The sequence below is a fragment of the Luminiphilus syltensis NOR5-1B genome, assembly GCF_000158175.1.
Lineage (GTDB): Bacteria > Pseudomonadota > Gammaproteobacteria > Pseudomonadales > Halieaceae > Luminiphilus > Luminiphilus syltensis.
Genome location: NZ_DS999411.1, coordinates 2,215,784 through 2,273,454, shown reverse-complemented (window position 1 = coordinate 2,273,454; position 57,671 = coordinate 2,215,784). Strand labels below are relative to the sequence as shown.

The following is a 57,671-nucleotide window of genomic DNA, read 5'->3' as shown; positions in this document are numbered from 1 at the left end:
TGATCCTGATTATTTTGCTCACGGCCGGTGCGCCATTGAGTGCGTCGGAACTCATCGAAAAAAACAGCCCGCACGCCGTAGCCACGGTAGTAGCCCGATTGACGACCGCGATAGAGGACGCAGGAGCAACCGTGTTTGCCATCATTGATCACACTGCCGGCGCCCGCTCAGTGGGGATTGACTTGCCCGCTGCTCAGGTGCTGGTTTTCGGGAATCCGCGTCTGGGCACCCCCGCAATGCAGGACAATATCCGAACCGGCCTCGACCTCCCGTTGCGGGTGCTGGTTTACAGTGATGAAAATGGTGATACGAAAGTGGCTTACCACGCACCAGATGAACTGGCCGAGGATCACCAGTTGCCTGCTGATTCCGCGTATCTCCGTAAGATGACGGGTGCATTGGATAAACTCACCACACTAGCTGCTGAGTAGTTTGCTGTTGGGGAGTGTTTGCTGACGAGTAAGCCACGACGCAGTAACCCGGTGTCCATGAATGCCTGATTTTGGCATGCAATATCAGCCGACAAAGACATCCAGTGTAGATTTTCAGGGACTGCTCAATCAGTCAATAAGCCCCGAGAAAGCTGACCAGCGAACTCAGCCTTTCCTTGGTGCCTGAGACCGTCCCATCAACCATATCGCCGCGCCAACGGCGCAGCCGCCCAATAACTGCGCGGTTGAGAATTCAGCATCCATTGCCGGTACCGCCAATACCGCAGTAAAAAAGGGAACGAGAAACAAAAAACCACTCGTTTGACTGGCCCCGCGCAGATGTAACGCGGCAAACCAGAACCCAAAGGAGATGATTGAGGCCGGTACAACCAGCCAGACAAAAAGTGCGGCATCAACAGCTGTGTGAATTGCTAGCGGCCGTGGGTCCACGAATTGTGTCGCTATCATCACCAGCATGCCGCCTACAAACATTTGTGAGCCATTGAGGCTCCACCCGTGTACACCGAGATCAACGCGCTTGGTAAATACCGTCGCGACCGCCCAGCCGAACGCTCCCACCAATACCCCTACTGCAGCAAGAAGCGCCCGAGGACCATTGCCCACAAACCCAGCACCCAAAATCAATGCCACGCCGGCAAGACCGAGAATCAACCCTGCCAACTGCGAATAAGAAGGCCATTGCCTGCTGGCAGTCGCCTCCAATGCCACCACCCACAGCGGCATGGTAAAGGTTAATAATGCAACGACGGCCGGGTCGAGATGCGCCAGGGCACCGAAACTGAGAACAAACATCACCGCCGTCTGCAGGCTGCCTATCAGGACAATACCCAATAGAGCACTCAGCGATTTCGGCCGCTGTAATCGCCGAATAAATGCTAACCACAGTAACGCCAAACCGCCGGCCAGCGTGAAGCGGGCCGCTACCAGTGCGATGGGTGGCGCACCGCCCACTATCAGCAGCTTCGCCGTGATAAACCCCGATGCCATAAGTAGGGTTGAAGTCAGTAGTAGCAGGTAGTAACGCAATGACGGCCAACTACTTCTACAGACAATAAACAGGTAGTCGATAAGCGACCGTCGTCATGCCAGATACCGCGCGCGGATGTGGGACTTGAAGGCATCGGCACCCAATGACGATCCCGAGGCACGTTCGATCAGTTCATCGGCAGAATAAAGGCATGCTTTACTGCGTATATTGTCATCAAGCCATGCAAATAAGGGTTTGAAGTTACCCTCGGACAATCCGGGTAGTAGTCGTGGATCATCCGCTTTCGCCTTCGAAAATAACTGCGCGGCCGTCAGCGCGCCGAGCGAGTACGTCGGAAAATAGCCGAACAATCCGGCCGACCAGTGCACATCCTGCATGACACCATCGGTATCGGTTTCCGGGCAAACGCCGAGATAGCGGTCCATTAACTCGTTCCAGGCCCCGGGCAACTCAGCTACCGGGATATCATCGTTGATGATCGCCGTTTCAAGTTGGTAACGAATAATCACGTGCAGCGGATAAGTCACCTCATCAGCGTAAACTCGAATGAGACCAGGTTTTACACGCCTGTAGAGTCGGACGATATTGTCGGGCTCCCAGGCGTCACCCTGACCCGCAAATATCTGGCGCAAGCGAGGCGTTAAAAATCGAATAAACTCCTCGGAGCGGGCCGCCTGCATTTCGAGCAGCAGCGACTGGCTCTCATGGAGTGTCATACCGCGCGACTCGCCCACCGGCTGGGTACGCCACTCCACAGGCAGGCCATCTTCGTACAAGGCGTGGCCTACTTCATGGATAACGGCCATCAGGCTTTTCATGAAGTCGTCTTCTTCGTAGCGCGTGGTGATACGAATATCGCCGGAGGCACCGCCACTAAACGGGTGTGCAGCGGTATCGAGGCGGCCACGAGAGAATGGAAAATCAAGCACCTCCATTACCTGCTCGCTAAGCACTTGCTGCTGCTGAATCCCGAAGGGGCCCTGCGGTTCGATCACTGGACCGGATTTGGCCTGATGCTCAACAATTTCTTCGATGGCGCCCGGTAGAAACTCCGAAAGATCCGCAAACAGAGAATCAACCTGGGGGGTGCGTCGCCCCGGATCGTACTGATCCAGAAGTGCTTCGTAGGGAGAACACTCCATAAATTCAGACTTTATATTCGCCTCCTCGCGTTTCAGCGCAAATAGCGCCTCAAGCTTGGGAGCAAGCCTTTTGAAATCATTGGCGGGCTTGGCTTCAAGCCAGGTCGCATGGCAGTCGGACTCAGCCAGCACCAGCTGCTCCACCAGATCGCCAGGAATCGTCGTGGAGTGAAGGTGATGACGTTTTATCTCAGCCAGATTGGCGTGCTGCCAGGGCCCCAGCGCCTCTGACTCGGCTTTCTCGATGCGATCGGCCAGCGATGGATCCGTCAGAATTTCGTGCCGCATCAAGCTCAGTTCGGCTAGGACTTCAGAGCGCGGCTCAGCGGCACCTGCCGGCATCATTGTCGCCTGATCCCATTGCAAAATTCCCTGGGCATTGTTCAGTGCGGACAGACGCTTGAACGTCGACTCGAGTGACTCGTACGGGTTCATGAGCGGTTTCCATCAAGAGAAGTGGATCGGGATGATAGATCACCATTGAAGTCACTGCACTGCCTTCGGTTTGAAGAGCTGTTCGAAGGCGATACCGGGCTGACCCTAATTCTCCCGCAAGCTACAAATCAGGCAGACCTTCGCCGCACACAGAGGCTTCCTTCACTCTCATTTGCGATCGGATTCGCGGGCCACCTAGTTGAGCCGCTATTTGTGTCGCTTCGGGGACACGACAGCCCATCGTTAGGCACGAATGCCTGCGGCTTTAAAAACAAAGGCGCCCGAGGTGTATTTTTACGAGCGCCACCATTGTACCCTCCCAGAGAATATCGATCGGATGACTCAACGTTGACGCGCTCCATGCCCAATCAGAGGTACACAAAATGCCCTCTGGTTCTTTTCATTGCGGCAGTTCTGTTTGGCATTTCGGGATGCGGCCAAAGTCCACCGGCCGTCGACACTTCCCTTTATGCGCCGCTGACACTGGCTCCTGCAGCACTCGCGGGCGTTCGGGATGCTCGCGCCGAATTTCGTGAACTGTTTTGTCGGGAGGAGGAGATGACATCAGCCTCCAGTGAACAGTGCAGTTCAGCACTCCGGCGCTTTCGCGGTGAAGCTGACGAGGTGGTCCCTCTAGAGGTCAAAACCGACAAGCGATCACGCTATCGGATTGCCTTCGTTCCAGGAACCGCCTGGGACTGTCTCCGTGGGCTTGTCGACGAGACTGATCTCCCCACGCTACATCTTGAGGAGTTCGGTTATGACACGACGATAATTCCAATTCAGGGATTATCGAGCACCCCGCGTAATGCCGAAATCATCGATACGACCTTACGCGCACTAATGGGCGGTGACGACAAACGTCCTTTCATATTAATCGGCTATTCCAAAGGAGCACCGGATGCATTGGTGGCTCTTGAACGGTATCCCGACGTGCTGGCGAATACGGCGGCGTTTGTATCGATTGCCGGCGCGATCGGCGGCTCACCCATCGCCGAGCACACTTCCGCCTCGACGATAGCGGCGATACGATACAGTCCGTATGGGGATTGTTCGAGTAGCCGGGGAGATGCACTCGAGAGCCTGCGCCCGGCCCGCCGGCACGCGTGGATGGCCGACCACCTGCCGCTTTCCATCCCGGCCTACTCGCTGGTCACCACTCCCGAGCCCGAGCGGGTTTCGCGAGCGCTCCGCTCCAGTTACGAATTACTGGGCGCGCTTCACCCTGTCAATGATGGTGCGCTGCTCTATTGGGATCAGCTTCTACCCGGTTCAACGCTATTGGGTTATGCCAATGCTGATCATTGGGCGGTAGCCATCCCCGTTGAAACTGACGCTATCCCCCTGGGAGATGTCCTGGTAACCAATGGTTATCCCCGAACACGCCTGTGGCTTGCCATCGCGGATTTTGTGGTGACCGACCTCGAACAACGAGCAGAGGCATCAAAACATGACCTTGAATAGCATTACTGCAATCCTGCAACGCCTGGCGAAGTTTCACTGGCTCGTGCTACTCGCTGTCGTTTCGGGCTGTACCAGTTGGAGCTATAGCGAGCTGACTATCCCGAATCAGCTGCACGATGTACGCACGCAAACCCAGGATAACATCACGGTATCCGTTGCCATCCTCGACGATGATCAGGCAAAGGCACATTTCGGCATTGATCTTGGCCGCTACGATATCCAGGCGATTTGGCTGAACGTACGCAATGGCTCTGGGATGAGACTCTGGCTTCTTCGCGCTGCGCTGGATCCGGACTTCTTCCCCGCCGATGAGATCGCCCGTATGGCGGACTCCTCGATCTCCGATGATGATTTACCCCGTGCTCAGCAGCGACTCCGGGATGAATCCATGCGGCTGCGAATCGAGCCTAAGACCGTGGTCGAGGGTTTTGTCTTTGCTCCCCGCGCCGTGGGCGGACGCTACGTCGATGTTCGCCTGCTCGAGGATGCTTATGAGGCGGAAAAACGACGTCTCAATCAGAAGAAAGGTGGCGACCCATCGGACAATCGGGATCTTGAGTTTCGATTTGGCTTTGCGCTACCGCTTCCCGATGGATTATTTGATTACGAACTTCTGGATCCGGAAAACACCTATCCGGGTGTGAAACTCCCCGACCTGAACGAAGACGAACTTCGAGCCCGCCTCAGCGCCCTACCCTGTTGTTCCATGGCGCCCGATGATCAGACGCCGGCTGACCCGCTAAATATAGCGATCATTGGCGATTCAGCGGATGTGTTGAATTCGCTCTCCCGCGTGGGCTGGTCGTTTACCCATCGCATCACCCCGGGCACGGTATTAAAAGTCGTTGGTGCCTCAATTTCAGATAAAAGCTATCCGGTGTCTCCGGTCAGCTCACTGGATACCTTCGGCCGTAAACAGGATTTTGCACTGCAGCGTGCTCGTGCAGGAATATCCCAGCGAAACCATATGCGGTTGTGGATGGCGCCATTCACCTACCGCGGACAACACGTCTGGGTCGGCCAGATCAGTCGTGATATCGGTATTAAACTGACGCCAAAGTCTCCCACCATCACCACCCACGTGATCGACCCCGAGGTGGATCAGGCGCGGGAGTACCTTCTGCAAACCCTGCTCGCAGGCGGCTTCGTCAATGCCTTTGGCTTTGTCGAGGGGGCACAAGCGGCAACCATGGAGGACCCGGCCTACAATCACGTCGGCGATCCTTATTTTAGCGACGGTATGCGTCTGGTCGTGGAGCTATCCCCGCGCCCCATTGCCTACGGTCAGGTCAGAAGTCTCATGTGGCGCCAATCCGCCGCACCCGTCGCAGAGGGGCAGGCGTCCGGGGCTGATGATAACGTCCGCGCTATTGTGCCCATAGACTAGACGATCTGGCTATGCCCAATCCCAGCAGCCATGGAATCGAGGCTTGACCATGCAAATGCCCGATAAACAGACCGTCAAGCTTGCGAGGTAAAACGCAATGACCCGAGAAGCGGACCCCTTACCGGGAGCGATGCAATTATTGGAGCAACTCGCTCCCTCAACCGCCGATAAAGTGAAGACTAAATTGGAGAACTTTTGCCCCGGTGCCAGCGAGATTATTTTGGGCTTTGCGTTTACCGACGTGATTGCGCGCCAAGGCATCGATCTTCGTACCCGTGAAATGCTGACGATTGCGATGCTCTCTGCCATGGGTACCGCGCCCGACCAATTGGATTTTCATATGCGCGCCGCAATGAGTGCAGGGGTGACACGGGAAGAAATTGTCGAAATCGCCCTTCAGGTCGCCGTCTATGCCGGGGTTCCTGCGTGCATTAACGCCATAAATTCCGCCACAAAAGCGTTCGATTATTTCGAAAATAGCTAAGGCCAGCGGGATTACATCAACCGCACGAGTGCAGAATAAAGCCACCTGGACCGGCCTTTGGCATCGAGCGACAACGTCCGCTGTAGGCGCAATCGATTACCCGAAGCGACATCGATTGAATGACTACTTTGAAGCCAACTGAAAGCTGTGCTCAGGTTATTGCGGTGCCCTTGGAAAAACGGATTATCGACGGGTTGTCATCGCTCGATTAACAGTGCAATCACGGCTTTTAGGCGAGCACAGGACCCACTCACTGGACCGTCCAGCGCAAATCAGGGACACTACTTGCCTTCTCGAGCACGAGACGCCCCATAATCCCAATGGAGAGCCACCAATGATTCAACGGCTTGCCGTTCTGATGGCGCTGTTAATGGCATCGCTTGCCCACGCCGGTGTCAAACCCGAAACCATTTCCGTTGCAAAACTCGGAGAACCCACGCCTACCTGGGTTTTTATCAAAGCGTACATGGGGGGCACCAATCTTTTCGACGCCTCCACCGGCGAGATGCTGGGTCGACTGACATTGACGCCCTACACACCGGTCATCGAACCCCACCCGGAAAAGGGCGTTATTTACGCCGCTGAAAGTTATTACTCCCGTAGCGATCGTGGAGAGCGCACCGACGTGGTGACGATCTATAGCATCGAGGACCTGGCGCCAGTCGCTGAAATACCCGTGCCCAACAAAATAGCCGCGTTCCCACACCGACAATTCTCGGCGCTAATGGATGATGAGCGCCATCTCGCGGTGTTCAACCTGACACCCGCGCAGTCGATAAGCATCGTCGATGTCGAGGCACAAAAATTTGTGGCAGAAATTTCGACCCCCGGCTGTGCCATGATGCTGCCGGTACCCGAAAACGCATTCCTCCAGCTGTGTGGCGATGGCAGACTTCAGTTAATTCGTCTGGACGCTGATGGCAATGAAGTCACTCGTTTTCGCAGTCGCCCGTTTTTTGATATCGACGACGATCCGATCTTTGACCGAGTGCTTCCTTTCGGCGATGGCTGGTTGCTGAGCTCCTTTGAGGGCCTGGTCTACACCGTGCACGTGCGGGCCGATCAGATCGAAATTTCAGAACCCTGGCGGGTTGTCACTACGGCCGAGGCTGCTGAGGACTGGAAGCTCGGCGGCTGGCAGATTATGGGGCTCACAGCCAACAAAAGCATCTTCTACACGCTGATGCACCAGGGCGACATCGATACCCACGAAGATCCGGGCACGGAGATCTGGGTGTTCGATCTTAAGGCCCAGCGCCGTATCGCGCGATTGCCTCTGGAGATACCGGTAATGAATCTATACCTAACCCAGGACGAGAAGCCGTTACTCATCACCTCCGACATCAATAACCAGATCGATATTTACGATGCGATGACACTGAAATTGATTCGGCGGATCGAGGAACCCGGCGAGGAAGCCGCGATCCTTCAGGGTTTTTAGATCGTGGATCCTATAGTTCCCCTTATCGTATCGATCGCCTTCGCGTTACTGTTTGCCTCCGGCGCCCTCGAGAAGCTCAATAATCTATCCGCTTTTCGAATGATTGTGTCGGAATACCAGATTGTTCCGCCGTGGACCCTCGCCGTGATCGCAGTCTCTCTTCCACTGCTCGAACTCGGCATAGCCGGAGGATGGCTGCTCTCCTTGGGCGGTAGTCAGGGCACCACACTATTGATGTGGTCTGCGGCTGCGAGTGCTGCTTTGCTCACCCTGTATGCGGCCGGCATGGCGATAAATCTATGGCGAGGCCGCACCCATATCGACTGCGGCTGCAGCTTCGCGCCCTCCGGAGGGCTGTCAACTGCCCTGGTGGTCAGGAATCTTGCCCTTGCAGTAGTGGCCCTGACGGTGGTGATCGCCCCTGGTGACCGACCACTGAGCGGGCTCGATTACATCGTTGCGGCAGGGGCGACCCTTTTACTCGTGGTGTTTTACCTCGCGGGACAGCAGCTTCTGAAGAACGCCATGAGCCTCGCCAACTGGCGCCGAGGCAGCGCGTGATGGACAGTCTTCTTTGGATATCTCACATCATTCTCTGGCTGGCGGTTCTTGGCCTGGGTATTCTGGTACTCGCACTGACCCGACAAATTGGTCTCCTGCACGAGCGAATCGCACCGGCGGGGGCGCTAACGCCGACAAACGGTCCGAAAATCGGGGAGCGCGTGGAGGCAGCAACTTACGACACCATCGACAACCAACGGGTAACTATCGGTGATACGACGCGAGCGACAAAGCAAATGCTCCTGTTCATTTCACCCACCTGCCCGGTTTGCAAAGCGCTGGTGCCAGTGGCGCGAGCCGTTGCCCGGGAAGATAATTTTGACCTGATTTTTGCCAGCGATGGCGCTGATATCAGTGCACACCAGGCTTACGCGCAAAAGCTCGGTATCGAACGCTACCCTTACGTGGTTTCCCAACCCCTGGGAATTGGTTTTGCGGTCAGCAAGCTGCCTTTTGCGGTCTTAATTGACGACCAGGGCGCCCTCGCCGCCAAGGGCCTTGTGAATACCCGCGAGCATCTCGAAAGCTTACTCGAGGCGATGCGAACCGGTATCGACTCAATTCAGGACTACATGGCCATCAACCATCCCGATGAGCCTGAAGTTTTTGAACCGCACACAACAGTCTCTGAACAACACACAGGGTGATTAAATGACGAAACCTCTCGATCTGGCCCGACTTTCTCAACGACTCGATCAGCGGATGAGTGAGGCGGCACGTCGCGTCGCCCAACGAACCTCCCGACGCAGTTTTTTGGGAAAACTCGGCTTGATGTTGGCGGGAGCAAGCTTCTTCCCGCTGCTACCGGTCCGGCGGGCCTTTGGCAATGAACCGCCACAGGACCTCGCTGCAGTCTCGGAAATCGGCGATCCCCAGAGTTGTGACTATTGGCGCTACTGTGCACTCGGAGGCTCACTGTGCTCCTGCTGCGGAGGTAGTGCAACGACCTGCCCACCCGGGTCCGAGCCCTCTCCCATCAGCTGGATCGGCACCTGCCACAATCCTGCGGATGGTAAGGACTATTTAATCTCCTATAACGATTGCTGTGGTAAATCCTATTGTGAACGGTGTGTTTGTCATCGTACCGAACGCGACAAACCCGTTTATTTTCCAGCCAAGAGTAACGATATTCTGTGGTGCTTCGGTACCGAGTCGCAGGCGTATCACTGCACGGTTTCACTCGTTCTGGGTGAGGCGGAGATAGACTGATCGCTATGGGAAAACCGTTGTGTCGCGGCGCAGTGTTCGCACTACTTTTCCTGCTTGGATCGACCGCGTGGGCCGACAAAGCACGATTCAACTATCTCCTGCATTGTGCGGGCTGTCATTTGGCGGATGGACAGGGCTCACCGCCAGAAGTACCGACGCTGATTGGAGAGATCACACAGATCACTGACTTCAGCGATGGAAGGGCTTATCTCGCTCGTGTACCTGGGTCCTCCCAGGCGCCAATCAGTGATGCCGAACTCGCCGACGTTCTCAACTATATCCTGACCGAACTGAACGCCCCGAACCTATCGAGCGACTTTGCACCGATCACGGCGAGGGAGGTCCATAGCGCACGCGAAAATGTGCTGACCGATCCCCTGCGGGAGCGAACACGCCTGTGGGAGCAGTATCAGGTCGATAGCTGAGTTCAGCTCATACCCCCTTCCGCCGAACCCTGACCGATCGGTCAAGCCCTCTTTGAAACTACGCTATGCGTTTCTGGCCTCCGACTTCCATGGATACCCGAAGAATACTCACTGTGTCCTTATTATTACCCGGCCCACCAAAAGCCGTCTCTGATTTCCCGTATCAGAATCAGGACATCACGCGCTCACCGCCTATCCAGAGAGAAATCTCGGGGCCCTGGAGCGAATCAGACCTGGAGGGTAGCCGTTCGATGACAGTTTTGAATTGCATTCAAAATAATCGTAGACTCAGATGTCCGAAATTTCAGGGGGATCTTTATCGACTAAATCAATGATGGCAGACAGTAAATCTGGACGACCATTTCCGATATTCATTTTAAAGGCACACACCCGAAAAATATAAAAAGGGCAGAAAATGAAAAAGAAAACTGATCTCAAGACAACGCCTACATTGATCGCAGCCAGTGTTATAGCAATGGCGGCCGCGACGACCCAAGCCAAGGAGCTCGAAGAAGTTATCGTCATCTCGCAGAAGGTGGCCCGCGAGCAATCCACCCAGGACATACCGACTTCGGTAATGACCTTCAATGAGGGCATGCTGAAAGATGCCTTTAGTGTCGATCTGGTCGATGTCGGCAAAATGGTCGCCAACGCCGAACTCAACAATGTCGGCACCTACGCCAGTTATCCCAATTTTTTTATCCGCGGCATGGGCGTCAATGGTTCCACCCGGACCAACGACCCCAAAGTGGGAATTTTTGTAGACGGTGTTTACCTTGGCTACAACGCCGGCGCCCTCGCCAGCACCTTTGATCTGGAAGCGGTAGAAGTACTTCGCGGTCCGCAAGGTACTCTGCTGGGGAGAAACGTGACCGGCGGCGCGGTGCTACTGAAAACAAAACGCCCCGGAGATGAGTTCGCCGCCCAGGTAGAGGTCGAGGCCGGAAACTATAACGCCTTGACCTTCAATGGCAGCATAGAGGGCCCGATCAGCGATTCGGTCAACGGCAAACTGGCGATCATCAAGGCCGATCGCGATGGCTTTTTTGAGGATAATAACGGCGGTACCGTCGACACCAGTATTAACCCCGCGGGCATGCCAGAAACAGGCACCGGGGATAAAGTAGGAATGGATTTGCTGATTCTACGACCGATCGTCAGCTGGCAAGCGACCGAGGATTTAAATTTAACGCTAATTGGCGAATACCAGAAGAATGATGCGGGAAGCGCCAACTCGCAGAACGTGGCACATAATTGTGTTCCGATTCCCGGCGTGGATAACCGGGATATAGTTTGCGGCGAAGGCAGCCAGTTTCTTGCTCAGACGTCCTTTGGTTACCAACCACCCGAAGACAAATACGACATCAATCATGACCTGATTGGTTACACCGAAGTTGAAACCAAGTCATTGACCCTCGACGCCAACTGGAACCTTGATCACGGTGTGGTAACCACCATCGCCGGGTGGCGTGATGTGGAGTACAACAGCAGCACCGATTTTGACGGCACCCCATTTACCATCTTCCACTTCAACGATAACAAGGAGACTCAGGATCAAACCAGTCTTGAGGTGCGCTACTCGTCGACATTCTCTGATAACTTCGACTTCGTGGTCGGAGTCAATTATTTCGATCAGGAATATACGATTGGTGAACGTCGAAACTTCTTTGTAACACTCAATGCGGCCACGTTTTCTGAAACCCAGCACAGCACACTCGGCGTGTTCGGTGAAATGAACTGGTCGATTACGGATGCACTAACGCTAACAGCGGGTGCTCGTTGGACCAAAGAAGATAAAGAAATCGATATTGGTATTCTCGGTACCTGCGAACTCGACTTCTCCGCCTGTGACAATGTCGTATCGAACCAAAAGGATTGGGACGATATCTCACCCAAGATCGCAGTGTCCTACCACATCAATGAAGACACCATGTTGTATGCAAGCTACACCCGGGGCTTTGCCAGTGGTGTATTCAACGCTCGCGCAACGACACTCGACGGCATTGGACCCACGGATCCGGAAACGGTTGATTCCTACGAAGCCGGCTTCAAGTCGACATTCTGGGATGGTCGTGCCCGCTTCAACCTGGCCTACTACCTTGCCGAGTACGATGATTTGATACTTTTCGTAAACAATCCCGACGAAAACAGCGGTGCCAGCTTGATCAACTTCAATGCGGGTGAGGCTGAAATCAGCGGCTGGGAAGCAGAACTGTCGCTGCAACCAACAACCGGGCTGCGCCTCGATGCCTCCGTTGGCACTGTCGATCCCGAGTACACCGACATCCAGTTCTTCGATGCCAATCAGGATGGTGTGGTTGATCCCGCGGATAATGCCTTGGCGAAAACCTGGGATTTCCAGAAAACACCGGAACTCAGCTACAACATCATGGGTACTTACGATTTCGGTCTGAGCAGTGGTGGATCGATTATTACTCGAGTCGCTTATTCCTGGCGTGACGATTACATGACGGACCTTTACAACAAGCACTGGTTGCAACAGGAGGCCTTTGGCCTGCTGGACGCCAGCCTCGCTTACGTAAACCCCGAAGGTAATTTAAGGGTCGCTGTGTTTGGCAAAAACCTCAATGACGAAGAGTTCTTCGATTATGCCGCCGACGTGGGCACGCTCGATTCTGCCCGCTGGGGTGGTATGCCACGCACCTATGGTATGCGAATCTCTTACGCGTTCTGAGTGCTCGAGGCGCAGGCGGCCGCCGCCTGCGCCAATTCGCCGCACCAAAGCCGGCCACCCTTATCCGAGCCAGAAGCGAAATATCCTAGTCGCTGTCCTGGAAAATTCACAATCCGTCTTTATTACTCGTAAAGCAGAATAGGCATGTGTTGACAGCACGGACCCAGAGCCAACTCTGGTGCAATAAGTGGCATCAAAACTCGCGCTTTGACAGCGGTAAACTTTTGAGCTTCATACAAGAGAACATCGAACCAACATGAGCGCGGACGCCGACACCCAAATCGACTACTTCAGCGACGCACTCGTTAATCGTCTTACCGAGTGCAGTGCCAGCATTTCGCAGCAGTGGAATAACCCGGAGGGCACAACGACACGCCACTTTGTGCTCGATGATGTATTGACCAAAGACGATGTCAACGCCATCTACAACGCCTTTCCCAAAAATGGGGATGGCTTTTTCGATCGCCAAAGCTTTCGGGAAAAGAAACGCACAGCTACCGATTTATCACAGTACTCCCCCATTCTCTCGGATATCACCTATGCGTTTCAGAATCCAAGGGTGGTTGATCTGATTACCGGGTTACTGGAACTCCCGGGGATCGAGCCCGATCCCGACTTATATGCGAGCGGTCTCTCCATGATGTTTCAGGGGGACTATTTGAATCCGCATATCGACAACAGCCACGACGCCCAGCGCAATCGCTATCGCCGGCTGAACCTGCTGTTCTATGTCAGTCCACACTGGGGCCTCGAACGCGGTGGTAACTTTGAGCTCTGGGATACGACAAGGACACACCCCCGCACCGTCGTCTCGCATCGGAATCGGTTGGTCGTTATGGAGACCAACAAGACCAGCTGGCACTCAGTGAGCAAGGTTATCGCCGACCAACCTCGATGCTGCGTCTCGAACTATTACTTCTCTGAGGTCTCGCCGGACGCCACCGACTACTTCCACGTGACATCGTTTCTTGGTCGACCCGAGCAGCCATTACGGAGTTTACTAGGTCATTTCGACAATACGCTGCGCAACAGCGTATCGAAGGTGCTTAAAATCGGCCGAGGCAAACGGTTGATTAACAAAAAACAGTAAGCGCCGCCAGAATTTCAATACCGTGGGATCCACCAGTCTCGGCCCTATTCCCATGAGAGTCCTTGAAACCAGCGAAGTATCACTTACCCAACCACCCGCCAATAAATGAAGTCTTCGGCGCGGCCTGCGAATACGCCTGATTGCTACTGCAGAAAATTTACCCACCTACTAGTCAATCGGCTGCCAGATTTTCAACACCCTGCTCACTAACCTTATTGTCAGCGGCCCACCAGACCTGCTGCTCCTCACGGGCAAGGCCCAAACGCGCCAACTTACGCAGTGCGTCATCGATCTCAAAATCAATTTCCGCGCCCAACTGGGTAACAAACCAGCGTTCAATCTGCTGATCAAGCTGCTGCTCGGTGACACCATCGGGGTTCGCCAACAGAAAACGGTACGCAACCCACGCCTCCTTGCACTCTGAATCTTCCGCATCGTCCAATACGCGCAGCAGAACTCCCGCGTTGTTATCCAATAGCTTAAAATAAAGATTTCGCGTCAATGCCTGGCGAAAACGTGCCTTTCGATGTCTATAGTTCGAAATCTGCTTCCACAGATAAGCACCCAATGCGCCCAGGCCCGCGCCGATAACAAGCAAGCCCTGACGATCCAACGACACCGGATCGGTGTGTAGCCCCAGCCAAAACCCCAGTAAGGCACCCAGCAACACCAAGGGGGCACCGAGCTTTGTAAAAGCAACAGCAGCGCCACTGACTATCGCGGGTACACCGATAAGCAATCGGTCCGACCAGCGCATGGCGACACGGGTATTGGGGAATAACATTTCCAGGTCGGCATTGGGGACATTCTGGAACAGCTTGATCATTACCCGGCCGGGCGGTAAATCGGGATCACCCTTCTCACCGCGATCCGCGAAACGCAAGAAGAGCACCACGCGATCATAGTTGATAAAACGGATCGTCCGCTTCCAGAGCCCCGCCAGGTGGGAAACAGTCTCTTCCTTCTGGGAAATGCCTCTGGCGAACAACAACACCTCCTCAAAATCACGCATATCGACACGCAATCGAATTTGAAATAACGAGGCGCTGCGGAACGCCCGCTTCAAATCCTTTTCGGTAATCCGTTCATAGTTGCCGCGATCGAGAATGTGGACGAGGCGCTCACCCAGCTCAGAGCTCGTATCCGTCGTGGCTTCAGTACTGATCCTGCGAGTATCCGCGTCGGGATCGAGTGGCGCATAGGCATCTTTGATTGCCTGACGCTCGGCATGAAATTCTGCTGAAAGCGCCTCAGTGATTCGAGCGACTCCGGCCTCGAAGCGCGCGCTGACTGAAGGCGGAATCTGGAAACCACCAATGGGCGAATCGCGCAAAGTCTGAACAAGCTCTGAGCGTCGAAAAGGAATAAAACGAAGCCGCGGAACGGCCAGGCTCTGGAAATTAGCCGAATCGGATGCGTCGACATCCTGAGTCTGCGTTTTGACGATGGTGGCTCCCCCCAATGCAGCCTGTACGGCTACCAGTGACGCAATGTATCGAGATTGTCATTTGTTCTGCCGCTAATCAAGCAGCCCTTTTGGGGCCACTTATTTTCCAGGGCGTCAAACGTTTGGAAACGCATGCTGTCTTTCTTGCCTCACCCCAATAACCCTATAAAACAGCATATTTCTCGTAGTGCTTGGCTTGTCTGGATTCCCTGGAAACAAGCAGCATAGTAAAAGCCGCTATCACACCGATTGACCGCACAGCGATTTAACCGTAAGAGCGAGGCTCGGAGTTCCGACAAGGTCTGTATTTGTCGAAGTCCAAACCCCATAATCGGCTTCATAAGCAACCAGTGGACCCCAATAACTTGAAAACGCGTCGGTTCCTCAACACTTGACCTGCTTTACGCTCAGCAGGGCACTTTTCGTTGCGTGCCTGACCGCGACGCTATTTCCTGCGGCAACGTCAGCGCAGGAACTTACGCCTCGAACTTACTGGCCCGCACCCAAGGGCACGCAGGTTGCCACGCTGGGATTGGCCGTCACCAGGGGCGATGTGGTGCCGGACCCGTCACTGCCGATAGCAGGTCTGGACTCATCGATCTCCACTATTGTCGTGGGTTATTTACAGACCATAAACTTTCTCGGCCGGACCGCCAATCTGGTATTGGAAGCGCCCTTTTCCGACGGCACCACAGCCGCGGATGTGCCCGATATCGGGAATATAGAAAGAAACTATAGTGGCCTCGGCGATATTTCCGCGACCCTTACCGTGAATCTGATTGGCGCACCCAGCATGGATAAGGAGGAATTCGCGGCTTTGCGGCGTGATCCCAAGCCGATTCTGGGCGCGAGTTTGAAGGTCGTCGCACCGACTGGCGACTATGACAACGATCGGGTCATCAATGTGGGTGCCAACCGCTGGGCCGCTCGCGGCGAGTTGGGCTTTATCGGTCCGATAACCGACAAATTGCTGGTCGAAGCGAAGGCCAGTGCCTGGGTGTTTACCGACAATGATGACTTTCTCGGTGTCCGCCGCCAGCAGGATCCGATTTATGCCGTTCAACTCAACCTGATTCGGCGCTTTAAGCCCGGCTTCTGGATGTCTCTGGACTCCAATTTCTACCGCGGTGGTCGCAGCAAAATCGGCCCTGTGCAATTGGATGATCTGCAGAGAGATATGCGCGTCGGCGCGAGTGTGGTATTTCCGGTCTTGTCACGCAATGCAGTGAAGGTAAGCATCGCAACGGGCTCCGTCAATGACTCCGACGAATCGTTTACGCTTTTCAGCATAGCGCTTCAGCATTTGTTCTGAGCGTCATTACTGACCACCCAGGACAACTTTCTGACGCGCGTGTGCTCTTGCCATCCATCAGTGGTGGGGGTAGCGCGCGTGTGAGTCGTAAGCGCACTGTCTGCTGTAATCGCCGCAATCACTAAAATCACATAGGGTCGCCACAAGGGTTACGACCCCCTGCCTGAGTTAGCCAGCCCTGTCTCTATCGGCCCTTTATGCTGCGCATCAAAGTAGCAATCCAAACAGCGAGTATACAGGCGAAGTCTTCAGCCATTCGCACCTGTTTAGAACGCGCGCCCTAATTTTAATTTGATACAAACCCGTAATTAGTACAACTTCTGTCCAACAATTATGAAAAAGGCTTTTCCTGATTTTTCTGGAAACGCCGCTGTTGGTGCCTGCACCTGAAAGATTCGCGGTCGCTGAAGACTCATGATGATGGATTCGCTCACTGCATTTCCGTCATGAACCCAAAGCCCAGAGGAATTCCCCCTATGTCCAAGCCCCTCAGTCGCAAAAACTTTGTCCCCGTTACTCTTGCTTCCGCCATTGCTGCACTTTGCTGGACTCAGCCCACGGCGACCTTCGCGCAGGGGGCAACCGTTCTCGAAGAGATCGTTGTCACTGCGCGGAAACGTGGTGCCGAGAAACTTCAGGACGTTCCAGCGACAATCACGGCGTTCGGATCCGATCAACTCCAGCAGATGCGCGCGCTGGACTTCGACTCTTTTGCTTATCAAGTTCCGGGATTAACCTTTTCTGATGAGGGTGCCGGACAAAAACGATACGTATTGCGCGGCGTGCGTTCGGCCGGCCAGCAGCAGGTTGCCGTTTATTACGATGAAATCCCGCTTCCGGGGATCCAGGGAGCAGCTGGCAACAGCGGTTCACAAACCACCGATTTAAAACTCTTTGATCTCGACCGAGTGGAGGTCCTCAAAGGACCACAGGGCACAACCTTCGGTGCCAACTCCCAGATCGGAACCCTGCGCTTTATTCTGAACAAGCCTGATATGACTGAATTCGGCGCCAAAATACAAGTCGGCGGCACTACCGTTGAAGAGGGCGATACGGGTGGCAGCGTTTACGGCATGGTCAACGTTCCACTGATTGATGACAAACTATCGTTCAGAGCTGTCGGTTACTACGATGATCAACCCGGTTACCTCGATAACAACCGGCTAAATCGCGAAGACTACAACTGGTACGAGACCAAGGGTTTTAGAGGCATGCTGCGTTTTCAGCCCAATGACCGCATGACCATCGATGCGATGGCATGGATGCAGGACACGGACGCCGGTGGCACTGATCGCTACAACCCCTACGATTCTTTTTCAGACTCCCCCGATAATCTCGACTTTGTGAACAACGACCTGGAGCCCCTTGAGGATATTAGAAATGTCGCTTTCTTCGAAACTGGCGATCTGATTAATGGTGATTTTGCCCGAACGCAAATGCCCGATGAGCAGGAAATATACAGCCTCACCCTGAATTATGATTTTGATAACGTCAGCTTGACGGCAGCAGGATCCTACTACGATCGAAGCTTCGATTTCCGTCGGGACTCGACCTGGGTCATCCTCCGTCTTGGAGTTCGCCCCGAACCGACTTCACCGGATGATCCGCCCGCCAACCGCGCGGACTTGTTTCCTGCGCTAACCGACCAGACACAGGACGTCGAACAAACAGCGTTTGAGATGCGACTGAACTCAACCAGCGATTCACGATTCCAGTGGATGGGCGGGGTTTTTTACCGCGAGCGCACCTCTGATTTCCGCAGCTATGTACCCGTAGTCGATGAAATCACCGGCGACTTGATTGACACGGGCATGCCACCGACAGGCTTTATCTCCGGGGCCCCTGGAGAGGGAATTGACGAATGTAATCCATGCGTTTTTGCCCGTGAAAATAGACGTAAGATGGAAGAGATTGCCGTATTTGGTGAGGTCACTTATGCCCTCAACGATCAATGGGAGCTCATGGCTGGACTCCGCTGGTTCGAGGCCGAGCAGACCGATAATGGTTTGCAACTATTCCCCTTCGCACTTTTTCCACCAGAAAACTTTCTGCCCGAGCCGGATCTGCGAGCGTTTAAAGAAGACAAGACCATCTCGAAGTTCCAGGTGTCCTACAGCCCCAGCGATGATTATGTGTTCTATGGATTGGCGTCTCAGGGATTCCGACTCGGGGGCACCAATGGCCAGGGTGTCGTTGCGGTTCCCCCGGGTTACGAAGCAGACGAACTCTGGAACTATGAATTGGGCGCAAAAACCACATTGGCGGACGGCAGGGTGAATCTGAACCTGGCCGCTTTCTATATTGACTGGTCTGACATTCAGGTCGCCGGCCAGGACCCTACGGGCGCTTTCGGATTTGTTGGCAATGCCGGCGCGGCCGAAGTGCTCGGGCTCGAATTTGAGCTTAACGCGCGCCCGATCGATCAACTGGACCTGACCGCCGGTTTCGCATGGCTTCCTACCCGCGAGCTGTCGGAGGATCAAATCAGCGATCAAATCGTGGCACCGGGGCGTAAAGGAGACAAGCTGCCGTTCGTCCCGGAATTTACCGCTAACGCGATGGCGCAGTACAACTTCGAGGTGGGCGGTGACTGGGATGGCTTCATTCGCGGTGAATTTGTTCATCGAGGCGGCTCGGATTCTGAGCTCGATACCACGTCCCGCTTCAACCGGAAGCAGAATTCTTATGAGCTCTTCAATTTCAGGGCGGGTGTCATGGATCGCGATAACGGGCTAAACGTAACCCTTTACGTCGAAAATGTGTTTGATGAACGCGGCGATCTCCGGGTCAGGACCGAAGATTCCTTGCTAACCGTTAAATGGACGACTATGCCGAGAACCATCGGTATCGATCTGACGAAGACCTTTTAATAACGGGATAGACCCATGCTAAGTCAAATGAAGTTGCTCCTTCGAGGCTGTCTCGCCGTGATAGCCGCAGTCGGCTTTTCTGGTCCCGCATTGGCTGAGGCCACGCTCGTACACGCCGGAACCCTCCTCGCCATACCAGGCGATTCGCCACAGTCAGAGGCGACGGTCGAAATACACGATGGGAAGATAAAGGCGGTACATTCGGGGTTTGTAACGCCTGAAAGCCTGTCGCTGGACGCTGATACCCGAGTGATTGATCTCTCGAATCAGTTTGTCATGCCCGGTTTTATTGACCTGCATGTGCACCTGGGTGCTTATGCCAACGCGGGAGCTCGAGGCCTTTACGTTCGTAAACCCGACGCCTATTTTGCGCTCATCGGTGCGCAGAATGCGCACAAAACACTGATGGCGGGTTTCACGACCGTCAGGGACCTGGGCTCGAGGGGCTATTCGATTTTCGCGCTCCGCGATGCGATAGCCGAGGGTATCGTGCCCGGCCCCCGACTTCTTGTCGCCGGATCGGCCATTACGCCCTCGGGAGGACACGGTGACTTCCACGGCTACCGGGAGGAAGTGGCGAACGCACTACCGGCAACAGGCACCTGCGATGGCGCGGACGACTGTATGCGCGCCGTAAGGCAAATGGTTAAACGTGGGGCCGACGTGATTAAGGTAACCTCCACGGGGGGAGTGTTGTCCAATACCAATGCGGGTACAGGGCAGCAGTTTACCCACGAGGAGCTGGTCGCCATTGCCAACACCGCGCATATGCTGGGTAGAAAGGTAACCGCCCATGCCCACGCCAAACCCGGCATTGAGGCGGCACTTAACGCGGGCTTTGATTCCATCGAACATTCCATGTGGGCCGACAAGGACACGATGAAGCTGTTCAAGAAAACAGGGGCATTTGTTATTCCAACCGTTTATCCCATTAGCTACGTCGGCGATACACCCGAAAAAATGAAACAAGGCCCGTTCAAGGATGCGCCACCCGCCGTGATGGAGAAGCTATTGGCACTGGGTCGACAGCCCAAAGATATGACTCGTATGGCACACAACATGGGTGTGAATATCGCGCTGGGCACCGACTCCGGAGTTTCGCCCCACGGCGAGAATGCCAATGAATTTGTCGAGTACGTCGGTATTGGTATGTCACCCATGGAGGCCCTGATGGCCGGTACTGTCCGTGCGGCGACGGCGGGTGGCATTGAAGGCGTGGGAAGCATTGCGCCGGGTATGTATGCCGACCTGGTGGCAATGAGCGAAAGTCCGCTTGAAGACATCTCCGCGGTACTGGATGTGAATTTTGTTATGCGTGATGGACACGTCTTTAAGGCGGTAGAGGCAAAATGATCTTATTTTCAAAGACACGCGCTCGCCTGGTGGTGGCTGCCACTGCTGTTTTCTGCACACTCGCCCAAGCCGACACCGTCATTTTCGACAATGTTACGCTGATCGATGGTACTGGCAGGGATCCCCTGGCGGGCATCAGTGTTGTCGTGGAGGACGGAAAGTTCAGTCAGATAGCCCCGGCGGAAACCCTGGCAGGTGTGGAAGGTACGCGCATCGATGGAACCGGCCGCTATCTGATTCCCGGACTGATGGATATGCACATTCACCTGAAGGGCGGTGTGACGGTTACGGAAACGGGCCTTCGGGAAGCGGGTAACGATCGGCAGGTAGGCCTCGCAGCATTGGCCAGTTATCTCTACAGCGGTGTGACCGCCGTTTATGACTCGGGGAATAATCCAGACTATATCTTCGCCCTTCGCGACGAAGAGCGTAGTGGGAGTATCGAGTCGCCACGAATCTTTGCTACGGGAGGTATTGTCACCTACCCGGGAAGCCATGGCAGCGGTCCCGGTTATACACCCGTCGACGACTGGCCTGAAGCCAAGGCAGCCCTCGACGACCACATCGCCAGAAAGCCGGATATTCTGAAGTTGACACTTGAGGAACGCGGCTGGGGTGCGCGGCCAATGATTCCCCTGCTGCCTGTAGACCTCATGCAGAAGGTTATCGAGTACTACAATGACCACGGCATTCGCACAACGGTTCATACCTCGAGCGAACGAAGAGCTCGTCAGGCGATTTTCGCAGGCATCGATAATCTCTCCCATCCGATTATCCAGGGTCCTGCAACCGAAGCTTTTGGACGTCTTATGGGCGCCAAGAAAATACCGATGGTAACGACTCTTGCTATTGGAGAGGGATACTCTCGGCTCGCTGAGAGTCCGGATTTCCTCGATCAACCCCTCTACCAGGCCAGTCTTTCAGCGGACGAAATCGAGACGCTGAAGACAGAGACCCGCCCTGCCTGGCAGGAACGGAAGTGGACGTGGTGGATGCAAATCATGACGCCAATTGCGCAGGAAGGACTGGCACTTATTCACAACGCCGGGGGTGTTCTGGTTCTCGGTACCGATCAGACCATAGGGCCGGCGGTACATCATGAAATGAAACTGCTGGCGGATGCGGGCATCCCCGCCAAAGATATTATCCGTATCGCCACCCTCAACGGGGCGGAGTTTTTGGGCCGCGAAACCGACATGGGCTCTATTGAGGTCGGTAAGCTGGCCGATGCGGTGCTGTTAACTGCCAATCCCGTAGAGGACATCACCAACACGCGTAGCATCGAGCTGGTGATGAAAAACGGCCGGGTGATCGATAGACAGTCGCTGCCGGTGGCGGGAACCGCGCTACGCTGAGCGTTGCGTAAAATCGGTAGGGTCCAGCGAAAATGCCCTTAGTGATAAGGGTATCCCCCGCTTGCCCCTGTCGGTCATTACTGGTTCAAACAGTTGCACTATCAGCTTGAATCCGTCCTCCATCGTTCCGATATCAATGACCTCGTCCTCGACCCGAACAAAGCTGAGCCAAAAATCGGATACCAGCCAGGAAATCTTGATCAGCCGCCTAAGCTGTCGGTCGCTGAGGTCGGACCGCAGAAATCCAGCGTTGGCGAGTTGACGGAAGAACACAAAGACATCTTCCATGCGCTTTTGTCGGGCGCGCGTGAACCGGTATCGAAGCTCAGTATCGCGCTCGAGTAATACGTTGAGCTCCTGGTAAAAAAATCGGTAACGCCATATCAGGCGAAACTGCCGCAGGGCCATCAACGCCATATTCTCCAGCGTAGGCGACATCGGGTTCTTGGACCATTCTCCCATCTCGGCCTCGATACGATTCCAAAGATCGAGAACAATCTCTTCTTTGGAGGCGTAGTGATAATGCAGATTGCCACGGCTGATTCCGGCGGCCTCAGCAACGCGGTTCGCCGAAATGTCTGAGGTACTTGATGTATTGAACAACTCGAGTGCGGCGTCCAGAATCCTGGACTTCGTCTCACGTGTTCCCATGGTGTTTATACTCCATTAGCAGGCCCCGACGCCCGATCATACAGTGCTGTATAAAAAATCTTAAATCTATAGCTTTTTTAAGCTAAAACTCGTCGATGCGTTCAGGTAGATAAGCTTTTTTCACCGGTATCTCAACTCACTCCGCGTCACCACCGTGCGATGGTAGCTGCTGTCCAATCAGTACAAGTACGGTACGATGAATTCTGGCGCTACAACACCCAGCACCGAAAATACGCCCTCGCGCTTCCGATTTCGTACGCTAATGGGGCTTATGGCAGCCGCATCCATACTGTTGCTCACAGCTGTCACCGCCTACCTGAGCTATCAACTTGAGACCACCAGCGGTGAGGCCGATGCCGCACTACAGTTCGCACAAATTGTCGATAAGGGCAGCAAACTCGAGGCGCTGTATAACCGAATCCACGAAATTCGCATGCGCTTTGAAGTGCTGCTTCGCGATGCCGAAATCGACTTCTGGCAGTCCGTAGTGGTTAAATGAATCCGGACGCTTTTTTAGGTGGTATGGACTGATCTAGGTTTCCCGGACACTTTCGGCCTATTTTTGGACTGATCTAGGTTTCCCGAAAACTGTTGCGGACCCCCTCTGAGCGCCTGAAAGTGTATGGGCGCCACCAGCAGAGCGACGAGGAATACAGTCAAACTGCTTCCGAGTTATCCACCTATAACGATCGTCTGCCCGTACCCGGCACTGACACGACCCGCAGGGTCGTCATTGGCGAACTCGATGCAAGCGAGCAAGAGATAGACTTTTCACTGGATCCAGCCACGGGCAAACCGTTTCCAGGAATGGAACAGACACAGCGATTTGGCACCTTTTAGATCGACTACGAGACGCTGGGCGGCACACTCACCTATTGGTCGGGCTTCACGGATAACAAAAGCTCTGACCGATCGGATACCGACTACACGGACTACCCCTCGGTAGCACCCTTCTCGTTTTCTTAGTGGCGTACTTATTTGACAGTCAGCCAGGTCAGCCACCCCCTCTCCGGCATGGCATCAGGATCGATTCAGTCGGGCTTTACCGGGGCGTGATCCGTCGGCGAATCGGTAACCGCTGCCATCTTTTTGAAGGTCTCCATAATTTCTATGGGCAGCGGAAAAACCACCGTCGATGAATTGGAATTACTCATATCCGCGAGGGTCTGCAGATAGCGCAGCTGCATTGAGCCCGAACTCTTGGACATCACCTGAGCCGCTTCCAGCAGTTTTTGCGAAGCCTGAAGTTCCCCTTCTGCGTGAATCACCTTGGCCCGCCGCTCGCGCTCAGCCTCGGCCTGCCGGCCGATGGCGCGAATCATCGACTCGTTAAGATCGACCTGTTTGATCTCAACGTTAGCCACCTTGATGCCCCACTCCTCGGTTTGTGCGTCGATAATTTCCTGCACATCCCTGTTCAGCTTGTCCCGCTCCGAAAGCATCTCGTCGAGATCATGCTTGCCGAGTACCGAGCGCAGGGTGGTCTGCGCCAGTTGGCTGGTGGCGACACCAAAATCCTCAACGCGAATCACTGCGCGCTCCGGGTCAATCACCCGAAAATACAGTACCGCATTGACATGGACGGTGACGTTATCACGAGATATGACATCCTGACTGGGAACGTCGAGGGTGATAACCCGAAGATCAACCCGCTGCATCTGCTGGACTCCCGGGATGACAATAATCAGCCCGGGGCCTTTCACGCCCTGAAACCGGCCGAGAAAAAACACCACCGCCCGCTGGTACTCGGGCACGATCTTGATCGACGATGCCAGTATGAGCACCAGCACCACAATTGGCGCAAAGTACGGCGCGATATTTCCAAGCAGATCGACGGGCATAATGTTCTCCTCAATAATTAAGAATTAGAGCCATCTCCGGGTGTTTTCCTGGCTGCAGGTGCTACCCGCACCGTCAAACCCGTGACCCCAAGTACCTGAAGCGATTGACCAGCGCTCACCGGCCGTTCGCTGACCGCACGCCAACGCTCGCCACTCATATGCACAAAACCAAAGAAACGACCCTGGTCCTGCTCAAAGTCGTCTTCCGCGGTCGCCGACTCGTCGGTGAAATGCTCGACACCGTAAACAGGCCTGCGACGCCGCAGCGTCGTCAGTCGGGTTAGCACCCACAGCAGGAAGCCGGCGCCAATCGCACCCACCCCACCAACGGCAGGCAGTGAAACGGCCTGATTGGTCCCATCCATGAGGATCACAGAACCCGCCACGAACGCCGCAATCCCGCCAATACCCAGCACGCCGAAGCTGGGAATAAACGCCTCACCAACGATGAACGCCAGACCGAGAAATATCAGCGCAAGACCCGCGTAATTCACCGACAGGATTTGGAAGGCAAACAGCGCCAGCAACAGACAGGTTGCACCGAAAACGCCTGGAAACAGGCTCCCGGGATTGGCAAACTCAAAAACCAGACCATAAAAACCGATCAGCAACAGGAAGTAGGCGATATTCGGATCCGTGATCACCGACAGCAGACGCGTGCGCCAGTCCGGGTCCATACGTTGAACGACCAAGTCGGCGGTAGTCAGGGTCACCTCTCCGTAAGCCATACGCACAACCCTGCCATCGATGGCTTGCAGAAGCTCGTCGATATCGTCGGCGACAAGATCAATAACGTTTTGCGCGAGCGCCTCCTGCGCGCCGAGATTTGCGGCATCGCGTACCGCGCGTTCGGCCCAGTCTGAGTTGCGATCGTGGCGGGCAGCGAGCTCACGGATATAGCTCACCGCATCTTCGAGCACCTTGCGCTCCATCGCCGATGGCGCCGCTGCAGAAGGCGACTGGGCCGGGAGGTTCTGAGGTTCGGCCCCCTGCTCCATCGGAGCCTCAGGGGTTACCGGTGCATCATCTGACGGCAGACTCGGCAACCCGCCAATCTGAACGGGCGTGGCCGAACCAATATGTGTCGCCGGGGCCATGGCTGCCACGTGGCTGGCGAGGACGATATATGCACCGGCGCTGGCAGCTCGTGATCCTGAGGGATAGACGTAGGTAGCGACAGGAACCCTGGAGGCAAGAATCGACTTAATCAGATCGTGGGTTGATGCCATGAGGCCGCCCGGGGTATCCAGCGCGATGATCAGCAGCTCAGCGCCCTCGGACTCGGCATAGGCGATGCCGCGCTGCACATAGTCCATTGTCGCGGGCGTGATGGCGTCAGCGACCGTCAGCAGAAAAACGCTGCGCTGCTCGGGCTGAGCGCTGACGGTCTTGCCGTCGAGCGCGGCAAGCAGCAACGCAGCCCCAAAAACAACAGCGCCAAAGGCCGTCAAAACGGAACGGCTGCGCGCGTTGCACCATGGACCCCGCTCGACACGCGGGAGAAACCGAATGCTGAACCTGCGGATTGCGCCACCTCCGGTTGCTGACGTTAGAGACACCATTGTAACGCGAGCACGCCTGGCCGACACCAACACGCCAGCGGGCGAGAAACCCCGGCATGTGAAACGCTGCGGCATTACTACGCCCGCACCATCGCATAGACGTCGAATAACAGGTAACGACAGCTTTACAGCGTGATCACACTATGAAACGCACGCTTTACGACGATGAAATCAGCAGCCATCACAGGGCGGAGGTCGCCTTTCTGCCCCAGACCCTTGATCTCGAGTGGGTCGCTCGTCTTAATGCCGTAGTCGACCAGCAGCCCGATGATCCGTTTTGTCGAGTTCGATGCTGTGCACCCTCCTCGTTTGCATCAGCACCAGCGAGGCCCTAGCTAGGCGTCGCTGATCTGCTCGTGCACAATGCCGTAAGCGCGGTAAACGAATAGCCACTGACCGTCGCGTTTTTCCAGTTTGTCATCATAGCGCCCGGTGCAGCGCACGATCTTGCGCGTCTCCGGGTGCTGATACACCTCATGGGTGTAGGCGACAGCTTCTGCCCTATCGCCGTCCACCGTAATCGCACCCGGCTCCATGAAATACACCATCGGCTTGGCCATATCATTGAGGCCATAGACCTTCATCGATTCCACCCAGGCGCCAAGAATGGTGTCCTTGCCATCAAACCCGCCCAGATCCGGGTACTCCAAAAGCTCCCAATGCGCCTCCTCGGCCCAGATGGAACCCCAGATTTCGGGATCCTTGGTCATTACACCGTGGGCGTGGGTGTTCATCAGTTCACGAATCGCAAGGCGATCTTCCAGTGGTCCGGTAAAGGCCATTTCAGCGTCTCCCTTCAAGATAATCGTTGAGCACTTCGTGGAAAAACCGCACTCGGGTTTCCTGCCCTGAGAGCACGGCGTCGGTATAGCCTTTGCTGTGCATCCCCGCCTGCATCGCCTCGGCGAGGCTCATGTCCTGGTAGACGATCTGGCCCGCCAATTCGGGGATTCCCTGTCCGCCGTCAAAATCCCGATGCTCGCAGACCGCCACTTCTTCAAGCGGCTTGGGGCCCGCCATAATGGATTCCACCTCGGTCTGCCCTTCTACCGGAAACGCCATGCACCACAGGTCGAAGTAGCACTTTTCCGGATCGTCCGGACACGGCTCTGAGCGGAAGAAAACGAGATTGTCAGGCAGAAAACTGATGGTTACGTTGGGGAAGATCACGGTGTGGGGACTGTCGGTGATCTCCTCATCGTTCATATGCTCATAGTGCACATAGCCCTTCTCCCGCCACAGCTTTTGCTTTGCCGCCTTGAGGTCTTTCCAGCCCTGAAACGCAAACTCTTCGTAGCTGTCGTAGCTATCGGGGTCGATATCCCATTGTCGCAACACCGCCTCGAACATTACATTGCGTCCATCGGCTGGCCGGTCGGATATGGAGGGGTGCATCGGCTGCACCGTGCGACCGTGCCCCTTGGGCCACATTTCATGGCGCGCGGAATCGACATCCTGGTCTATCCAGGGGGGCACTTGCGGGTGCGCGGTGCGGGTGTGATAGCTCTCGCTGAAATTGTCGGTAACGAACTTCCAGTTGGCATTTATCTTCACCCGATACCACGCAACACGCACCGCGGTGTCCATGGGGTAGTTCTTGGCGACTTCGGGCATCGGATCCAGATAGTCGGCAAGCGTCGGGGCATTGTCGTCCATCGTGTACCAGACAAACCCGCCCCAAGTGTCGCAGCGAAGCTCGTTCAGGCGCAGTTTTCCGCAGGGATCTCCCTGGGGGAAATCCACGTCCGAGTCCTGAGCATGAACCAGCAGACCATCCTTGGCGTAACGCCAGCCGTGGTAGGGGCAAACGAATTCTTCGGTGGAGCTGTCGTCATGAACCAGCCGCATACCGCGGTGGCGGCAGCTGTTGTAGAACGCGCGCACCGAGCCATCATCCTGGCGCACCGCGATAACAGATTCTTTCAGAAAGTTGTGAACGACGTAGTCGCCGGGCTCGGGAATATCGGCGAGGCGCCCGGCGATATGCCAGATCCGCGTCCAGAGGTGCTCCCATTCCTTCTCGGCAAATTCTTTCGAGTAGTACCGATCGCCGGTGATGGCATCGCCACGAAGATGAGACGGATCGCGTCCGTCCATGGTCTGTGGATGCGTGCTTTGACTGCTCATAAATCCTCCAGAAATATCCATATGTTGAATCGTGGTGACACTGGCGCGAGTTAATTCTCATCGAGCCTGTGTTTGTCACCTCATAGTTTCACCGTTATCAATTACCAGCTCCGAACCGGTAATGTGGCATGACTCCTCGGACGCCAGGAAAAGCACCAGGCGTGCCACGTCTTCAGGCCTTCCCTGCCCATGCTGTTGTATCTGATTAAGACCCTCTTCCTCGGATGGAAGTTCAGCCAGCGCAGCTCGAGTCATCGGTGTGTCGTGGGCTCCGGGCAGTACGACATTACAACGAATATTGTACTTCCTTTCCTGACAGTGCACCGCCACAGAACGTGTCATTGCACGTATCGCTCCCTTCGCGGCGGTATAGGCCACAATTGCCCCGACGCCTTTTAGGGCGGCAACAGAAGAGATATTAATAATCGATCCCCCTCCAGACTGTGCCATTGCAGGTACGGCATATTTGCAACCGAGAAAGGTTCCCTCCGACATGACGGAATTAAGCAGCCGATACTCCTCGAGCGTGGTTTCTTCAACCGAGCCAAATTTTACGAGACCCGCGTTATTGACCAGCACATCGAGTCCACCGAGCCGCTCAACTGTTGTCGCAATCACGTGCTGCCAGGCGGCCTCATCACGCACATCATGCTCAATGAACAGCGCACCCTCCAGCTCTGCCGCAAGCGCCTCGCCCCGCTCCCGATCGACGTCCGTCAGCACAACACGGGCGCCCTCGCCAGAGAGGAGGCGCGCATCTGCCGCGCCAAGACCAGAGGCTCCTCCGGTGATAATGACAACTTTTCCTGCGACTCTACCCATTACGGAATCCCTATAGACAGTGATTTTATAAACGACATTGGCAAGCGTGAGCTCGCCAGAAAAAATTCTCTTGAAAATACCCATCGCGGGTGACAAACAATCTCATTTTCTCGTCAGTTTTTTCACGTCGAGAATGCCGAGACGCGTTGCAACAACCAGAAACTGGCTACGGTCCCGATCACATAAGTGCCAGCGAGCCCCGTGTAGCGACCATTCAGCAGTGCACCATGAGCACGACCGAGAAGAAGTGTGACAGAGCCAATCCCGAGAATAAGCAATGTTATGAATGCAATCTGCCCGAGTTCCACGCCGATATTGAAAAAAAGCAGTGCCGCCGGTAGCTCAGTCTGAGGTAAGCCAATATCACCGAGTACAGCGGCAAACCCAAAACCGTGCAAAAGACCAAAGGAGCTGGATACCAAAACCGGATAGCGCCACGTCCAGGAACTTCGGTCAGCAACGGCAATTTCGTGAGCCAGGAACAGGATGCTCAGTGCGATGACAGCTTCCACCGCTGGTATTGGCAGCTGGATAAAGCCAAGCGTGGATAGCGCCAGTGTCAGCGAATGGGCTACCGTGAAGCCGGTTATGGTAACGAGGATTCGCCGCGGCGAACGGGCGATAAAAACCAGGCAGAGGACGAACAGAAGGTGATCGAGCCCAAGGAAGATATGCTCAATGCCCAGCCAGGCGTATTGTGCGCTGACGCGTGTAAGACTTTCCACCTCGGCAACCACCAGCGTTTCTTCACCCGGCTGCAAAATCTGATTGCGGACCTCACCGTTGAGCAGGCTGATACGAAATAGTGTGTTAACCCCCGGATTGTTTCCCGGGTATTTAAGGCTTAATTGCTGACCTGCAAGCCCAGCTGTGCAGACGTAACTGGCGCTAACGGTGTAGGCACCACCGATGCGCCCCGAGACGCTAGCGCCTGATTGAGTACAGAGAGAAGGTAGACTGAGAGTCGGAAGGCCGGAGGCAGGCATGGATGATGGCGCCTTCCACTGAACAGCAAATTGGTGCTGCTGCACTTCACGAATATCAACATAAATGGGACGCGCATCGTGGCCCACGGCGACAGAAGCCATCAGCATGAAGTACAAAATAAGAAAGACGCGTATGAAGGCCATCACTATCCTGCGTCACTATCTGACGTTTGCCAGGCCAGCGTTTCCGCCCACGGCAGACCTTCGAACGTGACTTCATAATTACTGACGATATCAGTCAATGCCTGCTCAGTCTGTTGATCAAGTGCCACCCTTCTGGCATCTTCAGCAACGCGGGGATAAATGCTGTCAAGGCTGGGAACGCTAGCCGGATCTCGCTTAAAGAGCATGACCAAGTGGTAGCCGTGGTCCGAAGCAACAGGACCCTGCCATCGTTTCTGGTCAGGAGACATTTCGAAGAGCTTGGCGCCGAAGCGTTCACCGAAGTGCGAATCAATCATATCCCGGCTACGTTCGACGTAATTGGCGTGGTAGACAAAACGATCGCCACGCCCCATCGCCGACGAAAACGCTATATCCTCACGACTGAGCGCTTGTTGCAGTCCTTTTATTCGCTGCCGTGCATTGTCATCCAGCCCGCGGACAAACACATGTGCGAAGGTCGCAATAGAGGGCTCCTCATAACGGCTTATATTTTCCACATAGTAGGTCGCCACAGCATTCCGATCGATCAACTGCTCCGCCTCGCCGAATCCCCGAGCAAGGTACTCGACTTTCTGCACCATACGCTGCTTGATTACATAGTCGTCTCTGTGCAAACCCAATCGCCCCGCCTCTCGGTAAAGCGCCTCTTCCCGTACCAGCTGCATTAGCAGTTGCTCGCGCTTCGACATGTTAAGAGCCGACAGTTTTTGCGCCGCCATATTGGGATCGAAGGACTTGCTACGGTATTGGAGAAATCTGAGTAGCGTCGGCTCATCGACAACGATGCGGTGACCGTCTTCACTGGCCTCGTCATCAGTGATAGCCAGGTAAAAGACAAACAGAAACGCACCCATGATGAGAAAATGCACCAGTGGCTGTCTTATACAGGAGGTTACCAGGGTCATTAGAGTCATTTTCAGTGTTCAACATCCACCGGAATTACCCAACGGTTTGTTATCGGATCGGTTGTCTGCACTGCCCGGTCCGTTTTTTTAAATACTACGGTGTGTACCAAATTGGGGAGGTATAGGCCCTGTCCTGCACCACCATGGGAATACCGTCTGGCATCTGGACGTCAAAATACCCAGCGTCATAAGCCGTCCATCGAGGCGTGGGTATCTGCAATACCCGCAGGTAATAAAAGGCGCGTTGATCCGGCTCAAAATCCGGGTCCCGCCACACCGTGGCTAGCTCGGGATCACCGATGGCGTTGCTGTAGCTCGGCTGGAGCATATTTACTGTGTTACCGACCGGTGGCACTTGCCCGGTTTCGACATTCACCTCTCGTCCGTCAGACAGAGCAACATCGTAGATACGCTCACGGGTCTCGCCGTTGTCCTCCAGCCAACCCTTGATGACCTGCACTCGATCTAGGTTTGCTCCATCCGGGTCCCGGCTTGCGGCGATGAGAAAGCTCGGCGCCTCGTTACCCTCTCCACCGATCAGATCCCCGCCCATTGGTACGCCAGCCTCGTAACCAATCCGAACGTAATCAGACCGGTCGATGTCTGCAGCCTCGAAATCCCAACCGCCGAAAAAGCGTACCTGTATACGAGGACCGGTCGTGGCATAAACCTCACGACGTTTCATGGCTTCAAAAATAGCGTCCCGTGTATTTTCGCTCGCCCAGACAGCCGCAAGCCCAGAGGCTCCCAACTTCCACCCCTCCTGAAGCTGGCCGGCCATCGGGTTATTGATGCGATCTGGAGAGGGGTTGGTTTCAACGAATTTTCCGAAAAAATTATTTTCCTCGGGCGTCGAGAAGCCAGTATGGAAATCGGTACTGCCAATAAGCCCAAACTTGAACGGGTTGGTCCCCAGCTCGGCTTCATGACGCAGACCTTCTTTTAACGCCGGGCGCGCGTATTCGTACTGGAGCATCCAGGGCTCTTTATCAACGCTCAGCATTATATTGCCCTGGTCCCACGTCTCGAAGTCAGCGAATTCATCACTGGGAGACAGGATCGGATGCGCCTCGCCATCCCCTTTGACCTGCGTCACTTCATAAACCGGCTCCCAGCGGCTGCGCATCTTGGCGTAGGCAGCGTCAAGAGGATCCCCCGATACTGTCTTGGGTGAAAACATCCGCCCATTGCTAACGTTGCCATTATGGGCAATAGCCAGCACCTCGCCTCCGGTGATCGACTCATACTCCTCCAGAGCCCGCCAAAGATCTTCCGGATCAGTGCTGTCCCTCGCTGTGAATGGAAGCACCTGACTGGCCTTCTCAGCACCATCGCGATACATGATGACTCGATGCAGGTTGTCGCCCGTTATCATCGAAGTCCACTCATAGCCAATAAGGGCGGTAAAAACACCCGGATCGTTGTAACGATCAGCCAGCGCAGCAACGTCAGACCAGATGCTCCTGGCGGTCTCGAGGGGAACGTCATCGGCCGGGTCGGATTGCTGTATCGCGGCTGCGAACTCACTTCCCAATTTAACATGCTCGTTGTCACGTAAATAAGCCGCCCAACGCTGCCCAACCTTCCAGTTTTTCAGTCGAGGATCGGAAGCATCAAGCATGGGGTAGATGCCGAGGTAATCGGAATGGTCGCTAAGTAACAGGAAGTCGAGCGGACGCTTGAGCTTCAGCGGTACGCCGTTGTCCGCAATCGCAGAGCCACCCCGTGCGAATTCGTAAGCCTGGCTTGGGGTTATGCGTACACCAGTAGTATAGGCATCGGCAGACCGGCTGCTGTGCAAATGCGTATCTCCCCAGAGGAGCTGGGTAGCGTGGTCTCTCAGGGGCGGGGAGTAAGGCACCTTTTCGGCATCGTCAGCTATCGCAGACGCTGCCCCGACCACCATAGCCATCCCCAGCGCAAATGATAGGTGGGCGGCACCCGGGCTACCTGCGAACCTGCTCTTTAATGTCTTCATACCACACTCTCTGCTTGTAGAGGCCACAGGTTTAACCTGCGGGGTCAAGCTCCAGTTTTTAAACTGAAATACAAGGACCTCATTTTATTTTTGGTGGTGGGTGGCAGGGGTATTTGCCCCCCTGCCCCTGTCTAGACCTCAGAAGCTATAGCGTGCATCAATACCGACAGTGCGCGGCTCTGCAGGCGCACCGCGTAGGCCCTGTGCATTGGCCGCTATTTCGCTGAGGTATTCCTCGTCCGTTAAATTGCGACCCCAGACACCCACTGACCAGTTGCCCTCGGCAGGTTCGTAGGAAATACGCCCGCTCAGCAGTCCGTAGCCATCCTGGGTCAGGTAAGGACCAAACACCGGGTCGTCGCCAAAGTCGAAAATGGTATCGTCTTTGTAGGAGTAGGTCAGAGAGACCGGAATTACACCCGAGCCTAGATGGAAGTCGTAGTTGACGGTTGCAAAATAAGACAGCTCAGGCGCCTTTAGAAGGCTTCGACCTGAAACATCAACCTCCTGACCTGCAGCCCCCGGTGTGGGGTTGTCGGTGTTGATGGTGCCATCCAGTACGGCCCGGGAGAACTGAACAATAGCGGTGTAATCCGAGTATTCGGAGTCCAGTGCGCTCAAGCCAACGCGCAGGGTGAAATCGGCGGTAGGAGCCCACGTGGCATCCAGATCAAGGCCGGTGATCTCTGCATCGGCGGCGTTTTCAACCGTGGTTCCCGCACCTGAGGATGCGGGGCGCTGGACCTGTAAGTCGGTGTAATCATAGTAGAACAACGATGCGTTTAGTCGAAGCGTGTTATCGAGGTAGTCACCCTTCATTCCAATCTCGAACATATCGAGCATTTCCGGCTCAATGCCCTCGGGGGTGCTGTATATCGGGTAATTGACGCCACCGCTTTTGTAACCCGAGGAATAGGTGGCATATACCATGGTTTCGTCGAAGTTGTACTCAACAGTGAACTGCGGCGTAGTTTCGCTCCAATCGCCTTTATAACTAAACGGTAAAATAGGTGCGGCAAGCGTACGGTTTGCGAACTGTGTCCGCGACGTTTCTTGCATGACAACATCCCGCTCGTCGTAGGAGTAGCGCACGCCGGCTGTAACCGCGAGCCGTTCGGTCATATCCCAGCGCACGTGGCCAAACGCCGCCCAGGAGGTGGTGTCTACGGTTTGGTCGCCCTGGGAGGCCTCATTGAGCACGGCGAAATCGTTCGTCCAGAAAATAAATTCCTGACTGTGTTCGTCATCGTAGTAAAAGCCACCCAGTGTCCAGGAGAAAGGCCCATCACCGGTAGATTCGAGGCGAAGTTCTTGAGAATAGGTTTTTGACGCGTCGAATGCCGACGCCGGGTCAAAGATCTGCGCGCTGCTACCATCCCCCTCACTGTTCCAGCGAGTGTCAAAATCGGCATAGGTGGTCACTGACACCAAATCCACCGAGTCAAACGAGTAGCGTAGATTCAGTTCGCTGGCAATTTGATCGCCGTCGTTGGGCTGGATAGCGTCAGTAGAGGTCGTGTCGTGGCTCAAGCCCTCAACGAGCCCGCCAAAGAGAATGCCCCGATTCAATTCCGGTGGTCCGAGCACGTAGGTCGAACCCTGGAGTTCGTCCTGGGTCCAGTAATCAACGTACAAGTTGGCACTAAGACGATCCGTGGGGGTCCACGCCAAATGTGCATTGAACTGAGTGCGGTCGAGTTCGTCATGGCGGTCCGGGATCGGTCCCAGATAGGTCATCTGGCCGGCTGCGATGTTCTTGCGCAATCCATCGCGTTTTTCGGTTTGTCCGGAGAGTCGGATACCCAAGGTATCGGATATCGGGATGTTCACGGTGCCGCCAACCTTGTAGTAGTCGTAATTACCTACGCTTGCCTGGAATTCCCCTTCCAGCACATCGGTAACGTCTTTTTTGATGACGCGAATGGCGCCGCCGGTGGCGTTACGCCCAAACAAGACTCCCTGAGGACCCTTCAGCACCTCCACACGATCCACGTCGGGGCCGAGAGAGAAAATAGCGCCGCTCCCTCGCGGTGAGTATCGCTCACCGACATAGGTGGCAACGCTGGGGTCGAGACCATTCAGGGTGAATCGGGTTCCAACACCACGCAAATAGACCTGGCCAAGACTGCCCAAGCTTGGAAATACCAATGCCGGCACCGCCACCTGCAAGTCCTGAGAGCTGGTGATGCCCATGTCCTGCATGCTTTCCGAAGTGAAGGCCGCCATCGCGATGGGGACGTCCTGCATGCTCTCAGAGCGTTTTTGCGCGGTCACCACAACTTCCTCAAGTTGTGCACTCGCCTGCATTGAAACGGCCATAGCCACGGCGGCCACCAGGCCATTGCGTGCTGTAAAACAGATGGAACCCCGAAGACGTTCAGACATCGTATCGCTTCCTTTGTTAGTTATATTTATCGACCCCGCGAGGCACAGATTCAGTCAACGTGAGCTAAAAAACAATCCAAGTTGTTTACTATTAACCTATTTTCAATCGATAACGACATGGATAACCTGAGGTTCCGAAAAAATAGCGGTTAGGGCCCTGATACCCCTCCGGTCCCGGAACGTGTAGGCTGACCCTAATCAAGGGGAAATATTGTGCTGAGTATCAATGAGTTACGACACTTGCGCCTGCTAGCACAAGCGACTTCCGTCGCAGACGCCGCCGCCAGAGGCGGGATTTCTGCCCCCGCCATTAGCAAGTCGCTCAGTGGTATCGAACGTAAGCTGGGCACGCAGCTATTCATTCGCCGTAGGGGGGCCTTGGTTCCCACTCGCTCAGGTATAGCAGCAATTCGGCGGGTATCGATCCTACTGAACGAGTTGGAAGCGCTGACCTTTGACATAGACGCGATCGCGCAGGGTGCACAAGGGGTACTGCGGTTTGGCATTGGACCGGCAGTCGCCAGTTTATTTCTCAAGGACACGCTGGCCGAGATATGCACTGAACATCGAGATCTCGTGCCACGCTTTGAGGTGGCCTTTTGGACTTCCTGTGAAGGTAAGCTCATCAATCGGGAAATCGATATGTTCATCGGTGGTTTTGCCAGTCCACCTAATGACGACCGGTTTGAATTTACTCCGCTTTATAATGACACCATTGTTGCGCTTGCGCACAAGGATCATCCGATATTGCTGCGATCTGCAATAACATTGGAAGATCTTATCCATTACCCGGTTCTTGGCTTTCCATCGGCAATCGATACCTGGAGGTCACTGACTTCCGTTGAGTCGCTGGAATTGTTTCAGCGCAATGTGCCCGGGTCAGTAATGCCCGATCCACTGCAATTGCTTCCAGTGATTTCAAAGACCAACCAAATAGTAGTGGTCCCCGATCTCAACTGGCGCGCGGTAAAAAAAGAACATCCTGATATTGTTGAGCTGAAGGTCGAACGTTTGCGGGGAATGGCGCATATGTATTTTGTGCATCTCGCTGGCGCAGAATTACCCGATTGCTATGCGCAATTAGTGGCTGCCTTCAAAAACCAGCTTGCCGTAATACGCCGCTCGGAAACGTAACGTAACGCTATCTTTTCTGCATTTAAGCAGGCTTCTACCTCATTTTCTCAGATGGTTATGAATACGCTGCATAATGTGAGTTTTGGGGTGGACTAATCTAGTCGCCTCTAGAGCCGGCAGATTTCATCGCAGGACTTGCCGGACTGAATCGGCAGCAGTCGGGAAATCTACTCTCAAGCTGTTTACCTGTCCTATACTTGGGCGTGAGTATTGAGGCCTGTGCCAGCGAGTTGCGCTGACGGGTCAATTAGCGTCTGAAATTGTCTGACAACAAGGATGGTGACGATGACTGAATTTATGGCAGCGGCGGACCCACGGATCGTGCGGCTCCGCGCGCAAATGGCCGAACACGGCCTGTCGGCGATGGTGCTTTCCAGCCCGCAAAACGTTCTCTACGCCAGCGGCTACGAATCGACGCTCGAGCGCTGGATGCAAGTGGAGCCGATGTCGGCGGTAGTGGTGAGTGCCCGTGCTGAAGACCCACTGCTGCTCTGTGTACCGGAAGCGATGGTGGGCCTCCTGGCTGTCTCCGAGACCCGGGGTTCAGAGCTGCGCGTGGATCGGGTGGTGCCCTTTGAGCTTCTCGATTTCTGCGAGACGGCCAGAGCGATAGACCCCCACGCCAGCCCCGGCGCGCTAGAGACGGCCTCGACCGCGTTTTATGCCGAGCGGGTGCTCGGTCCGTCTGAAGACGATGTTATTGCGGCCCTTGCGCGGGCGCTGGAGCAGTTCGGACTTATCGGCAACGTCGGTTTCGACGATCTTCGCGTGGGGCAGTCGGTCGCCCACAGGGTGAGCGGCGTTTCCGTGGTGGATGCACTCAATCCCATAATGGCTGCACGAATCGTCAAGACGCCTCCGGAACACGAACGTTTTCGACAGCTCGGAAAACTCGCGGATGCCTGTATCCAATACGCTGCCGGGCTTCTGGAGCACGGGGTAAGCTGGGACGAAGTGTCGTACCGGGTGGCTGAATTCATGATCCGCAACGACATCCGGCCAGTGGACGAAGGCGCCATGCTGTTCGGGGGTTCCTTCGACGATCAGTTCATACCGGAACTTTTCCGCACCCCCCACGAAGGTCCGCTGCAAGAGGGTCAGATTGTGATTCTCGAAACCCAGGGCATCTGGAAAGGGCTGTGGATCGATATTAACCGGACCGCCGTGATCGGTAATCCAACCCCAGACTTCCAGCGTCTTCATGACCAGGTCCGTGGCGCCTATGAGGAAGTCGTGGCGCAGGTACGGCCCGGAAACCACACCGGCGTATTACCTGCCCTCGGGCGTGAGGCGCTCACCAAGCGGGGCGTCTCTGCTCCGGAGAAGCTACTGGTGATTGCCCACGGTATAGGCCACCAGCCGCTCGAGTTCCCCCTGCCCTTCCCCAACCAGGGGCGCGAGGGTGCGAAGGGCTTTACCCTCGAAGAAGGCATGGTGATCAGTATCGACATGCTCCATTTCGGCAGCGAGTTCGGCCCCTGCCACATGGAAGACGTCTATATCATCACCGAGGACGGCGCAGAGTTGCTGTACGCCACCCCGCACGAACTGCTCGGGCTTCGTAGCCGGTAGCCTAGCTCGCCGTGACCGAGCCGACGCCGTTTGCGTTTGCATCACTTGGTGGAGGGGAAGTCCACTCTTTACTAATCGCAAAGGATTGGAATCAGACTAGAAGACGCCATAAAGCATCGCGAAGTGCTTTGGCGAATCTGTCATTTAGTGGTCGTTCAACGGTTCAAAGCGAACGGGGGATACAAAAATATCCAAACCCGCCATTTAAGCTTACCCACGCTCGGTTTCATTCTTTCAAAATAATTCCATTGACGGAATATTCCTTTTATGGAATTATGTCTGCCTGGGCTGGGAAGTTGAATACACGGATGAATTCGAAGCGTGGTGGTCGATCCTCACTGAAGAAGAGCAGATTTCTGTTGCAGCAACTGTACAGCTCTTGGAAGAACGAGGCCCGCAACTGCCGTTTCCACATAGCAGTGGCATCAATGGCTCAAAGCACACCCATCTGAGAGAGCTTCGCACCCAGCATGAAGGTCGCCCTTACCGAACGCTGTATGCCTTTGATCCAAGACGGGCCGCTATTTTGCTCCTGGGTGGCGACAAGACCGGCGACGATCAGTGGTATGAAGAGAACATACCGGTAGCCGATAGGCTTTATGACGAACATTTGAACGAGTTGAAACGTGAGGGCTTGATTGATGGCTAAGAAATTTTCAAAACTTCGGGCAGCTATGTCCGTCGAGGCGCGGACGCAGTCAGAGGTTAAAGCTCAAGCTATGTTGCAAGACATGCCTCTGCATGAGCTCCGGCTGGCCCGGGGACTTTCTCAAAAAACGTTGGCTGAGGTACTTCACGTCCAACAACCAGCCGTTGCGAAGATGGAAAAACGCACTGATATGTACCTGTCAACGTTACGGAACCATATTAGGGCTATGGGTGGAGAGCTCGACATCATTGCCCGATTTCCCGATGGTGAGGTTCGTATTCAGAACTTTGCCGAGTCTAGCGATGAAAAGCAGGTAGATCTCGCCGAATGAGCTACCACAGCGCCAGAATAGGCAGCTGAATCGTATCAATATTTGGTGGAGCCAGGCGGGATCGAACCGCCGACCTCAACACTGCCAGTGTTGCGCTCTCCCAGCTGAGCTATGGCCCCAATAAGGCATCACCACGATTGGCGAAGGACGCGAATCCTATGCACAGAGCGCTCGCCTGTCAACCTTTCCCGCCCTCATCAAAACCGATCGTCGGCCTTGAGCTGGGAGGCCAGCTATACTACTTTCAAGATTGAATTGAAGCTAAAGGATAAAAATCGTGGCTGGACAGGGATCAGGTGGCAACGTGCTTGCCGCAATCTGCAGTTTTTTCATACCGGGGCTCGGACAACTGGTGCAGGGACGCATTCTGGCCGCCCTGCTCTTCTTTCTTCTGACCGGTGCCTGTTACGCGCTTGGTGCCACAGTGATTCTAGTGTTCATGTGGTTACCCGGTGTACTGCTGCACATCTGGTCAATCGTTGACGCCGCACGCTTTCGCTCCTGAGGACATCGCTATGACTTCTTTGACAAAAGTTTTACTAATCGCAAGCCTTACCCTGGTGGCAGCCTGCGAATCAACCTACTACTCGGCCATGGAGACGATGGGTGTCGAAAAGCGTGACATCCTGGTCGATCGGGTCGAGGAAGCTCGCGATTCCCAGGAGGAAGCCCAGGAGCAGTTCGCTTCTGCGCTGGAGCAGTTCAGTGCACTGATCAATTTTGACGGCGGTGAATTACAAGATGTGTATGAGGCACTGAGCGACGAATATGAAGCCAGCGAGGATGCCGCCAGCGACGTACGGGGTCGAATCGATGCCATCGAAGACGTCAGCGACGACCTATTCGATGAATGGCGCCAAGAGCTGGAACAATACACCAACGCCAATCTGCGCCGGGACAGCGAGCGAAAACTCCGGGATACCGAGCGGCGGTCAAAGCAACTATTAACATCAATGCGCCGCGCCGAGAGCCGAATGGCACCGGTACTCGACGCCCTGCGGGACAACGTGCTCTATTTAAAGCATAACCTGAATGCCAGCGCTGTCGGCGCGCTGCAGGGGGAGCTCAACAGCATCGAGGCTGATGTTGCCCAGTTGATCAAGGAGATGAACGCCGCGATCGCTGAGTCCGATGCCTTTATCGCCAGTATCGAAAACCCGGCATGAGTAACGCGGGAACCATCACGCTGTTCGAACGATTGCTGCTCGGAATTCCCGGAACGATATTTTTCAGCTACGGACTCGTTTGCCTGTTCTTCCCCTCCTTTGCTGCAGAGGTTGCCGGTTTACAGATCACAAACGCGGATGGACACGGTGAAATCGCCGCCATGTACGGCGGTTTTCAGGCCAGCTTCGGCGCTATTCTATTGGCCTCTGCACGAATGCCCGCTTACACCGAAGCAGGTTTGTGGTTAATCGCAATCTGCATCGGCGCTCTCGGTGCCGCGCGAGGGGTGGGCATGCTGCTGGCACCGACGGGGTTGCTCACGAGCTACTCTTACGGTGCGGTGGCGTTCGAACTCGGGCTCGCCGTACTTGGGATTATTGCCCTGAAACGCCGACCCGCCTGAGCGCGGTCAGCGTCCCCGGGTTACCCCAGAGCGGCATAGGCCTTTTCCAGCCGCTTCGCTGCTTTTTTCGAAACTCCACCCAGCGCCTCAATGGCCTGGCGCAACCGGGCTCGCGTCATATCGGGGCCCAAAATCGCCATCGAATCGGGCATTGAATACGCCGTAGTGGAGCCCGCAATCGCTATAAACAGCGGTGCAAACAAGACCTTGGGCTTGAGGCCCAGCTGATCCGCCAGGGATTTAAGTGACTCGAACAGCGCATCCCGGCCCCAATCACGCTGGACCTCAAGGCGCCACAGTACAAATTGCAGTCGTTGTACGATTTCCTCTGCCGGCTCCGGCAATCCCTCAAACTGCTCAGCGGTAACACCTAAGTCTCCAGAAAGCAGGTAAGCCGACAGGGGTACCAGGTCCGAGAGCAATTCCATTCGGCCTTGAGCATGGGGCAATATCGCCTGTAGCGTCGATTTGTTCAGCGCCCATTGATAAAGACATTCGGCCAACTGCTCCTGCGACAGCGATTCCCGAATCCACAAACCATTCAGCCAACGCAGTTTCTCCACATCAAAGATGGGTCCGCCGAGAGAGACGCGTTCAATATCGAAAGCCGCTTCCATCTCGGTCAGGGAGAACTTCTCCTGTTCTTCAGGCATAGACCACCCCATGCGACCGAGGTAATTGACAAGGGCCTCGGGTAAAAAGCCCATGCGTTGGTAGTACAGGATGCTGGTCGGGTTTTTGCGCTTGCTCAGCTTTGATTTATCGGGATTGCGTAGCAGCGGCATATGACACAGCACCGGCATTTCCCAACCGAAGTATTGGTAGAGCAATTGGTGTTTGGGCGCCGAATTGATCCACTCTTCGCCCCTGATCACGTGGGTAATTTCCATCAAATGATCGTCGACCACATTGGCCAGGTGATATGTCGGCATACCATCGGATTTGAGCAGAATCTGCGCATCGACCATCGACCAGTCGAGTTCGATAGCCCCGCGCAAAAGGTCGTTAACGGTACATGCACCCGCCTCTTCCGGGACCATCATACGAATGACAAACGGCGCATCGGCCGACTTCCGGGCGGCCTGCTCCGCCTCCGACAACATCAGATCCGAAGGCTTGAGCGCGGTCGACTGTCCCGCTTCACGCCGTGTGTTGCGCAGCGAATCGAGCTCCTCAGCCGTGCGGTAACAGACAAAGGCATGGCCGGACTCCACCAACTGCCACGCGTAATCAGCGTAAATACTTCCCCGCTCACTCTGGCGGTAGGGGCCGTAAGCACCACCGACATCGGGACCCTCATCCCAGTCGAGCCCCAGCCATTTGAGCGAATCGAGAATAGCCGCTTCCGCTTCGGGCGTACTACGGGCGCGGTCGGTATCTTCGATTCGAAGCACAAATTGCCCACCATGCGCGCGGGCAAAACAGCGGTTAAACAGTGCCATATAGGCGGTACCGACGTGGGGATCTCCAGTGGGAGAAGGGGCAACACGCGTGCGAATTGTCATAAGTACAGAGTTCCGGAGAGCGACAAGAAGACCGCGAGTTTACCAAAGCAGAACGCGCTTATCCGGAAGAAACGCACGTTAAAACGCTTAATTTGACGGACTTTCTGTGATTCAAAAACACGGTGAGCTTGTTTACTCTGTTACAACGCTCTAATGTCGGCAGTTCATGAAGCATACCTACCGTAAATGCACGCACCTTCTCGCCGGTGTGTCGGCACTGATAGTCGTTTCACTGGTGGGCTGTGGTGTTGGCGAGAGCAACGTGGTCATCGGCAATCGCGAGGGTATTCTTCATCTGGGTAATGCCTCAGAGCCGACAGGGCTCGATCCCCACGTCGTCACCACCACCGACGCTTCACGCATTCTCGGCGCTCTGTTCGAAGGATTGGTCACACGCAACCCGTGGACGCTCGAACCCGAGCCTGGGGTGGCCGAGCGCTGGGAGATCAGTACGGACGGCCTGATCTATACCTTTCATATCAATCCAAAAGCCGTCTGGTCTAACGGCGAACCCATCACCGCCAGCGACTATGTCTGGACCTGGAAACGCGCCCTGCACCCCAAGACCGGCAATCGAAACGCCTACCTGCTTTACGTAATTGATAACGCTGAGGCGTTCGCCACAGGTGCCATTGATGACTTTGGCGAAGTCGGGGTTAAAGCGCTCGAAGAAGCCATCCTGCAAGTCACCCTGCGTGGCCCCACACCCCACTTTCTTGTTCAGTTGATGCACCATTCCTCCTATGCGCTGCACCCGGAGACGATACTCAAACACGGTGAGATGACCGACCGCTTTACCCAGTGGACGCGTCCCGAAAATTTCGTTGGTAACGGGCCCTTCATTCTGGAGGAGTGGGCGATGAACCGTTATATCAAGGTCGGTAAGAGCCCCACCTACTGGGATCGGGACAAGGTCAGTCTTAACGGTGTGGTCTTCTACCCTATCGAAGACGATAACATCGAGGAACGCATGTTTCGGGTAGACCAACTGCATCGCACCTTCACCCTGCCGCTGGATAAAATTCCTGCCTACTCGACGATGCCCGATACGCCCTTCAGAACCGCTCCCTATCTTGGTTCTTATTTTTATGTCGTGAACAATCTTCGCGCGCCCACCGATGATGTAAGAGTGCGCAAGGCGCTCGCGCTGGCAGTGGATCGGGAAAAGATCGCGCGAACAATCATGTACGACTCTGTCATCCCCGCTTATGGCGTCGTGCCACCCTTTATTCCCCATTACACGCCGCCTGCACCCTTTGCTTTCAACCCGGAGCGGGCTAGAGAACTACTCGCTGAGGCCGGCTACCCCGACGGTGAGGGCTGGCCTGGCCTCGAGATCACCTACAACACCAGCGAAGCACATCGCAAGATAGCCATCGCCATCCAGCAAATGTGGAAAAAAAACCTTGGTGTTGAAATCACCCTCGCCAATCAGGAATGGAAAGTCTACGTGGAAACGGTCAACCAAAAGGATTATCAGGTGGCGCGAATGGGCTGGATTGGTGATGTGTATCCGTCGAGCTTTCTGGAGCTGTTCTTAACCGATGGCGGCAATAATGATTCGGGCTATTCGGATCCGCGCTTCGACGACCTACTGATCAGCAAAGGCGGTCAGTCGGTTACCCGTGAAGAGCGCTACAGGTATATGCAACAGGCGGAAGCGCTGCTTATGGATGCCATGCCGATCATTCCCATCTATTCCTATACCACTCGCCTACTGCAACATCCCAGCGTTGAGGGTATGCCTCTCAACGTGACGCAGTCGATTAATCTGAAATACGCCGAGCTGGTGCCCGGCCGAACACTCCCCGACAGCATACGGTGAAACAAACCATGGCCGCAGCACCCGGTAGCGCAACATCCAGAAACCCCTGGTTTTCGCTGGCCACTGACCCGAGCACCGCCGCAACAACCCGCGGTTGGGTTGAGACACTGGCCACGCGGTATCGACAAACCGCATGGGCAGTCGGAACACTGGCACTGTCCGCGTTACTGATAACCACAGGCTGTGGCGGGGGTGAGTCCAATGTCGACAGTGGCAATCGCGACGGTATCTTTCATTTGGCCAATGCCGCTGAACCCCAGGGTTTGGATCCACACGCGGTCACAGGGGTCCCGGAAAACCGTATCCTCCGTTCGCTGTTCGAGGGGCTGGTCGTAAAGAACCCCTACACGCTTGAACCCGAACCCGGTGTCGCCCAGCGGTGGACGATTAGCGATGACGGCCTGGTTTACACCTTCCACCTGAACCCTGAGGCTCGGTGGTCCAACGGCGAGGTCATAAACGCCAGTGATTTTATCTGGAGTTGGAATCGCGCCCTCCACCCCGAGACGGGCAATCGCAATGCCTACATGCTCTACCCGGTCAAAAACGCCGAGCGCTATGCCAAAGGTGAACTCAAAGACTTTACGGCGGTGGGCATCGCAGCACTTGACGAGTCCACCCTAGAAGTCACCCTTGAGGCACCAACGCCCTACTTCCTGCAACTGATGGACCATTACGCCGCGTACGCAGTCCACCCGGAAACCCTGCTTCAGTTCGGCGAAATGACCGACCGATTTACCGCCTGGACCCGTCCGGGAAACCTTATCGGCAACGGTGCCTTTAATCTGGATGACTGGGCCATGAACCGGTTTATCAAAGTGCGCAAAAATGACACGTATTGGGATCGCGAGAACGTATCGCTAAACGGAATTGTGTATCACCCGATTGACAACCAAACGCTGGAAGAACGCATGTTCCGCGTCGGTCAGGTACACCGCACTTACGAGGTGCCCCTCGACAAGGTCCCTGATTACCGACAAATGCCCGATACGCTCTACCATCAGGACCCTTACATCGGAACCTACTACTATCTCGTGAACATCGACAAATCTCCGGTCGATGACCCACGGGTACGCCGGGCACTGTCGATGGCCGTCGACCGGGAGTTACTCACCCGGTCCGTCATGCAGAGCATTGTTACCCCAGCCTATAGCATGGTCCCACCGGGCACGCTGGGCTACCAACCGCCACAGCTCTTTACCTTTGATCCCGCAGCTGCGCGCGAACTCCTGGCCGAGGCGGGCTACCCCGGCGGGGAAGGCTGGCCCGGACTCGAGATTCTCTACAACACCCATGAGGCTCACCGAAAAATTGCCATCGCCATTCAGCAGATGTGGAAGAAGCATCTGGGCGTTACGGTCACCCTCACCAACCAGGAATGGAAGGTCTACTCAGATTCGGTGAAGACCGGGGATTACCAGATTGCCCGCCGGGGATGGATCGGCGACTATGTGGACCCGAACACTTTTCTTGAGCTGTTTCTAACGGGCGGCGGCAATAACAACACAGGTTTTGCAGACCCCATATTTGACAATCTCGTCAGCCAGAAAGCACCCAGGGCAAAGACGAGGGAAGTACGCTATGCCTACTTTGTTGAGGCCGAAACCCGACTAATCGAGACCATGCCGATTATTCCGATCTATACCTATAACTCGCGATATTTGCTTCATCCCAGCGTAGAGGGTATGCCCGGTAATCTCATGGATTCACTGAACTGGAAGTACGTGACACTCGTTCCGGGCCGGCAACTCCCAGATGCCATGCAATAACAGGAACCCCAGGAGCCCATGCTGAAATTTCTGATTAGTCGATTGCTTCAGTCCGTGCCCGTCATCCTGATCGTGGTGACGGCCACCTTTTTCCTCGTACGGGCAGCGCCGGGGGGGCCCTTTGACGAAGAGAAGGCCGTACTGCCGGAAGTCAGGAAGGCCCTGGAAGCCCAATACAAACTCGACCTACCCCTTCATGAACAGTACTTCGCGTATCTGGGAGATTTATTCCAGGGCGATCTGGGCCCTTCATTCAAATACCCGGGCCGAAGCGTTAACGAAATTCTGGCCTCAGGCCTGCCTATTACGGCTGAACTTGGCTTCTACGCGCTGTTGATCGCGCTGGTCATAGGAGGGACTGCTGGCGTTTTTGCCGCACTCAAACCCAACACCAAGCAAGACTATATTCCCATGACTCTGGCCATGGTCGGGATCTGTATGCCCTCCTTCCTGCTGGGGCCGCTATTGGTTTTGGTGTTCGGCATTTATCTGGAGCTCCTGCCGATCGCTGGTTGGGGAATGTTACCCGGGGACAAAATCCTACCCTCGGTCACATTGGGGTCGGCCTATGCGGCTTATGTTGCCCGTCTCAGCCGCGCGGGCATGCTCGAAGTACTGTCACAGGATTATATTCGCACCGCCCGAGCCAAGGGACTGCCCGAGTGGCAAGTCGTTGTGCGGCATGCCCTGCGCGGGGGGATTATTCCGGTAGTGGCCTTTTTGGGACCGGCTTTCGCGGGTTTGCTGGCTGGCTCCTTTGTTGTAGAAACCATTTTCCAGATTCCGGGCCTCGGTCGCTTCTATGTGCAAGCGGCGTTTAACCGTGACTACACCATGATTCTTGGAACCACCGTATTCCTGTCAACGCTCATCGTCTTTTTCAACCTGCTGAGTGACGTTGCCGCCGCCTGGCTCAATCCGAGACTGCGCGCGCAATTCCAGGGAGGTAAGTGATGAATACGTTAGCGGATACCGCCAGCCCGGATTCGGCAGATACCGGTTCCTCGCTCTGGCAGGATGCCTGGATTCGTTTGCGCCGCAATAAACCGGCGGTCGGTGGCGCCTATGTGCTGCTATTTCTCATCGTTATCTCGCTGCTCACGCCCTGGATCGCACCCTACGACTACGAGGTGCAGAATCTTGACCTCGGGGCATCACCACCTTCCGCGCAGCATTGGCTGGGTACCGACGTCTTCGGTCGCGACCTGCTGACTCAAATTATGTATGGCGGTCGTGTTTCGCTCATGGTGGGTTTCATCGCCACCGCTGTTGCGCTGCTTATCGGCGTCACCTGGGGTGCGGTAGCGGGCTATGTCGGCGGCCGCCTTGATGCAGCGATGATGCGCATCGTCGACATCCTGTACGCCCTGCCCTTCATGATTTTTATCGTGCTGCTTATGGTGGTGTTCGGGCGCAATATATTGCTTTTGTTCCTCGCAATCGGCGCAGTAGAGTGGCTGACCATGGCGCGAATCATGCGCTCACAGGTGCAGTCGCTGCGCCAACAGGAGTTCGTTGAAGCCGCTATTTCCCTGGGGCTTTCCCAAAGCGCCATTATTCGAAGACATGTGGTGCCCAATGCCCTCGGGCCGATCATTGTCTACACCACCCTTACCATCCCGTCGGTGATGCTGCTGGAAGCCTTTCTCAGCTTCCTGGGGTTGGGTATTCAGCCGCCCAAGACATCGTGGGGACTGCTGATCAGCTTCGGCGCCGAGACCATGGAGGAGTATCCCTGGCTGCTTATATTTCCAGGACTCGCGCTAACCGTTACTTTATTTTCCCTCAATTTCCTCGGCGACGGCCTGCGCGATGCCCTCGATGTCCGTGGTTCCAAGGACTGAATCATGAGTCTGCTCTCGGTCGACAATCTGCAAATTAGCTTTAGCACCCGAAACGGCATCAGCACTGCGGTCAACGGCATCAGCTTCACCGTTGAGAAGAACCAGATCACCGCAATTATCGGCGAGAGTGGATCGGGTAAATCGGTGTCCTGCTACGCGATGCTGGGCCTGATTCCTTCCCCGCCGGGTCGTATCGACGGGGGTACCGCGCTGTTCGAGGGTAAGGATTTGCTCAGCCTGAGCGAGGACGAGCTCCGCAAAATCCGCGGCCGCGACATCGCAATGATTTTTCAGGACCCAATGACCTGCCTGAACCCCTTTATGACTATTGGCGATCAGTTGATTGAGCCGCTACGCCTACACAAGAACATGGGCAAAGCGGACGCCAAAGCCCGCGCCATCGAACTGCTTGATGAGGTCGGTATGCGCAGCCCCGCACAATGCTTTAGCTGCTATCCCCATGAATTCTCAGGTGGCATGCGCCAGCGGGTCATGATCGCCATGGCGCTAATCAATGAACCCAAGCTCCTCATCGCCGACGAGCCAACAACGGCGCTCGACGTCACCATCCAGGCGCAGATCCTGCGCCTCATCGCCGATCTTCAAAACTCCCACGACATCGGCGTGCTGTTGATCAGCCATGACCTCGCGGTGGTCGCCGATATTGCCGACCAGATTATTGTGATGGAGCGTGGCAATCTGGTTGAAAAGGGTGAACCCAAAGCCATCTTCGAAAACGCCCAACACCCTTACACACAAAAACTACTGGATGCCATACCGAGTGCTGAACGGGCGAGTCAGGAAGGCGCATCAGACCCCTTGATAGAGATCTCTTCGCTACGCACCTGGTTCTATTCGGACAATTCACAAGAACCCGTCAAGGCCGTGGACGATGTGTCACTGACCATCAATCGCGGGGAAATACTGGGGCTCGTTGGCGAATCGGGCAGTGGCAAATCAACGCTCGGGCGCTCAATTCTGCGTCTCGCGCCCATTACCGACGGCACTATTACCTTTGACGGCACTGACCTCACCCAACTGTCCGGCGCAGCACTCAAGGGCTTCCGACGGCGAATGCAAATGATTTTTCAGGATCCGTTCGCCTCGCTAAATCCAAGAATGACGGTTTTCGACACGCTGGCGGAGCCGCTACTGCTGCACAACATCGTCGATCGAAAAGGCCTGGATAATGCCATTCAGCGACTGATGGATGATGTCGGCCTGGCCAGAAATTTCGTGCGCAAGTACCCACACGAATTTTCCGGAGGGCAGCGACAGCGCATTGCCATCGGCCGCGCACTGGCAACCCAGCCTGAATTCATTGTTGCCGATGAGCCGGTTTCCGCACTTGACGTCACTATTCAGGCACAGATTCTCGAACTGCTGCAGGACCTTGGACGTGAACACGGACTCACTATGCTGTTTGTCTCCCATGACCTCGCTGTAATCCGCCAGATCGCCGATCACATCGCGGTGATGTACCACGGCAAGCTGGTGGAGCGTGGGACTGCCGCCGAAATCTTTGGGTCGCCCCAGGATCCGTACACGCAGCGGTTGCTGGCCAGTATTCCCGGTAAAAAATCGCTGGCCGAGCCGATCAGTGCATAAACCCTCAGTCAGTCCTGACCTACGCCTGTTCCGGAGGTAGCACGACCCACTCCGGCGCGTCGAACTCGCCGATCAGCCGGATATCAACATACGGTATCTGTCGCTTTATCAGCTCATTTACGATTGCGGGGGGACTGCTCTCCATAGCATCCCGCGCGCTCTTGGATTCCCAGGTAGCAATCGCCAGCAACACATTGGGGTCACCGATTTTTCGGTGTAAGCGCGTGCCCTGGGCCCCCTGGGCCTGCTGAATGTGCTGACTCACCTCGACCCAGCTCGCGGCATATTCTTCGGCACTGTACCCCGGCTTAATGTGTACTTCGAAAATGTAATGCATACAGCCTCCACCGATAGACACGTACTAGAACAACGTTTGAAATGACACCTAAGCCCTAACCAGCTGACGGGAACCGGCAGCACTGGTGAACCGGCCGCCCGAAAAACTTCGGTAATTTTCGTTGAGCACATCATCGACGAAGTGCCATTGTGCAACCATGGACTCCGGTGTCAGCGACACTGACGTCCAGCCACGGTGTGCCATATCAGCGGCCAGTAGATGTGGATTCGCCTGCCGCAACGCAGCAGCCCATTGGCTGGGTGGCAAACAGATATACCCTTCGGCGCCCGAGCTGTTGACGCTGGGGGTGTCAATTTCCACCGCGATCGGTCTGCCCCGATGGTCACTAAGGTTGAACGCCCAGGCATTGTGGGTGTCCCCCGCAAGCACCACCGGATTATCAGCAAACCGCTGTAAATCCTGAAACAGTCGTTCGCGAGCCGCCGGGTAACCGTCCCAGGCATCCGTATTGAGCGGAAGGCTGTGCACCGCCATCTTCTGCATTGTCGATACGTAACTCCGTGCGTACCCGGAGGCGCCGTCAAAGTCAAAGGCGGCATCCGGGATGCGGGGTAAGGTCACGCTCCCCACTACCACCTGCTGACCGAGTACCTGCCAGGTGGCACCACGTTCTGAGCTTTCACTGAGCCGCTGGCTGAGCCACTGCTCCTGATCGATACCCAGCAGGGTGCGCCCGGGATCGGCAATAACGCGGCGAAACGCGCCCAGGTCCCGGTGCACCGGGCTACCTTTACGATAGTCATAGGCACGATCCCGGCCGTGGATTCGAGTATCGAGCATGATCAAATCGGCGAGATCGCCGATGGAAAAAGCCCGAAAAATAGGCTGCTCGGGGCGAGCACGAATGGGTAACCACTCGCAGTAAGCCTGCCGCGCGGCCCACAGTCGATCGGCGAAGTCGCCCTCGCCACGATTATGGTTCTGGGCACCGGTGCGCCAGGTGTCGTTGGCGATTTCGTGATCATCCCAAACGCAGATGAACGGGTGCGCCGCATGGGCCGCCTGCAAATCGGGGTCGGTGCGATACACACCATACCGTGCTCGATAGTCCTCCAGCACGAGCAACTCATGCTCGGGCTCGACGCGCCGACCCAGTGTTTCCCGCGCATAAACCGAATCGTAAAATCCGATGGGGTACTCGTAAATATAATCACCGAGATGCACGATCGCATCGATATCCGCGTTCGCCATTTCACGATAGACGTGAAACCGCCCCTGGGGATAATTAGCGCAGGAGCAAACGCCCAGCGAAAAGCGCTCAATCGCACCAACCGGCAGCGTGCGGGTCCTTCCCACCGGCGACAGACTATCGCCGACAGCAAACCGGTAGAAGTAGCGACGGCCGGGTAGAAGACCCTCTGCGTCGACTTTCACCGTGTAATCGGCGTAACGATCAGCCCGCGCCTGGCCTCGGGCTACGATCTGCGAGAAGCCTTCGTCCGCAGCGACCTCCCAGACACACTCAATGGGTCGATCGACGAAATCCCCGGGGACGACGCGGGTCCATAAAATCACCCGATCCGATAACGGATCCCCGCTGGCAACCCCATGGGTAAAATGCACCGGCGCTGCGGCCCTGATCGACGCACCCTTCAACAGGGATGCCGCGATACCCGTGGCGGTATGGGCCAGGAAGCGGCGGCGACGCATGGTGCTAACGGGCTCCCCGGCCACTCAGACCAGACACACTTTTTCTGCGAGCTCTTCGATCAAAACCCGCGTGTTCTCGGAGTAATCTACCGGCGCCTCAACCACATGAACACCGCCGGCATTAAACGCGGCTTCAAGGGTCGGTATGATTGCCTCCGCGCTATCGATTCGATGCCCGTGCGCACCATAACTCTCAGCGTAGGCTACAAAGTCGGGATTATTGAATTCGAGACCCCAGTCCTCAAAACCCATCTGTCGCTGTTTCCAGCGAATCATTCCATACCCATCATCACTGATAATCAGCACCACCAGGTTGAGTTGGTAACGAAGCGCGGTTTCCAATTCCTGACTGTTCATCATGAAGCCACCATCGCCGCATATCGCCATCACCCGCCGATCTGGATACAACATCGATGCCATCATCGCCGACGGTAAACCCGCACCCATGGTCGCGAGCGCATTGTCGACCAGCACGGTGTTCGGCTGATACGCATAATAATTGCGGGCAAACCAAATCTTGTACATCCCATTATCCAACGCGATGATGTCGCGATCACTCATCACCTGCCGCACGTCCGCTACCAGCCGCTGAGGAAGTGCAGGGAACCGTGAGTCATCAGCGCGATCCATCACATGGCTGTCAATTTCGCGGCTCACCCGCTCGAAATAATCAAAATCAGCGTTATTCGGTCGTGCCACCTCGGCGAGGCGGGATACCGAACGGGCTATATCTCCCACCACTTCAACCTGGGGGAAATACACCTGATCAACCTGCGCCGAGCGGAAATTCACATGAATCACCCGTTTGCCCCCCTCGGTCATGAAAAAGGGCGGCTTCTCGATAACATCGTGTCCAATATTAATCACCAGATCGGCGCGATCGATCGCGCAATGCACATAATCTCCGTCGGACAGCGCCGCTGTACCCAGATAAAGCGGGCTGCGCTCATCGATCACACCCTTCCCCATCTGAGTGGTAAAAAAGGGAATTCCCGATGTTTTGACAAAGCTGTCGATCGCCACCCGCGCTGACTTACGATTCGCACCGGCACCGATCAGCACCAGTGGATGCCTGGCCTCGCCAATCATGGTCGCCGCCTCACGAATCACCGTCTCATCGGCAACCGCGTAATGCCGTTCATGGCGTTCGTAGAGGGGGGCACGGGTCTGCTCCGCCGCGATATCCTCGGGTAGTTCAAGAAGGACAGCGCCCGGTCGCTCCTCCTCCGCCAAACGGAAAGCCTCCCGGACAAGGCTGGGTATGGTGTTGCCGTGCACGATCTGCCGGGACATCTTGGTTAAGGGGTCCATTAACTGCACAACATCCACGATCTGAAACTGACCCTGCTTTGAATTCTTGATGGGCTTCTGACCCGTAATCATCACCAAGGGAAAGCCTCCCAGCTGAGCATAGGCTGCCGGCGTCGTAAAGTTCGTGGCGCCAGGGCCAAGAGTCGCAAGACAAACCCCAGCCCTCCCCGTTAAACGACCATAGGTCGCCGCCATAAACGCGGCCCCCTGCTCGTGTCGGGTCACGATAAGCTCGATTCCGGCCACTCGCAGGGACTCCAGCAAGTCGAGGTTCTCCTCGCCCGGAACGGCGAAGACGCGTTCGACACCTTCATTGATCAATGCCCTGACCATCAAATCCGATGCTTTTCGTTCCTGAGACGCTTCCGCCAAGCCCGACATTGTTCCACTCCCTTAATCTGGTCTGTCTTGTACAATACGTGTTTTTCGCGTGCCTAGAGCTGTGGTTATGCACGACTCCCCTTCACCCTGGCGTTTTTGCACGGCACCGTGCATGGACTGGACGGACCGCCATTGCCGTTATTTCTGGCGGCTACTGACCCGTCGTGCCCGCCTCTACACCGAAATGGTCACCACCGGCGCACTGCTGCATGGGGATGTGGCGCGGCACCTGCAGTTTAACGACTGCGAGCACCCGATAGCATTACAGCTCGGTGGATCGAACCCCGAAGAACTCGCCAGCTGTGCGCGGATGGCTGAAGACTGGGGCTACGATGAGGTCAATCTGAATTGCGGATGCCCCTCAGACCGCGTGCAAAATGGTCGATTCGGTGCCTGTCTCATGGCTGAGGCGGAACTCGTCCGCGACTGTGTTGCCGCCATGTGCGACGCCAGTGCACTGCCCGTAACGGTGAAGCATCGTATCGGAATCGACCATCAGGAAAGTTACAACGAGCTCCGGGATTTCGTGGGTACCGTGGCCAGTGGTGGCGCTCGTGTTTTTATCGTCCATGCCCGCAAAGCATGGCTGCAGGGGCTATCGCCCAAGGAGAACCGGGAAATCCCCCCGCTCAATTACCCGTGGGTGTATCGACTGAAGCAGGACTTCCCTCACCTGACTATCGTACTCAACGGAGGTGTGACTGACATCCCGGCCTGCGAGTCGCACCTCGGAAAGGTAGACGGGGTAATGCTGGGTCGTGCGGCCTACCAGAATCCATGGCTGTTGGCGTCTGTTGATCAGGCGCTGTTCGGTGATGCCCCCCGGGGACAATCGCGAGCCTCGGTGCTGGAGGCTTTGATGCCCTATATTGATCGCGAGCTGGCCCGAGGAGGTCGGCTCAATCACGTCACCCGGCACGTTCTGGGTCTTTATCAGGGAATCCCCGGTGGCAAGCGCTTCCGACGAGTAATCAGTGAAAACGCCCATTTACCCAACGCCACCTCCGATGTGCTTCGGGCCGCGATGGATTACCCTAAAGCGGCCTGACGGTACGACTAACCAGCCCACTATTTTGGAAGACCGGAACACCTATGAACAAACTTGAGCAACTGCGCGCGATGACAGAGGTTGTTGCCGACACGGGAGAGATCGATGCCATTGCCCGTCTCCAGCCGATCGACGCGACAACCAACCCATCGTTATTGCTGAAGACCGCTCAACTACCTCGTTTCTCCGACCTTCTGGATCGAGCGATTGCGGCGGCGCGGTCAGCCGCCGATGCCTGCGACCAGTTTGCCGTTATCGTGGGCGGAGAAATACTCAACCACATTCCTGGCCGGGTCAGTACCGAAGTCGATGCGCGGCTGTCCTTTGATACTCAGGCGACCATTGCCAAAGCGCACCGTCTCATCGAGCTCTACGATCACGCCGGGATCGACAAAAAAAGGATACTGATAAAAATTGCGGCCACCTGGGAAGGCATTTGTGCCGCACGTGAACTCGAGCGCGAAGGCATAAACTGCAACCTCACGCTTCTGTTTGGCTTTGCACAGGCCCAGGCCTGTGCCGATGCCGGCGCATTCCTGATATCGCCCTTTGTCGGACGTATCCTGGACTGGCACCTCGCCAACACCGATCTAGTGGTCAACACACCCTTTGATGATCCCGGCGTTCGGTCGGTTACCCGAATCTATGAGCACTACAAGAATCACGGGTATGAGACGGTGGTCATGGGCGCCAGCTTCCGTAATAGCGGCGAGATCGAGGCGCTCGCCGGTTGTGATCGGCTGACGATCAGTCCTGCACTGATGGATGCGCTCGCCGAAGACAATGGCCATTTGCCGCGGGCATTGGCGACCGCTGGAGCAACCCAACAACCGGTGCCCGCTATCGAAGAAGCGGACTTTCGCTATCAAACCAATGACGATGCCATGGCGAGCGACAAGCTCGCTGATGGTATACGACGCTTTGCGGCAGACCAGCAGGCCTTGGAATCACTACTCGCGGCAAAAATAACGCGGTAGGTGGTTAGTCAGATTCCAGCGTTTGCACCAAATCACGAAAACGCTCGGTATTGTCGTCGCTGATTGACATCAAGGCACGGTGGGCCTCGATCACTTTTTCTTTGACTTCGCTTTCACTGCTGCCCAGCTCCGCCAAATCCTGATCGAACGCCGCAGCACCAGGTGAATCCTGCTGCAAAGAAAATAAGACGCCGAAGCCCATCGACTGCAAAAGCCGATCGATGCCGGGATTATTACTGTACATCACGGGCCTGACGCCAAAGCAATCCTTGGTCTTCAGCGCGAGCTGGGCCAGCATGCCGAGCGTGGTACTGTCGAGCCCGGTTGCGCGAGTCAAATCAACACAAACACTGGAAAAATCAGGATCAGCGGTAATCTGCTGAAAGTACTCATCGAGCGCGGTGCACATCGTCAGGCGTACGTCGCCCTCGAGTCGGAGCAGATAGTCACCACCATCGCTTGCTGCACGAATCCGGCAATCGCTCATGACAATCCCCGACTGAGGAAAAGACCTGCAATATCATCGGGCAGCTCGACCTTACCCAAATCTTCAAGACCGAGACGGGCTACCACCTCACTGGGTTTACAGACAGCGCCTGTAAGCCGCTTGAGCAGTTCCGCCTCTTTACCGATAAGATCCGAGTCGTTCATGGTCTCAAGCACACCATCGGACATAATGGTCAGTATGCAGTGGTCCGGTAACTCAACCGCATGCTCCTCATAAACCGGGTCCGGGATCAAACCCACCGGGGAACCCTCACCGGGGAGATATACGGTCTCCTTGTCAGAAATCAAAACGGGCAGTGGTAAATGGCCCGCCACACTGTATCGCAGGAGGCCTTTATCAGTATCGAGAACGCCCACCACCATGGTGGCGTATTTACTGACGGCGAGCTCGAGCAATTCCCGATTGGCAAATTTCAGCATCTGCACCGGATTGGTGATCGCATGATCCTTTTGCCTGAGAAAATCCGATCGCTTCCGGGCAAAAAGATTCTTCAGCAGTACCGTCGCGAAGGCCGAAGAACTACCGTGCCCCGACACGTCGGCAAGGTAGAAAACGACCGAGTGCTCGCCGACGCGAAAATAATCCGTGAAATCACCACTGAGGTACAAAGAAGGGACAATTTTATGGCTCAACCAGTAATCTTCTAACTTCAAGGACCCCGCTGGCAGCATTGCTCGCTGCACCTGCCGACCGGCCTGCTGATCCTGCTCAAGAATTCTCAGCGAGTGTCGCAACTCTGCATTCAGGCGCTCAAGCCGCTCTTTACTCCGCTTGAGTTCCCGTTGTAGCTGCCGATGGTGCACCGAGCGCTCCACCGACCGCACCAATAAGCCAGGCTTCTTGGCGGGCCGGACAAAGAAATCGGCGGCCCCCAAGCTCAGGGCCGTGGACATACTGTCAAAATTCTTCTCATTACTAAAGGTTATGACGGGGACCTGAACATCAAATCCACGCATCGACCGCCGCACCGAGGACCACGAGACACCGTGCAAATCCACCGTGGTTATCACGCAATCCCAGGGTGAATCGACACCAAGCACCGTCTCAAGATCAACAACTTCAGGACGAACCTCGATATAAAAATCATGCCCATCGAGTGCGTTTACCAGCTCCTGCGCTCGCTCTTTCTGGTCATCGACGATGAGTACTGAGCCCGCGGTCATGGCATTAGCACCTGGCCTGCCGACAGCAGCTTCGGCTACAGGCCATCGCTTTCCCAATCGTCCTCAAACTCAGAAAAATTATCCTTGGCCCGACCGTCATTGACCAGTGCTTCCCGACGCTGAAGAAAAGCATCGCGAATAAAGATGTAGCGGTCACCGGTGACCAGTTCGTCCGATCCCAGCAATCCGGCCCGCAGATCGACGATATTCAGCGCTCGCAGCCCCCACTCGGGCTCATCATCAAAAAGCTGGCCCATCGGTGACGCATAGGCATCGACGCCAAAGCCGATCGATGAACGCACGGTATTCGGGCCAAACAGCGGCAACATGACGTAAGGACCTCGTCCCACCCCCCACTTCGCCAACGTATGACCAAAATCGGTCGGATAGCGCTCAATACCCATATCGGAGGCGACGTCGAACACACCAAAAAAGCCCAGTGTTGTATTCAGGACTACGCGGCTGGTATTGCGCCACGCGCCATTCAGCTCGCCTTGAAGGAGTGCGTTGAGCAGGCCGTTGACATCGAGAAAGTTGCTGAAGATGTTGTTAACGCCCACCCGGGCAAAGTCGGGCATCACGGCGTCGTAACCGACCGCGACAGGCCGCACAACGTAGGTATCGGCGGTGTCATTAAACTTGAAAACCGCGCGATTAAACCCCTCCCAAGGGTCATCCTCGGACTGAGCCAACGCCGGCGGGGGCGTGAGCAGCACCACAAGAGTGGCCAGAACACCACACCAAAGGCTTTTTGCTGCCATGGTTTGCTTCCTAATTTCTGCGTTCATCGATGGCCTCCTTACGCGGCGGAGCCGTTAGGAGATCAACGACCACGTTTTACACCTCTGGCCGGTAAATTGCACCGGAAAATTGACCGTATTTACCGCGGATTCTGCTGTATCCAATCCTGCACACACTGCCATTGCTCACCGAGAC

51 protein-coding genes and 1 tRNA gene (1 of these 52 cut by a window edge) are annotated in these 57,671 nt (G+C 55.5%); 31 read left to right on the top strand and 21 right to left on the bottom strand.

Annotated elements, in window-relative coordinates:
- On the top strand, positions 1-431 hold the 3' portion of the coding sequence (locus tag NOR51B_RS10240; protein ID WP_040482015.1) for a DUF302 domain-containing protein. The gene continues 19 nt to the left of window position 1, outside the view; the window shows 431 of its 450 coding nt (coding positions 20-450); its start codon lies off the left edge, out of view; the stop codon is at positions 429-431.
- 165 nt (positions 432-596) lie between these two features.
- Here NOR51B_RS10240 and NOR51B_RS10235 read toward each other — a convergent pair whose 3' ends face one another.
- On the bottom strand, positions 597-1,478 hold the full coding sequence (locus NOR51B_RS10235; protein ID WP_009019927.1) for a DMT family transporter: 882 nt from the start codon (positions 1,476-1,478) through the stop codon (positions 597-599).
- Positions 1,479-1,532: 54 nt separating this feature from the next.
- Positions 1,533-3,017 (bottom strand): carboxypeptidase M32, encoded by a 1,485-nt coding sequence (locus NOR51B_RS10230; RefSeq protein ID WP_009019522.1) that lies wholly within the window; start codon positions 3,015-3,017, stop codon positions 1,533-1,535.
- 558 nt (positions 3,018-3,575) lie between these two features.
- On the opposite strand from NOR51B_RS10230, the gene NOR51B_RS10225 reads away from it, so the two are divergent.
- The 10 genes from NOR51B_RS10225 to NOR51B_RS10180 all read left to right on the top strand — a co-directional run bounded on the left by NOR51B_RS10225 (position 3,576) and on the right by NOR51B_RS10180 (position 13,773).
- The gene (locus NOR51B_RS10225; protein WP_154647660.1) at positions 3,576-4,481 is read left to right on the top strand and encodes a lipase family protein; all 906 of its coding nucleotides are present in this window, start codon (positions 3,576-3,578) and stop codon (positions 4,479-4,481) included.
- Positions 4,468-5,868, top strand: coding sequence for an LssY C-terminal domain-containing protein (locus tag NOR51B_RS10220; RefSeq protein WP_009020640.1), 1,401 nt, complete (start codon positions 4,468-4,470; stop codon positions 5,866-5,868). Before NOR51B_RS10225 ends, NOR51B_RS10220 begins: the two co-directional genes overlap by 14 nt.
- 97 nt (positions 5,869-5,965) lie before the next feature.
- Positions 5,966-6,352 (top strand): carboxymuconolactone decarboxylase family protein, encoded by a 387-nt coding sequence (locus NOR51B_RS10215; RefSeq protein WP_040482014.1) that lies wholly within the window; start codon positions 5,966-5,968, stop codon positions 6,350-6,352.
- 334 nt (positions 6,353-6,686) lie between these two features.
- The gene (locus tag NOR51B_RS10210; RefSeq protein WP_009019097.1) at positions 6,687-7,793 is read left to right on the top strand and encodes an amine dehydrogenase large subunit; all 1,107 of its coding nucleotides are present in this window, start codon (positions 6,687-6,689) and stop codon (positions 7,791-7,793) included.
- A gap of 3 nt (positions 7,794-7,796) precedes the next feature.
- The gene (locus NOR51B_RS15025) at positions 7,797-8,354 is read left to right on the top strand and encodes a MauE/DoxX family redox-associated membrane protein (RefSeq protein WP_009019874.1); all 558 of its coding nucleotides are present in this window, start codon (positions 7,797-7,799) and stop codon (positions 8,352-8,354) included.
- Positions 8,354-9,001: a thioredoxin domain-containing protein gene (locus NOR51B_RS10200; protein ID WP_009020564.1), complete on the top strand. Its 648-nt coding sequence runs from the start codon at positions 8,354-8,356 to the stop codon at positions 8,999-9,001. Before NOR51B_RS15025 ends, NOR51B_RS10200 begins: the two co-directional genes overlap by 1 nt.
- A gap of 4 nt (positions 9,002-9,005) precedes the next feature.
- On the top strand, positions 9,006-9,563 hold the full coding sequence (locus tag NOR51B_RS10195) for a methylamine dehydrogenase light chain (RefSeq protein WP_009019968.1): 558 nt from the start codon (positions 9,006-9,008) through the stop codon (positions 9,561-9,563).
- Between the two features lie 5 nt (positions 9,564-9,568).
- Positions 9,569-9,988: a c-type cytochrome gene (locus tag NOR51B_RS10190; protein WP_009020141.1), complete on the top strand. Its 420-nt coding sequence runs from the start codon at positions 9,569-9,571 to the stop codon at positions 9,986-9,988.
- A 415-nt stretch (positions 9,989-10,403) separates the two neighbouring features.
- A complete protein-coding gene (locus NOR51B_RS10185; RefSeq protein ID WP_009020764.1) occupies positions 10,404-12,683 on the top strand; it encodes a TonB-dependent receptor in 2,280 nt (759 codons plus the stop codon).
- A 256-nt stretch (positions 12,684-12,939) separates the two neighbouring features.
- Entirely contained in the window at positions 12,940-13,773 is an 834-nt protein-coding gene (locus tag NOR51B_RS10180; RefSeq protein ID WP_009021632.1) for a 2OG-Fe(II) oxygenase, read from the top strand.
- A gap of 172 nt (positions 13,774-13,945) precedes the next feature.
- Here the strand turns inward: NOR51B_RS10180 and NOR51B_RS10175 are convergent, their stop codons facing one another.
- Positions 13,946-15,106 (bottom strand): TMEM143 family protein, encoded by a 1,161-nt coding sequence (locus NOR51B_RS10175; RefSeq protein WP_230198449.1) that lies wholly within the window; start codon positions 15,104-15,106, stop codon positions 13,946-13,948.
- A gap of 505 nt (positions 15,107-15,611) precedes the next feature.
- On the opposite strand from NOR51B_RS10175, the gene NOR51B_RS10170 reads away from it, so the two are divergent.
- The 4 genes from NOR51B_RS10170 (at position 15,612) to NOR51B_RS10155 (ending at position 22,110) form a co-directional block, all read left to right on the top strand.
- The gene (locus NOR51B_RS10170; protein WP_009020397.1) at positions 15,612-16,532 is read left to right on the top strand and encodes a transporter; all 921 of its coding nucleotides are present in this window, start codon (positions 15,612-15,614) and stop codon (positions 16,530-16,532) included.
- Positions 16,533-17,008: 476 nt separating this feature from the next.
- A complete protein-coding gene (locus NOR51B_RS10165) occupies positions 17,009-19,402 on the top strand; it encodes a TonB-dependent receptor (RefSeq protein WP_009021693.1) in 2,394 nt (797 codons plus the stop codon).
- 15 nt (positions 19,403-19,417) lie between these two features.
- On the top strand, positions 19,418-20,755 hold the full coding sequence (locus NOR51B_RS10160) for a metal-dependent hydrolase family protein (RefSeq protein WP_081443943.1): 1,338 nt from the start codon (positions 19,418-19,420) through the stop codon (positions 20,753-20,755).
- Positions 20,752-22,110: an amidohydrolase family protein gene (locus NOR51B_RS10155; protein ID WP_009020560.1), complete on the top strand. Its 1,359-nt coding sequence runs from the start codon at positions 20,752-20,754 to the stop codon at positions 22,108-22,110. The genes NOR51B_RS10160 and NOR51B_RS10155 overlap by 4 nt, the downstream gene beginning before the upstream one ends.
- Here NOR51B_RS10155 and NOR51B_RS15020 read toward each other — a convergent pair.
- The gene (locus tag NOR51B_RS15020; RefSeq protein WP_050759459.1) at positions 22,102-22,761 is read right to left on the bottom strand and encodes a TetR/AcrR family transcriptional regulator; all 660 of its coding nucleotides are present in this window, start codon (positions 22,759-22,761) and stop codon (positions 22,102-22,104) included. The genes NOR51B_RS10155 and NOR51B_RS15020 overlap by 9 nt on opposite strands.
- A 196-nt stretch (positions 22,762-22,957) precedes the next feature.
- Between NOR51B_RS15020 and NOR51B_RS10145 the strand changes: the two genes are divergently transcribed.
- Positions 22,958-23,260 carry a hypothetical protein gene (locus tag NOR51B_RS10145; protein WP_154647659.1) on the top strand — a complete coding sequence of 101 codons (303 nt, stop codon included), beginning with the start codon at positions 22,958-22,960 and terminating at the stop codon, positions 23,258-23,260.
- A gap of 92 nt (positions 23,261-23,352) precedes the next feature.
- Positions 23,353-23,601, top strand: coding sequence for a hypothetical protein (locus NOR51B_RS10140; protein WP_154647658.1), 249 nt, complete (start codon positions 23,353-23,355; stop codon positions 23,599-23,601).
- A 191-nt stretch (positions 23,602-23,792) separates the two neighbouring features.
- Here NOR51B_RS10140 and NOR51B_RS10135 read toward each other — a convergent pair whose 3' ends face one another.
- From NOR51B_RS10135 to NOR51B_RS10095, 9 genes are all read right to left on the bottom strand, one after another.
- On the bottom strand, positions 23,793-24,602 hold the full coding sequence (locus tag NOR51B_RS10135; protein ID WP_009019533.1) for a slipin family protein: 810 nt from the start codon (positions 24,600-24,602) through the stop codon (positions 23,793-23,795).
- Between the two features lie 17 nt (positions 24,603-24,619).
- Positions 24,620-26,017, bottom strand: coding sequence for an NfeD family protein (locus NOR51B_RS10130; RefSeq protein ID WP_230198448.1), 1,398 nt, complete (start codon positions 26,015-26,017; stop codon positions 24,620-24,622).
- A 482-nt stretch (positions 26,018-26,499) separates the two neighbouring features.
- On the bottom strand, positions 26,500-26,946 hold the full coding sequence (locus NOR51B_RS10125) for a nuclear transport factor 2 family protein (protein ID WP_009018978.1): 447 nt from the start codon (positions 26,944-26,946) through the stop codon (positions 26,500-26,502).
- Between the two features lies 1 nt (position 26,947).
- Positions 26,948-28,291 carry an aromatic ring-hydroxylating oxygenase subunit alpha gene (locus NOR51B_RS10120; RefSeq protein ID WP_040482011.1) on the bottom strand — a complete coding sequence of 448 codons (1,344 nt, stop codon included), beginning with the start codon at positions 28,289-28,291 and terminating at the stop codon, positions 26,948-26,950.
- Positions 28,292-28,366: 75 nt separating this feature from the next.
- Positions 28,367-29,113, bottom strand: coding sequence for an SDR family oxidoreductase (locus NOR51B_RS10115; protein WP_040482535.1), 747 nt, complete (start codon positions 29,111-29,113; stop codon positions 28,367-28,369).
- 122 nt (positions 29,114-29,235) lie between these two features.
- Positions 29,236-30,243 (bottom strand): HupE/UreJ family protein, encoded by a 1,008-nt coding sequence (locus tag NOR51B_RS10110; protein WP_009019763.1) that lies wholly within the window; start codon positions 30,241-30,243, stop codon positions 29,236-29,238.
- A gap of 2 nt (positions 30,244-30,245) precedes the next feature.
- A complete protein-coding gene (locus NOR51B_RS10105) occupies positions 30,246-31,169 on the bottom strand; it encodes a peptidylprolyl isomerase (protein WP_009019281.1) in 924 nt (307 codons plus the stop codon).
- Positions 31,170-31,263: 94 nt separating this feature from the next.
- Positions 31,264-33,147, bottom strand: a complete 1,884-nt coding sequence (locus NOR51B_RS10100) for a DUF3604 domain-containing protein (RefSeq protein ID WP_230198447.1) — start codon at positions 33,145-33,147, stop codon at positions 31,264-31,266.
- Between the two features lie 138 nt (positions 33,148-33,285).
- On the bottom strand, positions 33,286-35,532 hold the full coding sequence (locus NOR51B_RS10095; protein ID WP_009021435.1) for a TonB-dependent receptor: 2,247 nt from the start codon (positions 35,530-35,532) through the stop codon (positions 33,286-33,288).
- Between the two features lie 213 nt (positions 35,533-35,745).
- Here NOR51B_RS10095 and NOR51B_RS10090 point away from each other — a divergent pair, with 213 nt between their 5' ends.
- From NOR51B_RS10090 to NOR51B_RS10075, 4 genes are all read left to right on the top strand, one after another.
- Positions 35,746-36,666, top strand: a complete 921-nt coding sequence (locus tag NOR51B_RS10090) for a LysR family transcriptional regulator (protein WP_040482010.1) — start codon at positions 35,746-35,748, stop codon at positions 36,664-36,666.
- Between the two features lie 285 nt (positions 36,667-36,951).
- The gene (locus NOR51B_RS10085; protein WP_081443940.1) at positions 36,952-38,238 is read left to right on the top strand and encodes a M24 family metallopeptidase; all 1,287 of its coding nucleotides are present in this window, start codon (positions 36,952-36,954) and stop codon (positions 38,236-38,238) included.
- A gap of 247 nt (positions 38,239-38,485) precedes the next feature.
- A complete protein-coding gene (locus NOR51B_RS10080) occupies positions 38,486-38,887 on the top strand; it encodes a type II toxin-antitoxin system RelE/ParE family toxin (RefSeq protein ID WP_326544576.1) in 402 nt (133 codons plus the stop codon).
- Positions 38,880-39,218, top strand: coding sequence for an XRE family transcriptional regulator (locus tag NOR51B_RS10075; protein ID WP_040482008.1), 339 nt, complete (start codon positions 38,880-38,882; stop codon positions 39,216-39,218). The genes NOR51B_RS10080 and NOR51B_RS10075 overlap by 8 nt, the downstream gene beginning before the upstream one ends.
- A 43-nt stretch (positions 39,219-39,261) precedes the next feature.
- On the opposite strand, the gene NOR51B_RS10070 is transcribed toward NOR51B_RS10075, so the two are convergent.
- Positions 39,262-39,337 (bottom strand) — tRNA-Ala (locus tag NOR51B_RS10070).
- A gap of 158 nt (positions 39,338-39,495) precedes the next feature.
- Here NOR51B_RS10070 and NOR51B_RS10065 point away from each other — a divergent pair.
- The 3 genes from NOR51B_RS10065 to NOR51B_RS10055 are packed head-to-tail and all read left to right on the top strand — an operon-like array spanning position 39,496 to position 40,788.
- Complete coding sequence (locus tag NOR51B_RS10065) at positions 39,496-39,723, top strand: hypothetical protein (RefSeq protein ID WP_040482007.1); 228 nt, start codon at positions 39,496-39,498, stop codon at positions 39,721-39,723.
- Between the two features lie 10 nt (positions 39,724-39,733).
- Positions 39,734-40,384 (top strand): DUF2959 domain-containing protein, encoded by a 651-nt coding sequence (locus tag NOR51B_RS10060; RefSeq protein WP_009019481.1) that lies wholly within the window; start codon positions 39,734-39,736, stop codon positions 40,382-40,384.
- Positions 40,381-40,788 (top strand): DUF4345 family protein, encoded by a 408-nt coding sequence (locus NOR51B_RS10055; protein ID WP_009021314.1) that lies wholly within the window; start codon positions 40,381-40,383, stop codon positions 40,786-40,788. The genes NOR51B_RS10060 and NOR51B_RS10055 overlap by 4 nt, the downstream gene beginning before the upstream one ends.
- A gap of 20 nt (positions 40,789-40,808) precedes the next feature.
- On the opposite strand, the gene gltX is transcribed toward NOR51B_RS10055, so the two are convergent.
- Positions 40,809-42,293 carry a glutamate--tRNA ligase gene (gene gltX, locus NOR51B_RS10050; RefSeq protein ID WP_040482006.1) on the bottom strand — a complete coding sequence of 495 codons (1,485 nt, stop codon included), beginning with the start codon at positions 42,291-42,293 and terminating at the stop codon, positions 40,809-40,811.
- 166 nt (positions 42,294-42,459) lie between these two features.
- Here gltX and NOR51B_RS10045 point away from each other — a divergent pair, with 166 nt between their 5' ends.
- From NOR51B_RS10045 to NOR51B_RS10025, 5 genes are read left to right on the top strand one after another with little or no spacing between them, the layout of a single operon-like run.
- On the top strand, positions 42,460-44,118 hold the full coding sequence (locus NOR51B_RS10045; protein ID WP_009018999.1) for a peptide ABC transporter substrate-binding protein: 1,659 nt from the start codon (positions 42,460-42,462) through the stop codon (positions 44,116-44,118).
- 8 nt (positions 44,119-44,126) lie between these two features.
- Positions 44,127-45,887, top strand: a complete 1,761-nt coding sequence (locus NOR51B_RS10040) for a peptide ABC transporter substrate-binding protein (protein ID WP_154647657.1) — start codon at positions 44,127-44,129, stop codon at positions 45,885-45,887.
- Positions 45,888-45,905: 18 nt separating this feature from the next.
- Positions 45,906-46,841: an ABC transporter permease gene (locus NOR51B_RS10035; protein ID WP_009019157.1), complete on the top strand. Its 936-nt coding sequence runs from the start codon at positions 45,906-45,908 to the stop codon at positions 46,839-46,841.
- Entirely contained in the window at positions 46,841-47,731 is an 891-nt protein-coding gene (locus NOR51B_RS10030; RefSeq protein WP_009021036.1) for an ABC transporter permease, read from the top strand. Before NOR51B_RS10035 ends, NOR51B_RS10030 begins: the two co-directional genes overlap by 1 nt.
- 3 nt (positions 47,732-47,734) lie before the next feature.
- Complete coding sequence (locus tag NOR51B_RS10025) at positions 47,735-49,339, top strand: ABC transporter ATP-binding protein (RefSeq protein WP_009019895.1); 1,605 nt, start codon at positions 47,735-47,737, stop codon at positions 49,337-49,339.
- Between the two features lie 19 nt (positions 49,340-49,358).
- Here NOR51B_RS10025 and NOR51B_RS10020 read toward each other — a convergent pair whose 3' ends face one another.
- Genes NOR51B_RS10020 through NOR51B_RS10010 form a run of 3 tightly spaced genes read right to left on the bottom strand, consistent with a single transcriptional unit; the run spans position 49,359 to position 53,039 of the window.
- On the bottom strand, positions 49,359-49,676 hold the full coding sequence (locus tag NOR51B_RS10020) for an antibiotic biosynthesis monooxygenase family protein (RefSeq protein ID WP_009019916.1): 318 nt from the start codon (positions 49,674-49,676) through the stop codon (positions 49,359-49,361).
- Positions 49,677-49,724: 48 nt separating this feature from the next.
- Positions 49,725-51,347, bottom strand: a complete 1,623-nt coding sequence (locus tag NOR51B_RS10015; RefSeq protein ID WP_009020347.1) for an alkaline phosphatase D family protein — start codon at positions 51,345-51,347, stop codon at positions 49,725-49,727.
- 24 nt (positions 51,348-51,371) lie between these two features.
- On the bottom strand, positions 51,372-53,039 hold the full coding sequence (locus NOR51B_RS10010) for an acetolactate synthase large subunit (protein WP_009020619.1): 1,668 nt from the start codon (positions 53,037-53,039) through the stop codon (positions 51,372-51,374).
- Positions 53,040-53,106: 67 nt separating this feature from the next.
- On the opposite strand from NOR51B_RS10010, the gene dusA reads away from it, so the two are divergent.
- Both dusA and tal read left to right on the top strand, forming a co-directional pair.
- Positions 53,107-54,087: a tRNA dihydrouridine(20/20a) synthase DusA gene (dusA, locus tag NOR51B_RS10005; protein ID WP_050759458.1), complete on the top strand. Its 981-nt coding sequence runs from the start codon at positions 53,107-53,109 to the stop codon at positions 54,085-54,087.
- Between the two features lie 44 nt (positions 54,088-54,131).
- Positions 54,132-55,064 carry a transaldolase gene (gene tal / locus NOR51B_RS10000; RefSeq protein ID WP_009021366.1) on the top strand — a complete coding sequence of 311 codons (933 nt, stop codon included), beginning with the start codon at positions 54,132-54,134 and terminating at the stop codon, positions 55,062-55,064.
- A 4-nt stretch (positions 55,065-55,068) separates the two neighbouring features.
- On the opposite strand, the gene NOR51B_RS09995 is transcribed toward tal, so the two are convergent.
- From NOR51B_RS09995 to NOR51B_RS09985, 3 genes are read right to left on the bottom strand one after another with little or no spacing between them, the layout of a single operon-like run.
- Positions 55,069-55,551 (bottom strand): STAS domain-containing protein, encoded by a 483-nt coding sequence (locus NOR51B_RS09995; RefSeq protein WP_009019443.1) that lies wholly within the window; start codon positions 55,549-55,551, stop codon positions 55,069-55,071.
- On the bottom strand, positions 55,548-56,735 hold the full coding sequence (locus tag NOR51B_RS09990) for a SpoIIE family protein phosphatase (RefSeq protein WP_009021479.1): 1,188 nt from the start codon (positions 56,733-56,735) through the stop codon (positions 55,548-55,550). Before NOR51B_RS09990 ends, NOR51B_RS09995 begins: the two co-directional genes overlap by 4 nt.
- A 35-nt stretch (positions 56,736-56,770) precedes the next feature.
- Positions 56,771-57,523, bottom strand: coding sequence for an MlaA family lipoprotein (locus tag NOR51B_RS09985; protein ID WP_009019741.1), 753 nt, complete (start codon positions 57,521-57,523; stop codon positions 56,771-56,773).
- Positions 57,524-57,671 lie beyond the last annotated feature (148 nt).

Excerpts from the sequence above, each read along its gene's own strand:
- NOR51B_RS10185 (WP_009020764.1), top strand. The coding sequence starts at position 10,404 with ATGAAAAAGAAAACTGATCTCAAGACAACGCCTACATTGATCGCAGCC.
- NOR51B_RS09990 (WP_009021479.1), bottom strand. The coding sequence starts at position 56,735 with ATGACCGCGGGCTCAGTACTCATCGTCGATGACCAGAAAGAGCGAGCG.
- NOR51B_RS10100 (WP_230198447.1), bottom strand. The coding sequence starts at position 33,147 with ATGAAGACATTAAAGAGCAGGTTCGCAGGTAGCCCGGGTGCCGCCCAC.
- NOR51B_RS09995 (WP_009019443.1), bottom strand. The coding sequence starts at position 55,551 with ATGAGCGATTGCCGGATTCGTGCAGCAAGCGATGGTGGTGACTATCTG.
- NOR51B_RS10095 (WP_009021435.1), bottom strand. The coding sequence starts at position 35,532 with ATGTCTGAACGTCTTCGGGGTTCCATCTGTTTTACAGCACGCAATGGC.
- NOR51B_RS10045 (WP_009018999.1), top strand. The coding sequence starts at position 42,460 with ATGAAGCATACCTACCGTAAATGCACGCACCTTCTCGCCGGTGTGTCG.
- NOR51B_RS10210 (WP_009019097.1), top strand. The coding sequence starts at position 6,687 with ATGATTCAACGGCTTGCCGTTCTGATGGCGCTGTTAATGGCATCGCTT.
- NOR51B_RS09985 (WP_009019741.1), bottom strand. The coding sequence starts at position 57,523 with ATGAACGCAGAAATTAGGAAGCAAACCATGGCAGCAAAAAGCCTTTGG.
- NOR51B_RS10215 (WP_040482014.1), top strand. The coding sequence starts at position 5,966 with ATGACCCGAGAAGCGGACCCCTTACCGGGAGCGATGCAATTATTGGAG.
- NOR51B_RS10060 (WP_009019481.1), top strand. The coding sequence starts at position 39,734 with ATGACTTCTTTGACAAAAGTTTTACTAATCGCAAGCCTTACCCTGGTG.
- NOR51B_RS10105 (WP_009019281.1), bottom strand. The coding sequence starts at position 31,169 with ATGACCCTGGTAACCTCCTGTATAAGACAGCCACTGGTGCATTTTCTC.
- NOR51B_RS10030 (WP_009021036.1), top strand. The coding sequence starts at position 46,841 with ATGAATACGTTAGCGGATACCGCCAGCCCGGATTCGGCAGATACCGGT.
- NOR51B_RS10010 (WP_009020619.1), bottom strand. The coding sequence starts at position 53,039 with ATGTCGGGCTTGGCGGAAGCGTCTCAGGAACGAAAAGCATCGGATTTG.
- NOR51B_RS10025 (WP_009019895.1), top strand. The coding sequence starts at position 47,735 with ATGAGTCTGCTCTCGGTCGACAATCTGCAAATTAGCTTTAGCACCCGA.
- dusA (WP_050759458.1), top strand. The coding sequence starts at position 53,107 with ATGCACGACTCCCCTTCACCCTGGCGTTTTTGCACGGCACCGTGCATG.
- NOR51B_RS10220 (WP_009020640.1), top strand. The coding sequence starts at position 4,468 with ATGACCTTGAATAGCATTACTGCAATCCTGCAACGCCTGGCGAAGTTT.
- tal (WP_009021366.1), top strand. The coding sequence starts at position 54,132 with ATGAACAAACTTGAGCAACTGCGCGCGATGACAGAGGTTGTTGCCGAC.
- NOR51B_RS10035 (WP_009019157.1), top strand. The coding sequence starts at position 45,906 with ATGCTGAAATTTCTGATTAGTCGATTGCTTCAGTCCGTGCCCGTCATC.
- NOR51B_RS10110 (WP_009019763.1), bottom strand. The coding sequence starts at position 30,243 with ATGGCCTTCATACGCGTCTTTCTTATTTTGTACTTCATGCTGATGGCT.
- NOR51B_RS10055 (WP_009021314.1), top strand. The coding sequence starts at position 40,381 with ATGAGTAACGCGGGAACCATCACGCTGTTCGAACGATTGCTGCTCGGA.
- NOR51B_RS10075 (WP_040482008.1), top strand. The coding sequence starts at position 38,880 with ATGGCTAAGAAATTTTCAAAACTTCGGGCAGCTATGTCCGTCGAGGCG.
- NOR51B_RS10200 (WP_009020564.1), top strand. The coding sequence starts at position 8,354 with ATGGACAGTCTTCTTTGGATATCTCACATCATTCTCTGGCTGGCGGTT.
- NOR51B_RS10085 (WP_081443940.1), top strand. The coding sequence starts at position 36,952 with ATGACTGAATTTATGGCAGCGGCGGACCCACGGATCGTGCGGCTCCGC.
- gltX (WP_040482006.1), bottom strand. The coding sequence starts at position 42,293 with ATGACAATTCGCACGCGTGTTGCCCCTTCTCCCACTGGAGATCCCCAC.
- NOR51B_RS10125 (WP_009018978.1), bottom strand. The coding sequence starts at position 26,946 with ATGGCCTTTACCGGACCACTGGAAGATCGCCTTGCGATTCGTGAACTG.
- NOR51B_RS10145 (WP_154647659.1), top strand. The coding sequence starts at position 22,958 with ATGAATTCTGGCGCTACAACACCCAGCACCGAAAATACGCCCTCGCGC.
- NOR51B_RS10020 (WP_009019916.1), bottom strand. The coding sequence starts at position 49,676 with ATGCATTACATTTTCGAAGTACACATTAAGCCGGGGTACAGTGCCGAA.
- NOR51B_RS10160 (WP_081443943.1), top strand. The coding sequence starts at position 19,418 with ATGCTAAGTCAAATGAAGTTGCTCCTTCGAGGCTGTCTCGCCGTGATA.
- NOR51B_RS10135 (WP_009019533.1), bottom strand. The coding sequence starts at position 24,602 with ATGCCCGTCGATCTGCTTGGAAATATCGCGCCGTACTTTGCGCCAATT.
- NOR51B_RS15020 (WP_050759459.1), bottom strand. The coding sequence starts at position 22,761 with ATGGGAACACGTGAGACGAAGTCCAGGATTCTGGACGCCGCACTCGAG.
- NOR51B_RS10180 (WP_009021632.1), top strand. The coding sequence starts at position 12,940 with ATGAGCGCGGACGCCGACACCCAAATCGACTACTTCAGCGACGCACTC.
- NOR51B_RS10225 (WP_154647660.1), top strand. The coding sequence starts at position 3,576 with ATGACATCAGCCTCCAGTGAACAGTGCAGTTCAGCACTCCGGCGCTTT.
- NOR51B_RS10040 (WP_154647657.1), top strand. The coding sequence starts at position 44,127 with ATGGCCGCAGCACCCGGTAGCGCAACATCCAGAAACCCCTGGTTTTCG.
- NOR51B_RS10120 (WP_040482011.1), bottom strand. The coding sequence starts at position 28,291 with ATGAGCAGTCAAAGCACGCATCCACAGACCATGGACGGACGCGATCCG.
- NOR51B_RS10195 (WP_009019968.1), top strand. The coding sequence starts at position 9,006 with ATGACGAAACCTCTCGATCTGGCCCGACTTTCTCAACGACTCGATCAG.
- NOR51B_RS10230 (WP_009019522.1), bottom strand. The coding sequence starts at position 3,017 with ATGAACCCGTACGAGTCACTCGAGTCGACGTTCAAGCGTCTGTCCGCA.
- NOR51B_RS10115 (WP_040482535.1), bottom strand. The coding sequence starts at position 29,113 with ATGGGTAGAGTCGCAGGAAAAGTTGTCATTATCACCGGAGGAGCCTCT.
- NOR51B_RS10165 (WP_009021693.1), top strand. The coding sequence starts at position 17,009 with ATGTCCAAGCCCCTCAGTCGCAAAAACTTTGTCCCCGTTACTCTTGCT.
- NOR51B_RS10015 (WP_009020347.1), bottom strand. The coding sequence starts at position 51,347 with ATGCGTCGCCGCCGCTTCCTGGCCCATACCGCCACGGGTATCGCGGCA.
- NOR51B_RS10190 (WP_009020141.1), top strand. The coding sequence starts at position 9,569 with ATGGGAAAACCGTTGTGTCGCGGCGCAGTGTTCGCACTACTTTTCCTG.
- NOR51B_RS10155 (WP_009020560.1), top strand. The coding sequence starts at position 20,752 with ATGATCTTATTTTCAAAGACACGCGCTCGCCTGGTGGTGGCTGCCACT.